This is a genomic window from Paenibacillus sp. FSL L8-0644 (genome assembly GCF_038008165.1).
GTDB lineage: Bacteria > Bacillota > Bacilli > Paenibacillales > Paenibacillaceae > Paenibacillus > Paenibacillus polymyxa_D.
Genome location: NZ_JBBOYN010000002.1, coordinates 115,343 through 173,013 on the forward strand (window position 1 = coordinate 115,343; position 57,671 = coordinate 173,013).

The window sequence follows — 57,671 nt, forward strand, 5'->3', positions numbered from 1 at the left end:
TCGCGGGGCGACATATTCTATACCCGTGTGCAGCCCTTTGTCCGGCACAGGTAAAGCTTTGCGATCGATTTTGCCGTTTGTCGTCAGCGGAAGCCGATCCAGTTGTACAAATGCGGATGGAATCATATAGCTCGGCAGACTGGCCGACATCGCAGCTCGAATCTCACGGACGGTCAGCTGTTCATCGGCAGTGAAGTAAGCACATAATTGCTGTTGACCCGTTCCATCCCGCAAAGCGATAACGACGCTATCCCGCACGGACGGTACACTTGCCAGCCGCGCCTCCACTTCGCCCAGCTCAATCCGGTAACCGCGAATTTTAACCTGTTGATCAATCCGTCCGGCGTATTCCAATATGCCGTCTTCACGCCAGCGAACAAGATCTCCTGTACAGTACAGGCGATCTCCGTCCACCCACGGGTTAGCAAGAAATCTCTCAGCCGTCAGCTCAGAACGATTTAAATAACCACGTGCAACTCCGTCTCCGCCGACAACCAGCTCACCCCAGGCTCCGACCGGTTGCAGGTTAAATGACGAATCCACAACATACGCCGTCGAATTGCAGATGGGACGTCCGATCGGCACAGAATCCAGCTGTTCTTCCGTAATGTGATACGTCGTCGAAAAGGTTGTATTTTCCGTTGGTCCATAGCCGTTAATGATGTTCATGTCCGGATTATCACGCAGAACCCGGTTAATATGGGGTGCAGACAAAACATCACCACCAACCAGCAAATACTTCACATCGCCGAAAAGTTTACTATCCTGCTGTGAAAGCTGATTAAATAACGGTGTGGTCAGCCACATCATGGTGATGCTATGATCCCGTATCGTCTCTTTAAGCTTGGCCGCGTCCAATAGATCATCCTTATGCACAAGAACAAGCTGACCGCCGTTCAGCAGCGCGCCCCAAATTTCAAACGTAGATACATCAAATACAAACGCGCAAGTCTGCAGCATTCGAGTCGATTCATCAAATGGCACATAATCGGTATTGCGGACAAGGCGCACGACACTTTGATGCTCAACAACGACACCCTTAGGCTTACCTGTTGAGCCTGAGGTATAAATAACATAAGCAGCATGATTACCCGCTCCATCTATACCCAGATTGGAAGCATCTGCACTGTAGGACGTATCCTCATTCAGATTAACAATCTGTCCGTCAAAATAGCAACGATCCAGCAAATCTTGTTGAGCCAGCAGCAGTTTGGCTCCCGAGTCCTCCAGCATATAACGGATACGGTCCTCCGGATATTGTGGATCTACCGGCACATACGCGCCACCAGCCTTCAAAATAGCGAGTGTTCCCGTAATCATATCCAGCGAGCGCTCCGTCAAAATGCCAACAGGTTCATCGGGTTTCACCCCTGCATCACACAGCGTATGCGCTAATCGGTTGGCTGTCTCATTGAGCTCCCGGTAGGTCAATGATTGATGACCCAAAGCGACGGCAATATGATCCGGCGTACGCTCTGCCTGCTCCTCAAACAATTTTTGGATCGTGTGATTGCTTGGATATGCAGAGGCAGTGTTATTAAACTCTCCTGTAATTTGTTGTTTTTCCGCCGCTGTAACCAGTTCCAGCTCTTCTATGCAAACATTCGGGTTAAGCAAAACTTGCTCCAACAGATTCACAAAATGTCCATGCAGACGCTTAATGCCTGTTTGATCATAACTTAACGCATTATACATAAAACGAATCTTGATGCATTCTCCTGGCATAACGACTAAGCTCAGATCATAGTTAGTCTGCTCTGCAGCCACCACGTTGGAAATCGGGAATAGTTCCTGCCCGTCACTTCCCAGTTCTTCGACCTGCTCATCTACCGGATAATTTTCAAATACCATAATATGGTTAATTAAATCCTGTTTCTGATCGGTCAATGCCTGAATCTCAAACAGTGGATACGTATCATACGCATGAGAAGCCAGAGCCTGCTCCTGCGTTTTCTTCATAACTTCTGCAAAAGATTCCCCTGCCTCACTAAGGATGCGAACAGGAATGGTATTAATGAACAAGCCGATAATATCCTCTACCCCGATAATATCCGATGGACGGCCTGAGACGACACTGCCAAATACGACGTCACTGTGGTTGTTATATTTTTGCAGCACAATCCCCCAGACGGTTTGTAATAACGTATTCATGGTCACTTGATATCGCTTAGCCGTCTCCTCCACCCGGAGGGTCAACTCACGTTCCAAAACCGTCACCCAATCACTAGCCGTGTTGCCTCCACTCTTGCGACCGGATTTTACAGCTGGTAATGCTGTTTGCTGCTCATATCCGGATAAATAGCTGCTCCAGTAGTCGGTTGCCGCCTTGCGATCCTGTGCTTCGAGCCATTCAATAAAGCGGCTGTACGGCACTGCGGGTGCTAGCTCTGGTACTCTGCCCTCCTGAAGTGCTGCATAGCTTTCAAACACTTCTTTATTTATAAGGGACAGACACCAGCCGTCCATGACGATATGATGGAAGCTCCATACAAAATGATAGCTGTCTTCTCCGGTACGTAAAATCGCTACACGCAGCAGAACATCCCTACGCAGATCAAAGCCTCGTGCTTTATCTTGTAGCTTGAAATTTTTCACCCGGGTATCTATTTCATCCTTCTCCAGATGGTGTAAATCTTCATATTGAAAGCCGCAATCCTGATTTCGATACACCACCTGCAACGGTTCCGTATCTCTGCCAAAATAAAAATGTGTACGCAGCGCCTCATGTCGCCGAACCAGAATATTCAGGCTTTCTGCAAAAGCCCGAATGTCCATCTGACCTCGCATATCATAAGAAACCTGCTCAAAATACGCGTCATTCGCGGCTGCTTGACTATCTAGCTGGCTGTGAAACAGCATCCCTTTCTGCATCGGGGTCAGTGCATATACATTGTCGATCTCACCTGCAGCACCCATTTCAGATAAGAGGCTGTCCAAGCCCTCCACACTCATTCCTTTATAGGAAATATCACTTGGGGTAAGCTCCGGGTGTTCTTTATGGATGCAATGCACCAAAATTTCGCGCAGGCTCGATTCCAGTAATTTCGCCAATCGCTCGATCGTCTCCGGTCTATAGCTGGTACGGCTATAGCTAATCGTCAGACCCAGTTGACCTCCCGAAATGATGCCACCAAAATCCAGCGTATACGTTCGAGCCATGGTCGGGCTCAGCGGCATCCCACCCTCATATGAGGATGATTGCAAGTCGTTCCCTTTCATATCCTGATCGAACTGTCCCAAATAGTTAAAGCTGATTTCGGGGTCTGTCGTAAATAGGGCTGGAGATGCCTCCGGTGCCTGTGTCTGATGATCGGCTAAGTATTTCAGTACACCGTAGCCAATCCCTTTTTGCGGGATGCCGCGCAGTCCTTCCTTCACCCGCTTAATCCGTTGCGAAAGTGCCAGTTCTTCAGGCATATCGAGCAAAACAGGATATTGGCTTGTAAACCACCCTATCGTCCGGGTAATGTCCACCTCTGGTAAAATGGCTTCACGTCCATGTCCCTCCAGATTAATCAGGAACCGATCATTTCCACTCCATGCTTGCAATGCCATTCCTACCGCCGTTAGCAACAGGTCATTAATTTCTGTACGGTAGGCACGATTGGCCTGTTTGAGCAGCTGCTCTGTCTCTGCGTGTGTCCACAAAGCAGTAACCGATTCACTATCGCCAATCAATGGCTTTTCGTGCTCATTATACCCGTAATCCTGCGGCAAAGGAGTCCGTTCCGCTTGTGCAAGTTTCCCCCAATACGCTTGCTCACGTTCCATAGCTGGGCTGTTGGCATAAGCGTGCAGCTGCTCGGCCCATGTTTGGAACGAATCTGTTTTATGAGGCAGCTGAATCACCTGTTCACCCTTGGAAGCTTGATCATAGGCAGTCGCCAAATCCTCGAATAAAATGCGCCAAGATACCCCGTCCACCGCCAAATGATGAATCACGACCAGCAGATGATCTCCATCCGGGCAACGGAACAGCCCCAGTCTCATCAGCGGACCTTCACTTAGAGAAATACCAGATTGAATTTCATTGCACTTCGCTTCAATTATCTTCGCCAAATCTTGCTGGTTTACATCGCTGTCATTATAATCAAAGCACTCTAGATGGTACGGTTCGCCTTCCTCTACACTGCGGTTCCATGCTGTACATCCGTTCTCCGACAAACTAAAAACCATACGCAGTGCATCATGGTGCGATGTAATCTGATGGAGCGCCCGCCGTAGTGCCTGTTCGTCATAGCCTTCCTGACGATAGAGCATGACAGATTGGTTAAAATAGTGTGGTTCTCCCGTTGGCTGTTCAAAAAACCAGCGCTGAATCGGTGTAAGCACTACATTTCCTGTAACCTCGCCCTGCTCGGCTATTCGGTTAACAGGCTGAATATATGTGCTTAGTCCTGCAATTGTCGGGTATTTGAACAAGTCCTTCATTTCCAGCTTGTATCCAGCCTGAAATAAGCGGGACGATACTTGAATGGCCTTGATGGAGTCACCACCCAAATGGAAAAAGTTATCCTGTATTCCGACTTTCGGGATACCAAGAATGGCTCCCCAAGCTGTAGCCAGTGCCTGTTGGACATCCGTCTCGGGTGCCACATAGTCCATACCTGTATCGAGATTGTGCTCAGGTGCGGGCAGTGCCCTGCGGTCTACTTTGCCATTCAGCGTCAAAGGCAGTCTGGAGAGCTGCACAAAGTAGGACGGCACCATATAGCCAGGCAGATCCTGCGACAAAATGTTACGTAAGTCGCTGGCGCTCAGTTCGCTATCTGTTACAAAATAGGCACATAGCTGTTTTTGTCCGTGATCGTCCTGCCGCACGGTAACAACTGATTCCTTCACACCTGGAATCGTGGACAAACGGGTTTCAATTTCACCCAGTTCAATGCGGTAGCCGCGAATTTTGACCTGTTCATCCATTCTTCCCTTGTACTCCAGTACACCATCAGCACGCCAACGCACTAAGTCCCCTGTACGATAGCAATATTCTCCAGACCGGAATGGACTTTCAATAAATTTTTCCGCCGTAAGCTCGGGCCGATTCAGATATCCACGCCCAACACCATCACCACCGACGATCAGTTCCCCCCAGGCCCCGATAGGTTGCAGCTTCAACGAACGATTGACCACATAAGCGGTCGAGTGATCAATTGGACGTCCAATGGGAATAGCCTGGGTTTGCGGTTCTGTAATGTCATAGATGGTGGAAAAGGTGGTGTTCTCAGTCGGCCCATAAATATTGGCTAGGCGAAGCTGCGAGTACTCCTTCAACACACGATTGACGTGCGGTACAGACAACACATCACCACCCACGAGCAACTCCTTCAAGGACGCAAACACTCCGATTTCTTGCTGCGAATATTGATTGAATAAAGCCGTGGTCATGAACATCGTGTTAACACGATACTTGTCAATTGCCTGTTTGAGCTTGGAGGCATCCAGAATAGTGTCATGACTTACCACATACAGTTGTCCCCCGTTCAGCAGCGTTCCCCAGATTTCAAATGTGGAGGCATCGAACACAACTGCGCCCAATTGCAGCATACGTGTATTTTCATCAAGCGTGGCATAGCTTTTGTTTTTCACTAGGCGCACGACATTACGGTGCTCAATCATCACGCCCTTCGGCTTGCCTGTCGTACCAGAGGTGTAGATCACATACGCAAGATCCGAGGAAGATCCCCCTGTTGTAATCGGAAGTGTTCCATCCGTATGAGCGTCAAATTCAGATTTGGTACTCCATCGTTGTTCATCACTCAAATCGATGACCGGAATGCCTGGTTCAAAAGGCATCTGCTCACGTCGTTGTAACAGTAACAGCCCCGCACCGGAATCCTCCAGTAAATAACGGATACGCTCTTCAGGATAATCAGGATCAATGGGAACGTAAGCCCCTCCGACCTTCAAAATCGCCAGCATACCGACGACCATTTCAATGGAGCGTTCAGCCATAATTGCTACTCGCTGTGTCTCTGGCTCGGACCCGCGCCGTATCCCATGGGAAGCGAGAATGCGTGCCAGACGGTCGGCACGTTCATTCAGCTCACGGTAGGTAAGCTGCATGTCCGCAAAGGTGATGGCCAGCCGATCAGGTGATTGTGCTACCTGTTCCTCGAACAGCACATGCAGTGCTTGATCTCGTGGATACGGATAGTCTGCTACCGTATCATTGAATCTCTGCACAAGCAGCTCTTTTTCTTGGGCCGAAACCATTTCTATAGCCGAAAGAGCGATATCCGGCTGTTGAGTAACCGCATTGATAAGCTGCTGCAAATGTTCAGTCAGTCGTTCAATGGTTTCTCGTTTGTACAGCCGAGTTCCGTATTGAAGAGCACAGGAAATTTGTTCTCCATCCTCCACTGCGAACAGACTCAAATCAAATTTGGCCGTCGTTTGCTCACTTGGATAAGATGCCAATTGCAGCCCCGCCAGCTGCTGCTCTTTTTGCTCTATGTTTTGTAGTGCAAACATGGTATCAAATAACGGATTACGGCTTAAATCTCGATCCACGCCCAGCTTCTCCACTAGCTCTTCAAACGGATAATCCTGATGTTCAAAAGCCTTTAACGCGTTTTCCTTGACCTCCAACACATAATCGCGGAACGTTTTCCCGCCTTCTGGATAATTACGGATTGCCAGTGTATTCACGAACATCCCGATCAGACTGCCAAGATCCGCATGGGGCCGCCCTGCAATTGGCGAACCGACAATAATATCCTCCTGCCCGCTATAGTGGCTAAGCAAAGCCGAATAGGCTGCCAACAGCACCATATATAATGTCGATTCCGTCTGCACCGCAATGCTTTTTAAGCCTGCGCTTTGTCGTTGGTCAAGCGTAAATTCCAGCACATCTCCTTCAAAGCTTCTCACCGCTGGCCGTGGATAATCAGTCGGTAGATCAAGCACTGGTAGCTCTCCTGCGAAGGTATTGAGCCAGTAGTTTTCCTGTTCCCGGTAGCGTTCACTTTGCTGCTGCTTCTGTTGCCAAGCGGCGTAGTCTTTATACTGAATGCGTAACGAGGGCAGCGTGTCGCCTGCATATAAATGAATGAAGTCCTGAATTAGTACATTTATAGAGGTGCCGTCCGAAATGATATGATGCATATCCATGAGCAAAATATGATGCTCTGGGTCTGTTTCAATCAAACCAACTCGGAATAACGGAGCCTGCCCCAGATCGAATGGTTGGACAAAGTTACGTACCAGCTCATCCGTTTCCTTTGGGGTAGCTCCGTGAGCATTAGTCAATTCCATGCAAAAAGGAACCTCGTCATGTACTCGCTGGACAGGTTCACCGTTCATGGTCTCAAAACTTGTGCGCAATGTTTCATGACGGTCAATAAGCTGACGGAACGCGCTATCCAGTGCCTTGTGATTAAGTGAACCGGTCAGAGTCAGGACACCAGGTATGTTATAGCTAATTCCCGCTCCATCAAGCTGATTGAGGATATACATCCGTTTTTGAGCCGAAGAGACCGCATAAAATGGCTTATTCTCCGTAACAGGGATGGATTCATAAGTGGTTTGCTCCAGTGCTTCAATAACTTGCGCCAGCTGTTCAATGGTCGGATGCTGGAACAGATCCTTTAGCTGCACATTTCTATGCAATTCTTTATAGATGAGTGATATGACATGTGTCGCCCGCAGGGAATGTCCTCCTGCCTCAAAAAAGTTATCCTTAATGCCAATGCGCTCAAGCTCAAGCACATCTTTCCAGATGCTAGCCAGTTGTGCTTGTAATTGATTTTGAGGAGGTACATATTCTGCGCCTGAGCCTACACCTCCCTCTGGCTGTGGCAACGCTCGGCGATCCACCTTGCCGTTGGGCGTCAGTGGCAATTGCTCTAGCTGTACAAAATACGACGGTACCATGTAGCCCGGCAGCTCCTGACTCAAAGCGCTACGCAGCTCACTTGTCGCTACTTCCGCATGGGTGACCACATATGCGCAGAGCAGCTTTTGCCCCTGTTCATCTTCATGTGCAATTACAACAGCTTCTCGGACTGCCTCCAGCTTCAACAGCTGTGCTTCCACCTCGCCCAGCTCGATCCGGTAGCCCCGGATTTTTACCTGCGCGTCGATCCGTCCCTTATATTCCAGCGTCCCGTCCGCATTCCAACGCACCAGGTCCCCTGTTCGATAGCAGCGTTCGCCACCACGGAACGGGCTGTCAATGAACTTTTCGGTCGTCAGTTCTGGGCGGTTGCGGTATCCGCGAGCCACCCCGTCACCGCCGACAATCAGTTCCCCCCACGCTCCAACAGGCTGGAGCTGCATCGAACCGTCCACGACATATGCCGTCGAGTTATAGATCGGGCTACCAATGGGCACAGATCCCGATTGAACGCCAGTAATGGCTTGTGTGGTAGAAAAAGTCGTATTTTCCGTCGGACCGTAGCCGTTAATAATATGTAGATTCGGATGGGCCTCCAATACCCGATTAATATGCGGTACGGACAGCACATCACCACCGACCAATAGCTCCCGCATCCCCTCAAATAGTTCCAAGTCCTGCTGGGATAGCTGATTAAAGAGTGGTGCGGTCAGCCACATCGTGGTAATGCCGTGATTGCGGACAACTTCCTTGAGCTTGGGCGCGTCCAAAATAACATCCTGACTCACCAGCACCAGCTGTCCACCGTTCAATAGCGCACCCCAAACTTCGAAGGTGGACGCGTCAAAGACAACAGACCCGGTCTGCAAAATGCGTGTGTCGGCATTCAAGCGTGCATAGTTTGTGTTTGTCACCAAACGCACGACATTACGGTGCTCCACCATAACCCCTTTGGGCTGGCCTGTAGTCCCTGAGGTGTACATAATATAGGCCAAGCGACCAGCTGCGCTCGCCTGTGGTTGTTCTTTAGCTGCATAAGTCTGCTGTATTTGTTCTGGTTCTGCTTGTTCTGATTGCGTAGCTTTTGGTTGCATGATTTCTGGTTGTATGGTTGTCGTAGAAGCAAGTTCGGGACTGGCGGAAATGGAGTAGAACGGATCTAGGCAGTCCACGTATCCCGAATCAGTATTCGTCCCGTGCTCATTCGACAAAATGGGATCGTAACGATCAGCATCATCCGTTCCATAAATTGCGGCATCGCTAAGGTCAAGCACCATTCCCTTAAAATCAGTGGGCCGATGTTCCATTCGCTGCACGAGCAGTATGTCCGCACCGGAATCCTTCAGCAAATAGCGTACACGCTCATCCGGGTAATCAGAATCAATGGGTACATACGCTCCACCTGCTTTGAGAATTCCGAGCATACCGACAATCATCTCAATCGAGCGTTCAGCTACAATGCCGACCGTCTGCTCGGTGCGGATTCCCTGCTTACGTAAAGAATGAGCCAGTCGGTTGGCCTTTTCATTCAATTCTGCATAGGTTAGGCTATCTTGCCCACACACTACCGCCACCTGCTGTGGTGTCTGCTTCGCCTGTTTCTCGAACAATTCATGAATAGACGCATGACGTGGATAATCCACATTTGTATCGTTGAAGGTATGGAGCAGCTGCTCTATTTCTTGCTCTGACAGCACTTGTGCTGTGGAAATCGCCAACTCTGGCTGCTGCAAAACAATAGTGTACAGCCGCAGAAGCTGCTCAACAAAGTGCTCAATCGTCGTCTCGCTATAACGGTCGCTACTATACTTTACGTTTAGGGAAACCGCTTCATGTTCCCATTGAAACTGGAAATCTAGTTCAGATTGTACGTGATCCAAAAAATCAGAAATATGAATATTTCGCAAGGATACTGTGGTGTGAATAAGAGGCTTTCCATCCTCATTACGTTGAATGTCAAGTAATTCAGAATAGTTCCAAAAAGGAATGTTTTGATGTTCAATAGCTTCGCCGACAGAGGTTTTGATTTGAGACAGCAAGGCTTTGAAGGTTGTGCTGGAATCCAGCGTATTTTTCAATAAAAGTAGATGGTTGATCGGCTTTGTAGCACCGTTGCTAGACTTGGCTACCGGAATGCCCAGCAGCACACGTTCCTCAGCTGTGTATTTATGCAATAAGCTCTCTACTCCAGCAAGCAGGACCATAAACACGGCCCATGGAGCGCCACCTGTTATAGATGATATTCTTTGGGAAATTTCAGTTGGAAATGTGAGCGTGTACGTATGGGAATTTAAACTCGTTACAGTTGTACTTCTGGACACATGGTTAGTGTATGGTAGGCAGATGGTATGATCCTCAGATTCCAGTTTATGACTCCAGTAATTTTTTTCCTTCTCAAATAAGGCTTTCAATGACATCCCTCCTGCTTCTCGGGGCCTGTTCCCCGGTTGGATGGTGCGTTGTTACGTACATGAGCGTTGTGTCAGAAAAAGAATACTTTGCAGGCAAGGGCAGTCGGACAAGCCGCCGCCCTCTGCACACGCAAAGTGAATTCATTGCATTTTAGAAAACGGATTTAAAAAACAAAGTCGATGGAATCCGGTGAGAAGCCTTCCGGCTGCTCGTCCGAGTTCACCTGGATATCGCCTAACAGCAAATCTGGATCGATTCCAATCTGGGACAGGATCGCTATCAAATCTCTGGTTAATCTCTCAATAGCGTCGGCTCCAAACAGCTTCGTGCAATATTCAAACGAACCCTTGATTTCCCCGTCTTCATCACTCATAGACAAGGTCAAATCGAATTTGGAGATGCTGTGCTCCTGAACATATGGACTGAAGGACAGCGTTTCTAGCTTCGTTTCCTGCGACTCTGTATTTTGCAGTACAAACATGGTGTCAAACAACGGGTTACGGCTTGCATCCCGTGCTACATCCAGCTTTTCCACCAACTCTTCCAGTGGATAATCCTGATGCTCAAAGGCTTGCAGCGTACGATCTCTGGCTTCCTGCAAGTAGCTGTGGAACGTTTGGTTGCCCTTCGGCTGATGCCGGATGGCTAGCGTATTGACGAACATTCCGATCAGTGGCTCCAGCTCAGGCAACAAGCGGCCTGCTACTGGCGTACCGATGATCAAATCGTCCTGACCGCTGTATTTGGACAGCAGAACGGTGTAGGCGCTCAACAGCACCATGTACAGTGTACTTCCGGTTTGTGTCGCAATTCGGTGCAGTTGCTCGGATACATTCGCGTCCACTGTAAATTCATACATCGCACCTTCGAAGCTGCGAACAGCAGGTCTAGGATAAGCAATTGGCAAATTCAGTACCGGCAACTCTCCAGCTAAATGCTCCAGCCAGAAGTGTTCCCGGCGTTGGTATGATTCACGCTGCATCTCCTGCTGCTGCCACACGGCGTAGTCTTTGTACTGAATTTGCAGCGGCTCCAATGCCTGTCCTTCGTACAGTTGTACCAACTCCTGCACGATATTGTTCGACGATACACCGTCTGAAATAATATGGTGCATGTCGTACATCAGGAGATGGCGCTCTGGTCCGGTTTGAATAAGACGGACACGCAGCAGTGGTGCCTGGCGAAGGTCAAAGCTGCGTACAAAGGACTCGATATAGGCATCGGCTTCGGACTCCCTGGCTTGCAGGTGCTCTACTGCAAACTCCACTTGATCGTACACCCGCTGTACGACCTCGCCTTCCAGCATTTCAAAGGAAGTCCGCAGCGTTTCATGGCGAGCTATTAACTGACGGAACGCATCCTCCAGCCGATCGGCCTGAAGCGGTCCCTCCACGGTTAATACACCCGGCATATTGTAGCTGAGATCCCCACCTTCCAGATGGCTCAAAATGTACAGTCGTTTTTGAGCCGAGGAAACCGGGTAGTATGCCTGTTGCGCCGCCGCAGGAATCACCGTATAGGTGTCTGTGCCGTGCGTTGCGATGAGCTGGGCTTGCTGCTCAATCGTAAAGTGTTGGAACACCTCACGCAGCGTAATCCGGCTGTCCAGTTCCTGATGGATTTTGGCCACCAGCGTCGTTGCCCGCAGGGAGTGCCCACCCACGTCAAAGAATGAGTCGGTGACTCCTACGCTGGACAGCTTCAAGACATCCTGCCAGATTTGGGCTAGCTTGGCTTCCAGCGGCGTCCGCGGTGCAACGTACTCCAGGCCTCCTTCGAGGCGTGCTTCCGGCGCCGGCAGTGCCTTGCGGTCGATTTTCCCGTTCGGTGTCAGCGGGAAACGATCCAGTTGTACCACATACGTCGGGATCATGTAATCGGGCAGCTTCGGCTGCAGCGCATTCCGTAGCTCCGGCAAACTCAGGGACGCTGAAGCTATGATGTAGGCACACAGGTCCTTGTGTCCGTCTTCGTTTTCCCATGCTGTGACCACGGCTTTCTGAATGCCATCCACGGTCAGCAGCTGCGCTTCCACCTCACCCAGCTCGATCCGGTAACCCCGGATTTTCACCTGGTGGTCGATCCGGCCCAAATACTCAATACTGCCGTCTGGCATCCACCGTGCCAAGTCGCCCGTGCGGTACATCCGGTTTGCGTGAGTGCTGTCCGCTGGATCGGTTGCTGCCGCATCAGCGAACGGATTCAGGACGAACTTCTCTGCCGTCAGCTCCGGCAGGTTCAGGTATCCTCGTCCGACACCTGCACCCCCGATATAAAGCTCACCTGCGATACCGATCGGCACCAGCTGTTGCTGGCTGTTCAAGATGTACACCGACTGGTTCGCGATCGGCGTTCCGATGGATACCGTATGCTCCCCTTTTTCCAGCAGTGCGTTCAGGGACTCCACATCTTCAATCGTATAAGCGGTCGCATCTACCGTCGTTTCGGTCGGACCGTACACGTTCGTAATCACCGGACGATACCCGGACCACTTGTGCAGGAACACTTGTACCAGCTGCACGGATAATGCTTCGCCACCAATCAGGTAATGCTTCACTTCCGGCGCTTCCGTCACACTGACGCTTTCGTTCAAAATATGCAGATGCGCAGGTGTGCCGTCCGACAGATCAATCCGGTGCGTGCGGTAGTAGGCGATCAAATGCTCTCCGCTCAGGCTGACGTCACGGGACACCACATGCAGAGTGTGGCCTAACAGCAAGCTGGCAAAGATTTGCTTCACCGAAGCATCAAATACAAATGCTGACAGCCATGCGACATGAAGCGGCTGTTCGTAACGGCTGTATACTCGTTTCCATAAAGCATCTACCAGATTGCTAACACTGCCCTGCTCGATCATGACCCCTTTCGGCTGACCGGTGGTGCCTGACGTGTAAATCATATAGGCCAGGTTATGCGGGCCGGCGACAGGGATCAGGTTGCTCGCATCCTGTGCTCCCAGTTGAGCTTGAACGTCCTCGTCATCCAAGACTACAGCTCGAACTGTGGATGGCAAGCTGAGCGACAGGTTGGCAACTCTACTTGTAATCACGACCTTGGCCCCACTGTCTTGGAGCATGTAGTCGATGCGCTCCTGTGGATACATCGTATCCATCGGCACATACGCGCCTCCGGCCTTCAGTACCCCCAGAATGCTCACCAGAATATCCGCAGAACGTTCCAGCAATACGCCAACCGGTTGATCTGCTTCGACCCCTTCCGCTCGTAACACACGAGCCAATTGGTTCGCACGCTCATTTAGCTCAGTGTAGGTCAGCGCGGTGGCCCCAGACACAACGGCTATCCGCTCAGGGTTGCGCTTCGCTTGCTCTTCAAAGCGTTCGCTGAGCGAATGGCCTTGTAATGCTCCAAGCACGCTATGCGCATTCGGATCATTGAATACCTTCAGAATCTGCTCGGTTTCTTCTGTTGTAATCAACTCCAGCTCACCCAGCTTCGCATCCGGGTTCACCGCCACAGCTTTGGCCAAGCGAACAAAGTGACGCGTCATCCGTTCTACCGTTTCACGCTCGTACAACGCAGTTGCATACTGCAATCCGAACTGGATACCCGCCTCTTCCTCTCTGGCTTCCAGCGTCAAATCAAACTTCGCTGGCGTTTGTTCCAAGCCGTATGGACGGAAGCTCAGATCTGCCAGTTGCAGTTCGCCTTCCTCAGTGGTTTGCAGGGTAAACATCGTATCGAACAGCGGATGGTGGCTCATATCCCGCTTCACATTTAGCTTTTCCACCAGCTCCTCAAATGGGTAGTCCTGATGTTCATAGGCTTGCAGTGCACAAACTTTCACTTCTTCCACGTAGCTGCGGAAGGTATGTTCCGCTGTCGGATAGTTTCGCAATGCCAGCGTTCCGACGAACATCCCAATCATCGGCTCCAGATCGGCATGCGGTCGTCCGGCAATCGGTGTGCCGACTACGATGTCCTCTTGCCCGCTGTATTGGTGTAAGAGCGCGGTGTACGCCGCCAGCAGCACCATATACAGCGTGGAGCCTGTGTACGCCGCCAGTTCTTTCAGCCGCTCGCTGACTTCACGTTCCAGTCCGAACACCACCGTATCGCCTGCGGTACTTCGCACCGCCGGACGGGCAAAGTCCGTAGGTAGATCCAGTACAGGCAGTTCCCCCCGGAAGGTGTCGAGCCAGTACGCTTCCTGACGTTGCATCCACTCCTGATGGGCTTCGCTTTGCTGCCATACCGCATAATCCTTGTACTGTATACGCAATGGCGAAAGCTCTTCACCGTCGTATAAGCGGACAAATTCATCGGTCAGTACTCCCATGGACACGCCATCCGAGACGATGTGGTGCATATCGAGCATGAGTAAATGCTGCGATTCCTGCTCGGTTCCTTGTACGCCCAAATCTACCAAGCCTACCCGCAGCAGCGGAGCGGCTTTCAGATCGAACGGACGTACAAACTGCCGCACCCGTTCTTGTGCTTCCTGGCTGACCATCGTGTCCGTATCCGTGGTTGTATCCTGATCTGTATCCGTAGTCGCACCCTCTACCTGTACCTTTGTATACTCCACCTCGAACGGCACGGTGTCCTCAATCCATTGCACCGGCTCACTGTCCACCAGCTCAAAGCGGGTACGCAAAGTTGCATGGCGGGCGACCAGTTGACGGAACACGTCCTCCACTCGCTTCACGTCCAGCGGACCACTCACTTGCAGCACTGACGGCATGTTGTAGTTCACATCATTCGGGTCGAACTGATGCAGCACAAACAGTCGTTTTTGCGCCGAGGAAAGCGGGTAGAAGCTGCGTTCTTCCGTTACCGGAATGGACGCATACGCCACTTGATCCAGACCTTCCATGACCGTTGCCAGTTGTTCAATCGTTGGCGCTTCAAAAATACTGCGCAGTGGAAGCGGCTTGTTCAGCTCCTTGTGAATTTTCGAGGCCAGCGTCGTCGCCCGCAGCGAGTGTCCGCCAATCTCGAAGAAGTTTTCCTTCACACCGACCTGCGCCAGACCCAGCACATCCTGCCAAATTTGCGCCAGCTTCACTTCTACCCACGTCCGCGGTGCGACATAATCAGCTCCGCTTTGCAGGTTGCCTTCCGGTGTTGGCAGTGCCTTGCGGTCGATTTTACCGTTCGGTGTCAACGGCATCTGCTCCAGCTGTACCAAATACGAAGGCACCATGTAGTTTGGAAGCTCCTCGCCCAGTAAGCTGCGCAGCTCACCAGCGCTCACTTCCCTTTCAGCAACATAGTACGCCACCAATTGGTTTTGCCCCTGTTCGTCCGCCTGGGCCAGTACGATGACCTCTTGTACATCCTCCACTTTCAAAATTTGTGCCTCGACTTCGCCCAGCTCGATCCGGTAACCCCGGATTTTCACCTGATGGTCGATCCGGCCCAAATATTCAATGTTGCCGTCTGGCATCCATCTGGCCAAGTCACCCGTACGGTACATTCGTTCGTAGCCGGCTTCACCAGCTGCAAACGGATTTGGTATAAATTTCTCAGCCGTCAGCTCTGGGCGATCCAGATAACCACGGGCCAGACCCGGACCGGACACGCACAGTTCACCCGCTACGCCTACCGGAGCCAAATGTCCATGCACATCCACCATGTACACCCGATGATTCGGTATAGGGCGTCCGATGGAAATGAGTTGTCCTGCTCTCTCGTCCTCGGATACCGGCCAGACGGACGTCGCCACCGAGTTTTCGGTTGGACCGTAGCCGTTGTAGTACGCCACCTGATCCTTCCACTTGTATACCAATTCTGTTGAGGATGCTGAACCCGCAGTGAACAGAACACGCAGGTATGGCATCCGCTCCGGCTCCAGATACACCGCATAGGTCGGTGGTAACGTCGCCACCGTAATCTGATGTTCTGTCATATAATGTTCGAATCTCTCATAGTCCAAAATCGTCTCTGACGTTGGTACATACAACGTGGCTCCGCAGAACAGCGCCTGGAAGATTTCCCAGCAAGCCGCATCAAACGAATAGCTAGCAAACAGCAACGTATGATCCGACGTGCGGATCTTGAGCGTCTGATCAAAATACGTTTTCAGATTGCATAGACCGCGATGCTCCAACATAACACCCTTCGGCTGACCCGTCGTACCTGACGTATAAATGACATAGGCCAGATCGTTCGGACCAGACAACGGCTCCAGATTGGAACCATCCTCGTGATACACACCCTGTGCCCCATTCAGCACCAGCACGCTACCGTCGAAAGCCACTTTATCAACCAGATGGTTTTGCGTTAACAACAGCTTCGCACCCGAGTCGTCCAGCATGTAGCGGATACGCTCCTCTGGATAGGTCGGATCGATGGGCACATATGCGCCCCCGGCTTTTAAAATCCCGAAGATGCCCACGATCATGTCCACCGAACGCTCGGTCATCAGACCCACCAGTCGATCCTTCGTCACGCCTTGACTACGCAAGGTGCGCGCCAGACGATTCGCACGTTCATTCAGCTCGCGATAGGTCAGCTGTTCTCCTTCAAAGAACAATGCTGGCTGTTCCGGTGTGTGTGCCGTTTGTGTCTCGAACAGGCCATGGATCGTTTGCTCGCTCGGATACTCGGCGGCTGTATTGCCCCATACGCGGAGAATTTGCTCGCGCTCCTGCGTACTTACCATATCCAGCTCCTGCACCCGAGTGTCCGGCTTCGCTACCACCTGCTCCAATAGCTGTATCAGATGGCCCTGAGTCCGCTTCACGGCTTCACGATCATATAACTTCGCATTGTATTCAAATCGGATTTTCATCGCTTCCTGCGGCATGACAACCAGATTGAAATCATAGTTGGTTTGTTCAATCATGCCGGCATTGCGAATTTCAAAGTCCGACGCTGCCCCTTCGCCAAGTTGCTCGACCTGCTCCTCCACCGGATAGTTTTCAAACACGATAATGTGGTTGATCAGGTCTTGCTTTTGCTCGGTCAAGGCTTGAATTTCATACGGCGGATACGTTTTCATAATCTTGAGAAGTCAGCGCCTGTTTCTGATTCGTTCTGATCAGGTCGGCAAAGGTATCGTCAACCACTGCGGATACGTATTGGAATGGTGTTAATGAACAAGCCCACCATGTTTCGATCCCCGAAATATCCGCTGGACGACCCGACACTACACCGCCAAAAACAGCGTCGTCACTACCGTTGTACTTTTGAAGCAGTAAGCCCCAGGCGGTTTGCAGCAATGTATTCAGGGTCACGTGGTGCTGCTTGGCCACCATTTCCATACGTCAGTCAAGTCCTTGCCCAGATCGCACAGGATATGCTCAAATTGTGCATCGCCCGCTTTCACGCCTACTTTTCCGGTCGGAATCGAAGTTTGCTGATCATGGCGGCAAATAATCCTTCCAGTAGGAAGCTGCTGCTTCTTCATCCTGTGCTTCAAGCCACTCAATATACTGACTGTATGGAGTCACGGGGGCAAGCTTCGGCTGTCTATGCTCCACGGCTGCAAAATAAGCCTCAAACACCTCATCCGTGACCTAACGCCACACACCAGCCATCCATCAAGATGTGATGAAGCTCCACACAAAATAATAATCCTCATCACCTGTTCGTAAAATCGCCACGCGCATCAACGCATCCCGGGACAAATCGAATCCGGCTGCCTTGTCCTTGCGAATAAATTCCTGCACATACGCGTCACGTTCCTGCTCATTCAGATGACGCAAATCTTCACATCGAAACCAACCTCCTTGCGGCGGAAAATCACCTGCACAGGCTCATCCTGCCAACCGCTGATGAAATTAACTCTAAAGATCTCATGCCGCTGCATAAAATGATTCAAGCTATCCTGGAAAATATCCGCTTGGAAACGTCCGTGCAAATCAAAGGTCGTTTGTTCAAAATAAGCCCCGGATGCTGCATCCATCAGACTATGGAACAACATGCCTTTTTGCATCGGCGTCAACGCATAGACATTTCCCGGTTCCCCGATATCCTGAAGTCCGTTCTACCGAATTGATCCAGCTCGGCCATCGTTACATGTTTTAAAGCGACATCGCCCAGCGTCGAAGTTCTTGCTGTTTGCGGCCTGTGCAATGCGCCAAGCTGATTTCCTGCAAGCTGGTTCTGAACTGTTCAGCTAACTACTCCATCGTTTCACGACGATATTCCTGCTTGCTGTAGCCGTTATCAGTGCAGCTTACCTTCCGAAATCAGTCCGTTCATATCCAGCGTGTGCGTTCTGGCTGCATGGGCGCTAAGCTCTGCACCGCTAGAGTAAGGAGATACGCCAAAGGACTGACTTTGCGTATCTTGATCAAATTGTCCCAAATAGTTAAAGCTGATTTCAGGTTCGGTCACAAAACGCTCTGGCTACATGCTGCGGACAGGTATCTCAACATCCCGTAGCCAATGCCCTTTTGCGGAATGCGGCGGAGTCCTTCTTTCACCTGTTTGATGCGCTGTGAAAGGTCTGCCCCACGCTCATATCCAGCACCACCGGGAACAAAGTTCGTAAACCAGCCCACGGTGCGCGTAATATCCAGTTCTGGCAGAATGGATTCCCGCCCATGGCCTTCCGAACACGAGCACTCGTTCCAGGCCCGCCCAGCGATGAATCGTCAGTCCCAATGCGGTAAGCAGCAAATCATTCATCTCCGTGTTGTAGGCACGATGCGCCTGTTTTAACAACTGTATCCCGTTTCCTGAGCTGTCCACGTAACTGTCATGTTCTCGCTGTCCCTATTCAAGGAATGAGAAGGGCTCGTCTTTTGGAAGCGGCTGATATACGCCATGTTCCATTTCCTTCCAGAATCAAGGACTTCTGCTGCCATCCATAGCCGGACTATTCACATATTGAGACTGCCCATCCGCCCAGGTGCGGAACGAATCCGTTTTGTGCGGAAGGCGAGCCGTTTGTCCGTTCAATGCCTGCTCGTGAGCGGTTGTAATATCCTCGAACAAAATGCGCCAAGATACGGTATCCACCACCAAGTGATGAATCGCCATCAGCAAATGATCACCATCTGGGCAATGGAACAGCCCCAGTTTCACCAGCGGTCCTTCGCTTAACTGAATACCCGCCTGAATTTCATTCACTTTAGCCTCGATCGCCGCTGACACCTCAGTCTCATGGCTGAGGTCTATACGTTCCAGCGTATACAGCTCGCCCTCCCCAATTGCGCGATTCAGGCTTCATATCCGTGCTCCGTAGGACGGAAAACGATCCGCAGTGTGTCGTGATGGCTAACGATTTGATCCATCGCCGTGCGCAGGCCGGTTCATCAAAACGCATCCTTGCTATGCAGCATGATGGACTGGTTATGATGATGAGCATCCGTCAGGTTTTGCTCAAAAGAACCAGTGTTGAACAGGTGTCAGCTTCACAGCGCCCACCACTTCGCTTTGATCCGCCAATCGGGTCACCGATTGAACTTTCAGTGCCAAGGCAGACACGGTTGGATGACGAACGGGTCTTTTTCATCTCCAGTCGATAACCTGCTTGCAGCAATCGGGAGGATACTTGCAAGGCCTTAATCGAATCGCCACCCAGCTCAAAGAAGTTATCCTGCGCACCTACCGCTTCCACGCCGAGCACCCCGGCCCATACCGCAGCCAGTACTTGCTCCACCGTGGTACGCGGTGCCACATAGGCTGCACCCGTATGGATGCTTCCTTCCGGTTCCGGCAAGGCCTTACGGTCGATTTTACCGTTGCTGGTCAGCGGGATCGTCTCCAGTCGCATCAAACGTGCAGGCACCATGTGCGCTGGCAGTCCGGCCTTCCAGTTCGGCCTGTACCTCCTCGATCCGCAGCTCAGCTTCTCCTGTGATGTATCCGCACAAGTACTTGTGTCCACGCTCATCCGTCCGGTCGATGACTACCGCTTGACGTACACCCGGCACCCGCTGGATCGCCGTTTCGATCTCGCCCAGCTCGATCCGATAGCCCCAGTTTTCACTTGATAGTCCATCCGGCCGATAAAGTCCACATTGCCGTCCGGCATCCATCGCGCCAAGTCACCTGTGCGGTATAATCGTTCACCTGGCACGAACGGATTGGCTACGGAATTTCTCGGCCGTCAGGTCCGCACGGTTCAGGTAGCCTCGTGCTACCCCAGCTCCGCCAATGCACAGCTCACCCAGTACGATCGGCACCGGATTCAGCTGGCTGTCCACGATGTAAACGTGCGTTCAGCCATGCCTGTCCAATCGGCACATTACCGCTGCTTGGCAGCTTCGACAGTTCTTCGTCGTAGAAGCTGGAGTCGATCGCCGCTTCCGTAACACCATAGCTGTTCATAATGCGAATATCTGCGCCAAATCGTTCTTGCAACGCGATAATCCGTCACGCTGCGCAGCTATCCGAGCTGGTAATCAGCAATTCCAAACTGCTCATGTCCAGTCCTGCTCATATACATGCTGCATAAACGGTACGATCAAGGCTGGTGTGGATTCAGACACCGTAATCTGATAGTCGTGAATCCAGCCATACAGACGGCTCGGATCAATGCGGTCGTCTTTCGGACAGATAACCATCGTGCCGCCGTTATAAAGCGTCCGCGCGATATCACCGACGAACACGTCGAAGGAGAAGCTCGCCAGCTGCAGCAAACGTACCGGGAACTGGTTCAGGCGATAATCCGACGATACGCCGCGGCGGTATTCACCAAGCTGCGATGCTCGATCATGACGCCTTCGGACGTCCCGTTGTCCCTGAGGAACAGCCAGATCACATACGCCAAGATCCTGCGGTTCGTTGATGTGATTGACGTCTGTGGTATCTCCGGTGTACAGCGACTCATCGTCCAGTGCCAGTACGGTGTGCAGACGCAGCCCTGTTGCGGGTTCGGATGTAGGTTGGCTTTCCTCGAGCCATGCCTGTGCACGCTCCTGCAAGCCGATTTGGGTCAGCAATACCGTCGCACCACTGTCCTCCAGCATGAAACGAATACGTTCGGACGGATAATCTGCATCCAGCGGCACATAGGCGCCTCCTGCCTTCCACACCGCCAGTACGCCAACCAGCATGTCGACCGAACGTTCACTCAAAATGCCAACAATCGACTCGCGTCCAATGCCTTCATTTCACCAGTCTACGGGCTAATTGGTTCGCACGCTCGTTCAGTGTGCGGTACGTCAGTTGTTGTTCCTCGTACACCACCGCCACATGATCTGGTATAAGCTAGGTCTGTTCTTCCACATAAGTATGGAATAAGCCTCCTGCTTCAGCAGTAACATCGATACTCCCACATCTCCAAAACCGTAGATGATTTGTGCCTTCTCCTCGACAGTTACCATATCCAAAGCTGCCAGTGGCTGCTGCGGATGAAGAGTAATCGCACGTACAAGTTCGGTAAAATGCTGTGCCAATCGCGCGATGGTCTCCAGGCTTGTACAGCGCCGTGCTGTATTCCAGACTGCACAGAATGCCTTCCGGCTGCTCCACGGCATCCAGTCAGATCAAATTGGCCGTATAACGGTGTCTGTCGGATACGTTTTAAAGGTCAGACCTTCCAGCTCGAACTCCTGCTGCTCAAATGTTTTCAACTCAAACATCGTGTCAAACAGCGCGACCAGCGCCATCCCGCGTTAAATTCAGCTTTTCAACCAGCTCTTCAAAAAGGATATTCCTGATGTTCGCTGGCACTGAGCGCATGCTCTTTGACCTCTTGCAAGTAATCTAGGAACGTTTGTCACCAGCCGGATAATTGCGGATCGCCAGCGTGTTGAGGAATACGCCTACCAAGCCCTCCAGCTCCGCATGCGGTCTTCCGGCAATCGGCGTGCCGACGATAATGTCTTCCTGTCCCGAATATTTATGCAAAAGCGTGCTATACGCGGCCAGCAATACCATGTACAGGTGGAGCCGGTTTGCGCGGACAGCTGTTTCAACTGTTCGCTGTCCTCCAGGCTGATCGCAAATTCCAATCGCGCTCCTTCCAGACGCTGTACGACTGGTCTTGCAAAATCCGTAGGCATATCCAGCACCGGAATGTCACCAGCCATCGTGTTCAGCCAGTAGCTTTCCTGCTCACGGACCGCTCACTTTGCATATCTGCATGCTGCCAAACCGCATAGTCCTTGTACTGAATACGGAGTGGCGGCAGTTCCTTGCCTTCATACAATTGAGAGAACTCCTGCACGATAATTCCTTCCGTGACGCCATCCGAAATAATATGGTGCATGTCATAGAGCATGACGTGACGCTCCGGTCCGGTTTCCACCAGCTGAACCCGTAGCGGTGCTTGTGCGAGATCAAATGCGCGTACAAAGTCTTGGGCATACTGCTGGGTCTCTTCTTCGCTTGCCTGCACATGCTCCACGCTGAATGCGACGCCCGATTCAATCCGTTGAATCACCTCACCATCCACCATCTCGAATCGGGTTCGCGGGGCTTCATGACGGGCAATCAGCTGGCGGAAGGCTTGTTCCAGTCGCATTTTATCCAAGGAACCTTCGATAATCAACGCTCCTGGCATGTTGTAGCTAACCTCTCCACCTTCCAGGTGACTCAGCACGTATACATCCGTTTTTGCGCCGAGGAAACAGGATGCTCTTCACGCTCCTCCGCCAGAGGAATAGATACATACGTTTGCTGGGTCTGATCTTCACCCATCACCTGCACCAGTTGCTCAATCGTCGGATATTGGAAAATATCTCGCAGCGCCAGCGTAATTCAGCTCCTGATGGATTTTCGCCATCAGTGTTGTCGCGCGCAAAGAATGTCCTCCGACTTCAAAGAAATGGTCCATAATACCGATCTGCGGATGATTCAGAACACTTTGCCAAATACGTACCAACTGCTCTTCCAGCGGTGTGCGCGGTGCCACGTACGCCGTGCCTCCTTCGAGGCGCGCTTCCTGGCGCAGGCAACGCTTTGCGGTCAATTTTTCCGTTCGGTGTCGGCGAAACGATCCAGTTGTACGACATAGGTCAGGATCATATAGCCCGGCAGTTTGGGCTGGAGTGTGCTGCGCAGATCCGGCAAATTCAGCGCCTCCGAGGCTACGACATACGCACACAGATCCTTGTCTCCGTCTTCGTTTTTTCCCAGACGGTAGCGATGGCTTCTGAATGCCGTCCAGTCGCTGCTTCTGCTTCCACCTCGCCCAGTTCAATCCGGAAGCCCCGGATTTTGACGATCATCCATCCGGCGGTAGATCTACATTGCCGTCAGCATCCATCGCGCCAAATCGCCTGTACGGTACAACCGTTCACCTGGTACATACGGATTCGCTACGAATTTCTCGGCTGTCAGGTCTGCACGATTCGGGTAGCCTCGTGCCACCCCGGCTCCGCCAATGCACAGCTCACCCAGTACGCCGATCGGCACCGGATTCAGCTGGCTGTCCACAATGTAGAAGCGTGCGTTCAGCCACGCCTGACCAATCGGCACATGGCCGCTGCTTGGCAGCTTCGACAGCTCTTCGTCGTAGAAGCTGGAGTCAATCGCCGCTTCGGTGACGCCGTAGCTGTTCATAATGCGGATATCCGCACCAAAGCCGTTCTTGCAGCACCCGGTAGTCCGTCACACTGCAGCTGTCCGAACTGGTGATTAGTAGTTCCAGACTGTTCATGTCCAGCCCCTGTTCATGCATGCTGCATAAACGGTACGATCAGGGCTGGAGTCGATTCGAACACGGTTATCTGGACATCGCGAATCCAGCCATACAAACGGCTAAAATCAATCCGGTCGTCTTTCGGACAAATGACCATCGTGCCGCCGTTATAGAGCGTCCGTGCAATGTCCCCGACGAACACGTCGAAGGGAGAAGCTCGCCAGTTGCAGCAGTCGGACTGGGAATTGGTTCAGGCGATAATCCCGGCATTGCGCCGCAGCCGTATTCACCAGGCTGCGATGCTCGATCATGACGCCCTTCGGCCGTCCGGTTGTCCCGGATGTATAGATCACATACGCCAAATCGTGCGGTTCGTTGATGTGATCGACGTCTGTCATATCTCCAGTGTACAGTGACTCATCGTCCAATGCCAATACGGTATGCAGACGCAGCCCTGTTGCCGGTTCGGATGCTGCTTCGCTGTCAGACTTCGGAAATCTGATTTTGAGCCTAAGTTTTCATTTAGGCTGTCTCTTTCCATCGTTTCAGCACCAGCCGCTGTTTCAACTCACCCTCAGTCTGCCCTCCGGCCTGAGCCTGTCGGCTTTCCCCAAGCCATATCTGTGCTTGCTCCTGTAAGCCGATTTGGGTCAACAATACCGTCGCACCACTGTCCTCCAGCATGAAACGAATCCGTTCAGACGGATAGTCTGCATCCAGCGGCACATAGGCGCCTCCCGCCTTCCACACCGCCAGTACGCCGACCAGCATGTCTACCGAGCGTTCACTCAAAATGCCGACAATCGACTCGCGTCCAACGCCTTCATTCCGCAATCTCCGCGCCAATTGGTTCGCGCGCTCGTTCAGTTTCCAGTAGGCGAGCTGCTTTCCTCCTCGTACACCACCGCCACATGATCTGGTACAAGCTGTGCCTGTGCTTCCACATAGGTATGGAACAGGGCTCCTGCTTCAACTGCAGCACCATCCGTTACTCCCACTTCTCCAAAACCGTAGATGAGTTGCTCCTTTTCCTCAACGGTTACCATATTCAAAGTTGCCAGGGGCTGTTGTGGATGGTATGCAATAGCTCGAACGATTTCCGCAAAATGCTGTGCCAATCGCGTCATGGTCTCAGGCTTGTACAACGCCGTGCTATATTCCAGACTGCACAGAATGCCTTCTGGCTGCTCCTGCATCTAAAGTCAGATCAAACTTGGCCGTATGATTTTCCAGTGGAAAGGAGCTCAAGGTCAAACCTTCCAGCAGTAGCTCCTGTTGCTCCAAGGTTTTCAACTCAAACATCGTGTCAAACAGCGCATTTCGGCTCGTATCTCTCGTCAAATTCAGCTGTTCAACCAGTTCTTCAAAAGGATAGTCCTGATGCTCATAAGCACTGAGCGCATGCTCCTTCCTCTTACAGATAATCCAAACGTTTTGTCGCTGGACGGATAATTGCGAATCGCCAGCGTGTTAATGAAGACACCCACCAGATTACTGAGCTCCGCATGCGGTCGTCCTGCAATCGGCGTGCCGACGACAATGTCCTCTTGGCCCGTGTATTTGTGCAAGAGCGTAGTGTACACCGCCAGCAGCACCATGTATAGGGTAGCGCCTGTTTGCGAAGCCAGTTCTTTCAGGCGTTCACTAACCTCACGCTCCAATGCAAATTCGATCGTATCCCCTGCCATGCTCTGCACCGCCGGACGGGCAAAGTCGGTTGACAGATCCAGTACAGGCACTCCCGCCCCGGGTGCCCAGCCAGTACGCTTCCTGACGCTGCATCCACTCCTGATGGGTTTCACTTTGCTGCCATACGGCATAGTCTTTGTACTGAATCCGCAATGGCGACAGTTCTTCACCGCCATACAAGCGGACAAACTCATCGGTCAGTACCTCCATCGACACGCCATCGAAACGATATGGTGCATGTCGAGCATGAGTAAATGCTGGGATTCTTGCCCTACTCCTTGGACACCCAGATCCGCAAGCCTACCCGCAGCAGCGGTGCGAGCTTTTAGATCAAACGGACGGATAAACTGCCGTACCCGTTCTTGTGCTTCCTCGCTAATCCTCGTGTACGTAGCCGTAGTCGTACTCTCTACCTGTACCTTCGTATATTCCACCTCGAATGGCACGGTATCCTCAATCCATTGCATCGGCTCATTGTCTACCAGCTCAAAGCGGGTACGCAGGTTGCATGACGATCAATTAGTTGACGGAACACGTCTTCTACTCGTTTCACATCCAGCGGACCGCTCACTTGCAGCACTGACGGCATGTTGTAGTTCACATCACTTGGATCAAACTGATGCAGTACATACAGTCGTTTTTGTGCTGAAGATAACAGGTAGAAGCTGCGTTCTTCTGTTACCGGAATGGATGCGTACACCACTTGATCCAGACCTTCCAGAACGGCTGCCAGTTGTTCAATCGTGGGTGCTTCAAAAATACTGCGCAGAAACTGGCTTGTTCAACTCCTTGTGAATCTTCGAGGCCAGTGTCGTCGCCCGCAGCGAGTGTCCGCCAATCTCAGAAAGTTTTCCTTCACACCGACCTGCGTGAGGCCCAGCACCTCCTGCCAAATGTGTGCTAGTTTCACTTCCACCCACGTTCGCGGTGCGACATAATCGGCTCCGCTTTGCAGGCTGCCTTCCGGTGCTGGTAGGGCCTTGCGGTCAATTTTTCCATTTGGACTCAGCGGCATTTGCTCCAGTTGTACAAAGTAGGACGGCACCATGTAGCTTGGCAGTTCCAACCCAGCTCACTTCTCAGCTCGCTGGCTCCTAGCTCTTGCCCCGCGACATAGTAGGCCACCATGTGTTTTTGGCCCGTTTCGTCTGCACGAGCTATGACAACCGCTTCTCGCACGGACGCTACTTGGAGCAGCTGCGTTTCGACCTCGCCCAGCTCAATCCGGTACCCCCGGATTTTCGCCTGATGGTCGATCCGGCCCAAATATTCAATGTTGCCGTCCGGCATCCATCTCGCCAAATCGCCGGTGCGGTACATCCGCTCGCCTGCTTCCCCGCCTGCAAACGGGTCTTTCACAAATTTCTCGGCCGTCAGCTCTGGACGGTTCAGATAGCCTCGGGCTACGCCGACACCGCCGATACACAGCTCACCCGCAACCCCAATCGGCTGCAATTGCTCCGTGCCTTCCTTCACAATGTACAGACGAATATTTTGAATCGGTTTCCCGATTGGAATGACCGCATAGGCTTCATTCGGCTCGCAATCGAAGTACGATACGTCCACCGTCGCTTCGGTTGGACCGTACAGGTTGATCAGCTTCGCTCCGGCCAGGCTCGACATAAGCCGCTGGAACCGGGCCACATGCTGCGTTGGCAATGCTTCACCACTGGCAAAGACATGGCGCAGCGTGCCCAGCTTCGCTTGCATCACTTCTCGTGGCTGCTGCTCTACATATTCCAGGAACGCATGCAGCATCGCCGGTACAAAGTGCATTGTGCTCACGCCATCGCGGGCAATCGTGTCGACGATGTCTTCCGGGTTCTTTTCCCCGCCGACCGACAGCAAGCTCACCTTCGAGCCGACCATCGACCACCAGAACAGCTCCCACACCGACACGTCAAAGGTGAAGGCGGTCTTTTGCAGGATCGTATCTTCTGCACTCAAACCGTACCGATCATGCATCCACAAAATCCGGTTCAGCACGGAATGGTGCTCCACCATCACACCCTTCGGTCTTCCCGTGGAGCCAGAGGTATAGATGACATAGGCGACATGGTGTGGCCCAGTCAGTGGCTCCAGATTTGAACCGTCTTCGTGATAAATATTCTTGCCATCCTGCTCCTGACAATCCAACACCAGCACCTGACCATCGAAGTTTAGCGATGCTTGCTCCGCCAGATGCGATTGCGTCAGCATCAGCTTCGCGCCCGAGTCCTCCAGCATAAAGCGGATGCGGTCCGCTGGATATTCCGGGTCAATCGGCACGTAGGCTCCGCCTGCCTTGAGGATCGCATAGATGCCTACGATCATGTCTAGCGAACGGTGAACCAGTATGCCTACAGGCTGATCCGGCTGAACCCCTTGCGCACGCAAGGTGCGTGCGAGACGGTTGGCTCGTTCGTTCAGTTCCGCGTAGGTCAACGACTCCGCTCCGCACAGCACCGCTACTTGCTCCGGTGTATTCGCTGCCTGCTGCTCGAACAGTGCACTTAGCGTCTGATCCTGTGGATAGGCTACCGCCGTATCCCCCCAAACCTGAACGATCTGTGCCTGTTCTTCTGGTGTTACCAATTCCAGCTCATTCACACGGATATTCGGATTGTCCACAATTTGCCTGATGACATGGTCGATATGGCCCTGGATACGCTCCATAGCAGACCGGTTATACACCAGAGCATTGTATTCAAGCAGGATAGAGATATCCTCGTCAGGCACGACAATCAGGTTAAAATCGTAGTTGGTTTGCTCGGCAAGTGCCACATTGGCAATCGAGAAGCCTGTTTGTGCCTTGGTCTCGCCGGAAGCGCCCATCTGCTTCATCTGCTGCCCGATGGGGTAGTTTTCAAAGACCATGATGTGATTGATCAGGTCTTGTTTTTGTTCAGTCCGTGCCTGAATGTCGTAGAGCGGGAATGTGTCATAGACACCGGAGGCCAAAGCCTGTTCCTGTGTGCGCTGCAATACTTCAGCAAATGTAGCATTCCGTTCACTTTGAATCCGAACCGGTATGGTATTGATAAACAACCCGATCATGTTCTCCACACCCGGAATGTCTGCTGGACGACCGGATACCACACCACCAAACACGACATCCTGATGATTATTGTATTGCTGTAAAATAACGCCCCACACACTTTGCAGCAAGGTGTTAATCGTGACATGTTGTTGCTTGGCCATTTGGTTTAATGCGGCACTCCGTTCTTTACCCAACATAAATGGCAGCTTTTCCGAAACATAGCCAGAATTTGAACTTCCACCACTTCCGTCTGGTTCTTCATCCCGTGCGGCTACAGAAGCTTGCGCATTCTCACCAGGCAACAAGGTTTGCTGCTCAAAGCCTGCCAAATAGTCACTCCAATAACGGGTCGCTTCCTGTGCATCCTGATCTTGCAACCATTCGATATAGTCACTATACGGCTTGACAGGTTCGAGCTCTGGCTGCTTGTTCTCCAGCAAGGCAAAATATGCACCAAATACTTCGTCCGTCATCAGGGACAGGCACCAGCCGTCCATTACGATATGATGGAAGCTCCATACAAAACGGTATGAGCTATCATCCGTGCGGAAGACGGTTACGCGCATGAGCGCATCCTTGCTTAAATCAAAGTTTTGAGCTTTATCCTGGGACACAAATTCAGCTACAGCCTGTTCACGCCCTCTGACATCTTCATAACGGAAGCTTGGATTTTTATGACGATAGACAATCTGCAATGGTTGTCCATGCCAGCCGCTGTAGAAATTCGTCCGCAATATAGCATGTCGACTAACCAGCAGCTTCAAGCTTTCCTCGAATATAGATGGATCAAAGTGGCCCTCCAGATCAAAGGTTGCCTGCTCAAAATACACGCCTGTTTCTGCATTCATCAAACTATGGAACAGCATCCCCTTTTGCATGGGGGTTAACGGATATACATTTTCCAATTCCCCAACCGTCTGGGTCTGCTCCTTAATCGTATCTAATTGCTCCATTGTCAGGCCTTTAAACAGCACATCACTTGGAGTCAATTCGGTCCGCTCCCGTGTCACACAGTGCTCGATAATCTCAAGCAGATTGGATTTCAACAGATTAGCCAGCATTTGGACGGTGTCCTTACGGAAGGCTTTGCTGTTATACCGAATGTCCAGTTCCAGGATGCCGTTCGTTACGATCCCGCTCACATCGAGCGCATATTTCATCTTCGTCCGGTCACTAACGACCGATCCCATCGAGTAAGGAGACATACGAATATCGCTGTTTTGCAAGTCCTGATCCAGCTGTCCGAGATAGTTAAAGCTCACTTGTGGCTCGGCAAAAGCTTGATGTTGACCAAGATGCAGTGCATCTGCTTGCTGAGCCATGGCTTGGCCGGATTCACTCAAATATCTCCAGATTCCGTAGCCCATTCCTTGATTCGGAATATGACGCAGACTTTCTTTTACCTGTTTGATGCATCCCGACAAAGCCTGATCACGACCGATGTCTAGCCATACCGGATATGGTCTCGTAAACCAGCCTACCGTACGAGAAATGTCCGTATCCGGCAAAATGTTCTCACGTCCGTGTCCCTCTAAATGAATCAGACTGCGTTCATGACCCGTCCACGTATACAGCATCATGCCCAAAGCCGTCAGCAACAGATCGTTCACTTCCGTGTTGTACGCGCGGTGTGCTTGCTTCAACAGCCGTTCAGTCTCTTCTTCCGTAAGCTGGAAGGCCACTGAATCCGTGTCAGCTAGGGTAAATGGCTCAGCCTGCGCTTGATCCTCAGGCAAACGTACTTGGTCAGCCAAAGCGGCAGCGTTCCATTGCTCCCAGTAGGCGTGTTCACTGTCCATGTCTGTGCTATTCGCATAGGAGGAAAGTTGCCTAGCCCAGGAACGGAAGGAATCCGTTTTGTCCGGCAGCTGAAGCACTTCTTCATGGATGGCCTGTTCATAGGCAGTAGTCAAATCCTCAAACAAAATACGCCAGGATACCCCGTCCACCACCAAATGGTGAATCACCATCAGCAAATGATCGCCATCTACACAGTGGAACAAACCTGCTTTCAACAGCGGCCCTTCTTGCAGTTGGATACTGCTTTGAATTTCGGTAGCTTTCGCCTCCATTGCCACGCTGAGCATGGCTTCATCCGTTATATCCCTAAAGTCCAGCACGTCCAGCTGATACAGCTCGCCTTCCTGTATTCCACGGTTCCATGCTTTATAGCCTTGCTCGGTCTTGCTGAACACCATTCGCAAAGCATCATGATGCTTTGTCAGCTTGCCAAGCGCCTGACGCAGAGCCGACTCGTCAAACCCCTGCTCCCGGTGCAGCATAACCGCCTGATTAAAGTGATGCACGTCTACTTGCTCCTGCGCAAAGAACTCGTGCTGGATCGGAAGCAACGCCGTTTCTCCGCTTACTTCTCCCTGATCTACCATACGACTGACCTCATGCATATGCGGTGCCAGCGTTGCGACGGTTGGGTAGCGGAACAAATCTTTCATGTCCAGCTTGTAGCCGGCCTGGAACGCACGCGATACGATTTGAATCGCCTTGATCGAATCGCCGCCCAGATCAAAGAAATTGTCCAAAATCCCGACAGTTGGCACGCCCAGAATGGACTGCCAGATCGCTACGAATGCTCGTTCTGCTACCGTACGTGGCGCTGCATACTCTGCACCGCTGTGCAGACTGCCTTTCGGTGCTGGCAGGGACTTGCGGTCGATTTTGCCGTTCGGTGTCAGTGGCATCTGCTCCAACCAGATGAAATACGACGGCATCATATAGCTTGGCAGTTCTTGTCCCAGCTCATGTCTCAGCTCACCGGCTCCCAGTTCTTGACTCGCCACATAGTACGCCACGAGCTGTGTTTGACCCGTTTCGTCCGTGCGTGCCATGATGACCGCTTCTTGCACCGACTCCACCTGCAACAGCTGCGATTCGATCTCGCCCAGTTCGATTCGGTAGCCCCGAATTTTCACCTGATGGTCCATCCGCCCCAAATATTCAATGTTGCCGTCCGGCGTCCATCTCGCCAAATCGCCTGTATGGTACATCCGCTCATGGCCTGCCTTACCCCCAGCAAACGGATTAATCACAAATTTCTCGGCCGTCAGTTCTTCACGTTTCCAATACCCACGGGCCAATCCTTCCCCGGCAATACATAACTCGCCCGGCACACCGACGGGCTGCAATTCTCCACTCGCATTCATGATATAGATTTGGGTATTCGCGATAGGACGTCCGATATTAATCTCTTGAGCATGGGTCAGTTCCTGCACGGCCGACCACACCGTCGTTTCTGTAGGTCCGTACATGTTATAAATACGGGGACCGTTTATTGCTTGCAGTGCCGCGAGCAGCTTGGACGGAAGGGCTTCGCCCCCGACCATAATTGCCTTCACGCTTTGCAGCGCGCGCGAGCCTGCTTCATGACCCAACAGCATTTGTAACCGGGATGGGGTCATTTGCAACATCTCAATATGATGATGAGCAATCAATTCACCCAGCGCCTGAGGATTCACCTGATGCTGGTTGTCGCCAAGCACAACCGTCATTCCACCCAACAGGGGGAGAATGGTTTCCAATACGAAAATATCGAATGAAATGGTCGTGAGTGACAACATGGTTTGGCTCGCTTCAAAATCAATGACTTCGCGCATCCCAGTAATAAAGTTGAGGACCGAGCGATGCTGGAGCATAACTCCTTTCGGATTTCCAGTCGAACCCGACGTATAGATGACATAAGCCAAATGCTCTGGGCGGGCAATCGTCTCCAGGTTGCTGCTCTCTCCCTGATACAATGCGGCATCCTCAAGAAACAGGGTATTGGCATGGCAATGGTGCTCTTCTGCCAGATCACGACGGGTTAGAAGCACTGCAGCCTCGCTGTCTTCCAGCATGTATGCAATACGAGAGGATGGAAATTCGGGATCAATCGGCACATAAGCACCGCCTGCTTTTAGCACGGCCAGCAGACCTACGATCATTTCCACGGAGCGCTGTACCATCAGACCGACCAGCTTGTCTGTTCCTACTCCCTGTGCTCGAAGCATTCGTGCCAATGAATTGGCACGTTCATTCAGCTCCCGATACGTCAGACGCTGATGTCCAAACACCAATGCTACCTGATCCGGCGTACACTCCACCTGCTCCTCGAACAGCTGATGGATCGTCTGATGGGACGGAAATGCACAAGCGGTATCATTAAAGGCCGCTGTAATCTGTTGTTTTTCCGCTGCTGTGAGTAGTTCCAGCTCTTCCACCCGAACATGCGGGTTGAGCGAAATTTGCTCCAACAAACGTGCAAAATGTCCATACAAACGCTCAATGCCTGCTTGATCAAAGCTGAGCGTGTTATACATAAAACGAATCTTGATGCCTTCACCCGGCATCACGACGACGTTCAGATCATAGTTGGTTGCCTCTGTAGACACCACGTTCGAAATCGTAAATTTATCCTGCCCATCGCTGCCTAACTTTTCTACCTGCTGCTCCACCGGATAATTTTCAAAAATCATAATATGATTGATTAAATCCTGCTTCTGTTCGGTCAGTGCTTGAATTTCATACAGCGGGAACGCATCGTAAGCATTGGAAGCCAGCGCCTGCCGCTGTGTTCGTTTCATCAGCTCGACAAAGGTTTCACCTGGTTCAGACTGCACGCGCACTGGAATCGTGTTAATAAATAGCCCGATCATGTGTTCCACGCCTGGAATATCCCCCGGGCGACCGGATACAACGCTGCCGAACACGACATCCGTACTGTTGTTATATTTTTGCAACAGAACGCCCCATACGGTTTGAATTAGCGTATTGATCGTGACCTGATTTTGTTTTGCCATCCGTTCGATCTGCGCAACCAACTCTGGCTGGAATTCGCAATCCAGATCTTCAGCGACATATTCCCCGGTGTGCATCGATTTCGGCTGTGCTTTTTGCTGTGGAAGCGTAATTTGCTGCTCATAGTCCGCCAGATACCCACGCCAGTATTGCAAGGCTGCCTCACGGTCTTGACGTTCCAGCCATTCAATAAATCGACTGAACGGCGTGACAGGCTCCAGTGCTGGCTCATGACCCGCGCGCAGTGCCAGATAGCTGCCAAATACCTCCTGTGTCATAAAGGACAAACACCAGCCATCCATCAAAATGTGATGGAAGCTCCAAATAAAGTGATACGTTTCATCCCCGGTTTGTAGGATCGAGATACGAATGAGCGCGTCCTCCGCCAGGCGGAATCCTTTGGCTTTATCTGCAAGGGTAAAAGCTTCCACACGCGCTTTACGTTCTTCTTTTTTCAGTCCGCGCAGGTCTTCATAGTACAACTCTCCGCTGCGGTTGCGGAAAACGACCTGTACAGGCTCATCCTTCCATGAACTGATAAAGTTCGTCCGCAATGCCTCATGACGCTGTACGAGCAGATCCAAGCTCTTGCCGAAAGTAACCACATCAAAACGCCCGTTCAATTCAAAGGTGGCCTGCTCAAAATACGCCGCCGAATTCTCATCCATCAGGCTGAAGAAGAGCATGCCCTTTTGCATCGGTGTCAAAGCATACACATTTTCCAGTTCACCCATATCTCGCGTATCCTTCACCAATTGCTCCAGCTCGTCCAGCGTTACATGGTTTAACAGCACATCACTTGGGGTCAAAACCGTTCTCTCTTGGGCGACACAATGATGAATGACTTCACGCAAGCTGGATGCCAGCAGCTCTCCAAGCCGTGCAATCGTTTCTTGGCGGAATTGCGTTGTACCGTAGCGAATCGTGAAAATCAGTTCTCCATCCTCGATGACTCCATTGATATCCAGTGCAAAATCCATAGCCGCATTCGTGCTGACAGGCACACCGATGGAATAGGAGGAAGGCTCCAGATCATTGCCTTTATAATCCTGATCGAATTGGCCCAAATAGTTAAAACTGATCTCAGGCTGAGCCTTTAACTGCACGCCTGCTTTCTCCAGAACATTCGTATCCGACAGGTATCGTAAAATACCATAGCCGATGCCTTTCTGCGGAATATGACGCAGCCCTTCCTTGACCCGTTTGACCAGACGAGCCGTATTCCTCCCTTGTCCCAGACTTCCATCCAGTACAACCGGGAACTGGCTCGTAAACCAACCGACTGTCCGCGTAATATCCACATCCGGTACAATAGCTTCCCGTCCATGGCCCTCCAGGTTGACCAGCACCCGTTCAGAACCAGACCAGTCATATACGGCTTTTCCGAGCGCAGCCAGCAGCAGGTCATTCATTTCCGTGTTGTATGCGCGATGAGCTTGTTTGAGCAACTGCTCGGTTTCCTGCTTCGTCCAGCGGACCGTCACAACCTCACTGTCTCCAAGCAATGCATTGTCATTCGCAAAATCCTTTGGCAAAGGCTTCGCCAGACTCGCTTCTGCTTGTTCGATATGCTGCCAGTAGGCTAGCTCACGCTCCATCGTCGCCCGATTCGCATAGGCTGACAGTTGTTTGGCCCATACCTGGAACGAATCTGTTTTATGCGGCAGTCGAATAGCTGTGCCTGTTTTACCTGCAACAGCCTGCTCATAACCGGATGCCAAGTCCTCCAGCAAAATACGCCACGATACGCCGTCCACAACCAAATGATGAATGACCATTAATAAATGGTCGCCCTCAGCGCAATGGAACAGACCGAGCTTCACAAGCGGACCCTCGCTCAAATGAATGCCTGCTTGAACTTCACTCGCCTTGGCTTCGACAGCGGCAGATTCGTTCTCCATTCCTCTAAAATCTACGATGTCCAGTGTGTATAGCTCGCCTTCCTCTACACTGCGGTTCCAAGCGGCATAGCCCTGCTCCCTCTCACGGAATACCGTGCGCAATGCGTCATGATGCTGGACAATACGGTCCATTGTACGGCGTAGCGCGTCGACGTCAAAGCGCCCAGCTCGGTACAGCATCATCGCCTGATTGCTGTGGTGCAGATCAGCAGGCTGCTGCTCGAAAAACCACCGCTGAATAGGTGTCAGTTCCACCTGGCCTACGACCTCTTCCTGACTGGCCATCTTGCCATCTGTACGAAGCAACGGACTGAGTGCCGCTACTGTCGGATTGCTGAACAGGTCTTTCATCTCCAGTCGATAGCCTGCTTGCAGCAAGCGGGACGATACTTGCAGTGCTTTGATCGAATCGCCACCCAGTTCAAAGAAGTTATCCTGCGTGCCTACCGTTTCGACACCAAGCACTCCCGCCCACACTGAAGCTAATACCTGTTCTACCGCAGTACGTGGAGCCACATAGGCTGCGCCGGTATGGATGCTTCCTTCGGGCTCCGGCAAGGCCTTACGGTCGATTTTTCCATTGTGGGTCAGTGGCAAGGTCTCCAGACGCATCAAACGTGCAGGTACCATATGTGCTGGCAGTCCTGCTTCTAGCTCGGCCTGTACTTCCTCGATCCGCAGCTCGGTTTCTCCTGTGATGTATCCGCACAAGTACTTGTGTCCACGCTCATCCGTCCGGTCGATGACTACCGCTTGACGCACACCCGGCACCCGCTGGATTGCCGTTTCAATCTCGCCCAGCTCAATCCGGTAGCCCCGGATTTTGACCTGATAGTCCATCCGGCCGATAAAGTCCACATTGCCGTCTGGCATCCACCGCGCCAGGTCACCTGTGCGGTACAATCGTTCACCGGCTACATACGGATTCGCTACGAACTTCTCGGCCGTCAGGTCTGCACGGTTCAGGTAGCCTCGTGCCACGCCAGCACCGCCAATGCACAGCTCACCCAGCACACCGATCGGCACCGGATTCAGCTGGCTGTCCACGATGTAGAAGCGTGCGTTCAGCCATGCCTGACCAATCGGCACACTGCCGCTACTTGGCAGCTTTGACAGTTCTTCGTCGTAGAAGCTGGAGTCAATCGCCGCTTCCGTGACGCCATAGCTGTTCATAATGCGAATATCTGCGCCAAACCGTTCTTGCAGCACCCGATAATCCGTCACGCTGCAGCTATCCGAGCTGGTGATCAGCAGTTCCAGACTGCTCATGTCAAGGCCCTGTTCATGCACATGCTGCATAAACGGTACGATTAAAGCCGGTGTGGATTCGAACACCGTAATTTGGTAATCGTGAATCCAGCCGTACAGACGGCTCGGATCAATCCGGTCGTCTTTTGGACAGATAACCATCGTGCCACCGTTATAAAGTGCCCGCGCGATATCGCCGACGAATACGTCGAAGGAGAAACTTGCCAGTTGTAACAGGCGTACCGGGAACTGATTTAGACGGTAATCCCGGCGGTATGCCGCGGCTGTGTTTACCAAACTGTGATGCTCGATCATGACACCCTTCGGACGTCCCGTTGTACCGGAGGTGTAGATCACATACGCCAGATCCTGCGGCTCGTTGATATGTTCCACATCCGTGGCATCCCCGGTGTACAGCGACTCATCGTCCAGTGCCAGTACAGTATGCAGACGCAAGTCCGCTGCGGATTCGGATGCTGCTTCGCTGTCAGACTCCGAATTTGATTTCAAGCTTAATTCTTCATTCAGGCTGTCTCTTTCCATCGTTTCAGCGCCAGCCGCTGTCTCCAACTCTCCCTCAGATTGCCCTCCGACCAAGGCCTGTCGGCTTTCCTCCAGCCATGCCTGCGCGCGCTCCTGCAAACCTGTTTGCGTTAGCAGCACTGTCGCACCGCTGTCCTCGAGCATAAAGCGGATACGTTCTGAAGGATAATCTGCATCCAGTGGCACGTATGCACCGCCGGCCTTCCACACCGCCAGTACGCCGACCATCATGTCCACCGAGCGCTCGCTCAAAATACCAACAATGGATTCACGCCCAATGCCTTCATTCCGCAATCTACGAGCAAGTTGATTCCCACGCTCGTTCAGCTCGCGGTACGTAAGCTGCCGCTCCTCGTATATCACTGCCACATGATCCGGCACAAGCTGCGCTTGTTCTTCCACATAGGCATGGAACAACAATTCAGATTCTTTTTCGTCACTCCATGCAGATACGCCCACGGATCCAAAACCATCGATGATTTTTGCTTTTTCCGCAGCAGTCACCAGCTCTAACTCATCTACCAGCGCATCTGGTCTGTTAATCGCTTCTTCAATCATATGCAGCAAATGCTCGCGGATTTGCTCGACAGCTGCACGTTCAAACACCAGCGCGTTGAATTCCAAATGAATGTCTATTTCATCGCCTGGCACAACCGTAATGTTAAAATCATAGTTCGTTTGCTCTGACATTGAAGCATTAACAATCGTAAAACCGTTCGTGTCACGGCTCCCCATGTGCTCCATACGCTGTTCCACCGGATAGTTTTCAAACACCATAATATGGTTCACCAGGTCCTGTTTCTGCTCAGTCAGGGCCTGAATTTCATACAGCGGATAGGTTTCATAGGCACGGGAAGCCAGTGCCTGCTCTTGGATCTGCTTCATTAACGCAGCAAACGTCATATCTTTGTCACTGTGAACTCGTACAGGAACCGTATTAATGAACAAACCAATCATTTTATCGATGCCCGGAATATCCGCTGATCTGCCGGATACGACACTGCCAAATACAACATCCCGACTGTTGTTATACCGTTGCAGCACAACGCCCCACGCTGCTTGCAGAAGGGTATTGACCGTTACTTGCTTCTGCTTAACCAGCTTGTTCATCCGTTCCGTCACTTCGTGGCCCAGTGTAAACGAAAGCTTGTCCGCTTCATATTCTTTAGCGTGACTGTCCAGCTGTTTTACCTGCGGTAATACGGTCTGCTGCTCAAAGCCAGCAAAATAATCACTCCAGAACCGTTCAGCCTCCACGTTGTCCTGCCGATCCAGCCATTCAATGTATTCGCTGTATGGTGTTACCGGAGCGAGCTCCGGCTTGCGGTCTTCGAGGATGGCAAAGTACGTATTAAATGCTTCCCCTACAACAAGGAACAAGCACCAACCGTCCATCAAAATATGATGGAAGCTCCACACAAAACGATACGACTCCTCGCCTGTACGTAAAATAGACACCCGCATCAGCTCGCCTGAGCTGAAATGAAAGCCTTCGGCTTTGTCGCGCTCAGCAAAATCAGCAATGTATGCGTCCTGCTCACCTTGTTCCATCGAACGTACATCTTCAAAACGGAACCCGGCGTGCTTGTGACGGTACACCACCTGTAAAGGCTGCTCATTCCATCCGCTATAAAAATTCGTTCTGAATATTTGATGGCGATCTACTAGTTGATTTAAGCTTTCGGCAAAAGCCTCCACTTGAAAGCTGCCTTGCAGATCAAATGTCGCCTGCTCAAAGTACGCCCCGGATTTCGGCTCCATTAGGCCGTGGAACAGAATGCCTTTTTGCATGGGTGTGAGCGAATAAATGTTTTCCAGTTCTCCCGCATTAGCCGTCTGCTCTACAATATGATCCAGCTCTCCAGCCGTCAGTCCTTGGAAGGACAAGTCGCTTGGCGTCAGCTCTGGCAACTCTTTATCCACACAGTGAGCCAATACCTCACGTAAGCCCTCCTGCAACAGATCAGCCAGCTTTTTGATTGATTTTTTCATAAACATTTTGTTGCTGTAGCTGATCGTCAGTTCCAGTGCACCGTCAGTGATCATGCCGTTGATATCCAGAGCATACCGCTTGGTCAACGTGTCACTCATGGAAGCTCCGATGGAATAAGGAGACATGCGAAAGGCATTATTCTTTAAATCCTGATCGAATTGTCCGAGATAGTTAAAGCTGATTTCTGGCTCGGCAACAAAAGCTGCTTCTCCTTCACCGCTAGCAAGATATCTCAAAATCCCGTATCCAATCCCTTTATGCGGCAAACGGCGCAGCCCTTCTTTGACGTTCTTGACACGCCGTCCTACATTCCGGTCCTCGTCCATATCAAGTACAACCGGGAATTGGCTGGTAAACCAACCGACCGTGCGCGTAATATCCATATCCGGCAAAATCGCTTCCCGTCCGTGACCCTCCAGATTTACAAGTACCTGACGGATGCCTGCCCACTCATAAATCGCAGTGCCCAGAGCTGTCAGCAGCAGGTCGTTTGCTTCTGTATTGTAGGCCCGATGAGCTTGTTTCAAGAATTGTTCCGTTTCTTCGACCGTCCACGCTACGGTCAGTGTTCGATCATCGCGAAGCTGTGGCTTGGCCTGAGATTTACGAGTGTAATCTTTTGGCAAGGATGCCTGGCTCTTCCCTACTTGCTCAATTTGCTCCCAATACGCACGCTCCTTCTCCAACGCTGCACTGCTCACATAAGCGGATAGCTGGTCTGCCCACAGACGGAAGGAATCCGTCTTATTCGGCAACCGGACAGACTCGCCCCGTAAAGCCTGCTCATAGCCGGTTGCCAAATCCTCCAGCAAAATACGCCAAGACACATCATCAACCACCAAATGGTGGATCGCCACCAGCAAATGGTCTCCATCGTTGCAACGGAACAGACCCAGCTTTACCAGCGGTCCTTCGGATAGATTCATTTTGTTTTGAATTTCAGTTGCTTTCGCCTCAATCGTCGCGCTCAGAATGGCTTCATCCGTCAAAGCCCTAAAGTCTAGCACGTCCAGATGATACAGCTCGCCTTCCTGTATTCCGCGGTTCCACGCTTGGTAGCCTTGCTCGGTCTTCCTGAATACCATCCGTAGTGCATCGTGATGCTCGGTCAACTGGATTAGCGCCTGATGCAAAGCAGCTTCGTCAAAGCCCTGCTCCCGGTGCAGCATAACCGCCTGATTAAAGTGATGCGCGTCTACATGCTCCTGTTCAAAGAACCAATGATGGATCGGAAGCAATGCCGTTTCCCCGCTCACTTCTCCCTGATCTGCCATACGACTTACCATAAACGGTGCCAATGCTGCGATGGTTGGACAGCGAAGCAGATCCTTCATATCCAGCTTGTAGCCTGCCTGGAACGCACGGGATACGATTTGAATCGCCTTGATGGAATCGCCGCCCAGATCAAAGAAATTGTCCAAAATACCTACAGTTGGCACGCCCAAGGCAGACTGCCAGATCGCCACGAGTGCCCGTTCCGGCGCGGTATGGGGCGCTTCATAATCCGCTCCGCTTTGCTGACTGCCTTCCGGTGCTGGCAGGGACTTGCGGTCGATTTTACCGTTCGGTGTCAACGGCATCTGCTCTAACTGAATGAAATACGACGGCACCATATAGCTTGGTAGCTCCCGCCCCAGCTCACTTCTCAGTTCACTGGCTTCCATTTCTTGACTGGCCACATAGTACGCCACCATTTGTTTTTGACCCGTTGTTTCGTCCGCACGGGCCACGACAGCCGCTTCTCGTACCGACTCCACCTGCAATAGCTGCGATTCGATCTCGCCCAGTTCGATCCGGTAGCCACGGATTTTAACCTGGTGATCCATTCGTCCCAAATATTCAATATTGCCATCCAGTGTCCATCTCGCTAAATCGCCTGTACGGTACATCCGTTCATAGCCCTCTTTGCCTCCGGCAAACGGATTTTCCACAAATTTCTCTGCCGTCAGATCTTCGAGATTCCAATACCCACGGGCCAATCCTTCCCCCGCAATACATAACTCGCCCGGCATACCGACTGGCTGCAATTCCCCGCTCGCATTCATGATATAGATTTGGGTATTCGCGATCGGACGTCCTATATTAATTTCTTGAGCATGGGTCAGTTCCTGCACGGCCGACCACACCGTCGTTTCTGTAGGTCCGTACATGTTATAAATACGGGGACCGTTTATCTCTTGCAGTGCTGCGAGCAGCTTGGACGGAAGAGCTTCACCTCCCACCATGATTTCCTTCACGCCTCGCAGCGCGTGGGAACCAGCTTCATGATCCAGCAGCATCTGTAGCCGGGATGGTGTCATTTGCAACATGTCTATAGAATGATGAGCAATCAACTCACCCAGCGCCTGAGGGTCCACCTGATGCTGATGGTCGCCAAGCACAACCGTCATTCCAGCCAACAGTGGCAAGATGGTTTCCAAGACGAAAATATCGAATGAAATGGTCGTGAGTGACAAAATGGTTTTGCCAGCTTCAAAGTCAATGATTTCATGCATCCCGGTAATAAAGTTCAGTACCGAACGATGCTGGAGCATAACTCCTTTTGGATTTCCGGTCGATCCAGAGGTATAGATGACGTAAGCCAAATGCTCTGGGCGAGCAATCGTCTCCAGGTTGTTGCTTTCTCCCTGATACAATGCTGCATCCTCAAGAAATATTGCATTGGCATTGCAATGATGCTCTTCCAACAGATCACGACTGGTCAGAAGCACTGCAGCCTTGCTGTCTTCAAGCATGTATTGAATACGAGATGACGGAAATTCAGGATCGATCGGCACATAAGCACCGCCTGCTTTTAGAACAGCCAGCAGGCCTACGATCATTTCCACGGAGCGCTGCATCATCAGGCCGACCAGCTTGTCAGGTCCTACTCCCTGTGCTTGAAGCATTCGTGCCAATGAGTTCGACCGTTCATTCAGTTCCCGATAAGTCAGACTCTGACTTCCAAACATAACCGCTGTCTGATCTGGTGTACATTCTGCCTGTTTCTCGAATAACTCATGAATCCCCACATCGTCTGGAAAGGGAACTGTGGTCGCATTAAATACATTCATAATTTGTGCCCGCTCTTTGTCACTCATCAGTGACAACTCCTGAATCCGCTGCTGTGGCCCTTTCACCATATGCTCAACCACACTCAAGAATTGACGAATAATTCGGGCGATTTCCTGCTCGCTGAACAGCTCGATCCGATAATCCAGTTGCAATACAAGTTTATCGTCATCCAGCATATCAATCATGGCAATATCAAAGTCACTCACTGTATCTCCGCAGAAATCGGTATGCACCTGCTGAACAGCTTCATCAAAACGAGAGAAGCTCAGCGTACGGTACTGAATGGTAACGCCAAACAGGCGGCCAATATCCGTGCCGCTTTGTTGTTCACGCAAATCCTGTATGATTTTGTTATACGGATAACGCTGATGCCGCAAAATGGACGACTGCTCCTTGCCAACACCCTGTAGGAAAGTAAGCAGCTCGGATTCCGGCTCAACTTGCAAACGTGTAGCCACAGTGCTGACGAACATGCCCATTGTATTTTTTTCCTTCTTCAACGTACGGTTAGCATACAATGTACCAACCGTTAAATCTTGTTCACCTGTCGTTTTATGTAAATAAATATACAGAGCAGCCAGGAAAAATGTAAAAATACTGATGTTATGCGCCTCGCAAAAAGCCGTGACACCACGATATAATTCGTGCTCCAGTGTATAGGTCTCCCGGCGTGCAGCCGTGCTTACTGTGAGCGGATTGTACGATTTTAAACCTGTAACCTCCGGCAAATTGGCAAATTTCTCCGTCCAGTACATCTTATCCTTTTGATAGCGGTCCGATTGCTCATAGCTTTGCTCCGTCTGAATAAAATCGAGATATGAGTTCGCTGGGGCCGGCGCATCTGAACCTGTACCATGCACAATATTCATATAATTCCCCGTAATTTCATTAATGGCCTGCTCCATGGTAACGCCATCCGAAATAATATGATGCATCTTGAAACTAAACCAGGTGTCTTCTGCCCCCAGCTGCAAAATAGTAAACCGATACAGCTGCGAATCCAGTAAGGGGAACGGCTGTGCGTTGTGATGGCTGACCCATAGCTCAGCTTCCTCCGGGGTAACCTGAAGCGTTTCTATGCTTTGAGCAGCAAACGGCTCAACATATTGATAGGGGATGCCATCCCGAGCCGTGATTTTGATACGAAAAGAATCGTTTTGTGCAATCACCCGGTTCATTGCCTGCTGCAATGCATTTATTCGAACCGTTCCCTTGATTTTAACAGTGGTAATAATCGTGGACGTGTTGCGATTGGGATACACAAGCTCCGTGTACCAAATACGTTGCTGTGGTTGGCTTAATGCAAACAGTTGAACATTGTGCTGAGTCATACGTATCTCTCCTCGCGAAATAGATAGAGGTAAAGTAACTCCTCATAAATGACCGCCCTTGTCAAGGAACTAGTCATGCGTGTCTTTTCTCCGGCATTAAATTGCCAATGGTAGTCGGCAAAAGCGATCACTCCTGATATACCATTGAGATATGGGTGCCTTCAAAGAGCTGAATTTGAATCGAAACAAGCGCATCTTCTTTTTCATCGCTCACACTTTCGCAGTGCAAGCTTTTTTAGTTGTGCGGACATAGCAAATAACTCTGACTCTGGATGTATGAAAATGTGCATGGAATGAGAATATTTTTGAATTATGCTGAGAGTACATCTTGGTGGTGGGTTGTAGAATGGTTGCCACAATATTAACAACGTAGTGTATCATGATGTGTGCTGTCGAATCTTGGCTGGAGGGTATCGATGCTGTGAGATACATGAGCTGCTGCAGCGTGGTTAGGAGCGTGATTCACGACTGCGCTTATGACTTCCTGATTTTGTACATGGATGAAAAATGATGGTCATCGGACGGGCCAACGGGGTTCCCAGGCTGCTAAGGATACGTTTCACATACCTTAAAAATAATGAAGTTGTCTTTTGCAATACGGGAGATGTGGGACGGATTTACTGGATATGATGCTATGGACAGGGAATCTTACAGTTTGGCCTATACAACTGCCATGCTGTTTCAATTACAATCAGTGCCCCCATACATTGTCTAAAAAAGAGAACAGCTTATGTACTTATGAAGCCATTTCGGGAAGCAGTGAGGGCATGTTGTCCTGCTTGATGTCCATGGAGCTTCTGTTGAACAACTTCTATGTTCTGCAAGCCATTAAGCAAAGTCCTCATATCGGGCGAAAATAACTGGATCTTCTCAGTCAGATAGATCACGATTTTTAAAAACTAAGACATGATCGGAGTCGCCATATAAATTTCTCAAATCCTCTTATTGCCCAAAATTTCACAATAAATCCTTATATCCCTTTTTTCCTCCCAATACTTTCTAGCTATTTTAAATATACAAACTTTAAAACCGATTAGCATGGGACAAAAGTTCCAAATTGATAGATTTCATGAAATCCATAAATAACCCATATTATTCTATTATTTTTATATCTTCAAATACAAGAATTTCACTTTTTTATTAAATTGAATACCGATCATGACCCGTTAACGTGATTTAAGACAAAATTTTTGATTTTATAAATTGATAAAATCAAAATGACGTAGACTTGCAAAAAAGTCCAAAACCCTTGTATCAAAACAAATTTTACGTTACACATCATTAACACAAATGTAACAAATCAATTCTGACATCATCCGACAAATTTCAACTTTTTCAGCAATATTCTTTAATCACCTATATAATGGAATTTATTCACATCAAGCTGAAGTGATTCAAAATTAATAACTCTTCATTTTTTAAATAGATAGTGACTTTTCATAGCTCTTTTGAACTAATTCACATGCAAAATTTTCTTTAATTTTCTTCTGAAATTTCAGTTCAGATTAAATTTTTCTCTAATTTTAGCTAGAAACTTTGCTTTTTATTTAATAGAAACGTTTTGATCTTCCTTTAAAAGTATAAATTTTTAGAAAAATCATAACTATGGAACTATTTTTTTCGCAAAATTCAATGAACCGAAAACATAAAAATAGCAAGCCTCCATGTTGCAAGAGACTTGCTATTTTTATGTTTTGGCGACTTGACCCTTAAGAATGAAGTGAATACTGCCACAGCGAACGTACCAGAAACATTTGTTGTGTGATGTATACTGTGTACGAATCGAATCGTTTTTGTTGCCGAGCGCATCACAACCGATTGAGCTTCTGCCCTGTGATCAGACATGGAACAAATCCTTTGCAACCACTCACCAGATATCCAGACAAACAATCGTATATCGCGTCTTTTAGATGACAAGGGATTCCCGCGGCTGTCCACATTAACCGATTCAAACTGGTGCGAGAACTGAACCGGATAATCAGAGCTTGGCTTCTACGCCTACTTTGCTGCAATAAGAATCGTTCTTCACCCATCCACTACATCTGCTTGTAAATCTGTTGCAATTTCAATCATCTTAGGCACGACAGCCTCATTGGAAATAGCCACGTACACATCCCCCATGTAATGACGAAAAGGTATTTCTACGTCAGCATACTTCCACATGAAAAAATCTCCCTCGATCGACATGGTGCTCTCAGCACCTTGTATGATAAGCTCCCGTGAATACGAAAAGTCTGGCTGGGATGCAAAGTAATCTTTGCACTCCTCCAGGGAAATGGATTGCTCCACAGGATTTTCCTGCATGGAACGGGTGATTCGAAAACGCTGGTTCATTGATCTGCCTCCACAATTATGATTAAGAAATTCTGGCTCTTATACCTTATAATGTCCACATGATGATGTTAATTAAGTTGGAACTATATGGATATTCATTATACTTTCAAGCAGTTACTTTTTAGGACGCATGTTCAAACTGACTGTTGTATAGATCGGCATAGAAGCCGCCTTTTGCTAGCAATTCCTCATGGTTACCCATTTCGATAATGTCACCGTCCTTCATGACCAGAATCAGATCCGCATTCTTGATCGTCGAAAGTCGGTGAGCAATCACAAAGGAGGTTTTCCCCACAGTCAGCTGATCCATCGCTTGTTGAATCAGCAATTCCGTACGCGTATCGACCGAGCTTGTGGCCTCATCCAGAATGAGCATAGGTGAATCTTCAATCATCGCCCTTGCAATGGTAATCAATTGCTTTTGACCCGCAGAGAGATTGGCTTTGTCATCCAGAACTGTATCATATCCCTGCGGCAGTGTTTTAATGAAACTGTGCAGTCCCACCGCTCTACATGCAGCTTCTACCTGCTCATCAGTAACATGATCTTTGGAAAAGACGATATTGTCACGAATCGTTCCTTCGAACAGCCAGGTATCCTGAAGCACCATACAGAATAATTCATGAATATTCTCACGCGTTAATTGGCTGATCGGGGTTCCGTCAATGTAGATTTCTCCATCGTTCAGCTCATAAAACCGCATGAGTAAATTCACGAGCGTGGTCTTACCAGCGCCTGTCGGACCGACAATGGCGACTTTCTGACCAGCTTCAGCTTTCATAGAGAAGTCTTTGATAATCATATGGTCTTCGTTATAACCGAAACGAACATGTTTGAATTCAACATCCCCTTTGGCGTTATCCAGCTTCATAGTCTTGTCACTTTCATCCGCCAATTCTTCTTCACCCAAAAATTCGAATACACGTTCACTGGCAGCAGCAGCCGATTGCAAATTGGTTGCTGCCTGCGCCAACTGTGACAAGGGCTGTGTAAATAGACGAATATACACCATGAAGGCGACAATAGTTCCGATGGTTATAGTCTGTTGGTTGACCAGCAAAGCTCCCACAACACAGACCGCGACATAACCAAAATTTCCAATGAACATCATGACTGGCATCATCAGACCAGACATGAACTGGGACTTCCATGCATTTGTATATAAGCGGCTGTTAATGCCATGAAACACCTCCTTGGCTGCTTGTTCCCCGTTATAGACCTTGACTACGTTATGACCAGCATAGGTTTCTTCGATATGACCGTTGATCTGGCCAAGCTCCGCTTGCTGTGCTACAAAGTATTTCTGTGAATGCTTCATAATCACGCTCATCAGGCTAAAGCCGATCAGCGTAGCTACAATTCCGGTAACGGTCATGATCCAGTTCGTATAAAGCATCATAATCAAGGCTCCCACGAAAGTGGCCAGCGCACTAACAAGCGTGCCGAGACTGTTGTTTAGCGTTTGTCCGATGGTATCGACATCGTTGGTTACGCGGCTAAGCACATTACCGTAACTCGTAGAGTCAAAATACTTCAAAGGCATATGATCGATTTTTCGAGACAGCTCTGTTCGCATCTTCTTTGTAAGACGCTGTGAGACGGTTGCTGTAATGAAGCCCTGAAAATAGTTAAAAATAAGACCAAATCCATATAAAAGCGCTAATACAAAAACAATCTTCTGAACAGCACTTACATCAATCCCGGTTACGATTCCTTCCTGAATCAGGTTGGCAATATCACTGAGCTTATCTGGGCCAATCACGTTGAGGGTAGAGCCGACCAGGGCCAGTACCATAGCGAGTATAATCATAGGCACATAGGCCTTGCTGTAGGATGCAAGCTGGCTGATGGTCTTTTTAAAATTATTTGCTTTTTCACCACCACCCCTGCCCCCCGCGGGACCTTTGCCCATGGGACCTGGCTGATTCATTTTCATTTGCTGGCTGTCGACGGTGTGTTCATTCTTATCCATGTATGAGTTCCTCCTTCGAAAGCTGCGAATATGCGATCTCCTGATAGGTGCTGCAGTTCGTCATCAGCTCTTCATGCGTGCCACTCCCTACAATCTCCCCCTGGTCCAGCACGATAATTCGGTCAGCGTCTTTGATAGTGCCTATGCGCTGACCAACAATAAGTGTCGTAGCGTGGCCGGTTTCTTTTTTGAGAGCGGAGCGCAGAATCCGATCTGTTCTGTAATCTAGTGCCGAGAAGGAATCATCGAAAATATAAATTTCCGGCTGTCGGTAGATGGCACGCGCAATCGACAGCCGTTGCTTTTGACCACCGGACACGTTCGCTCCACCTTGCGAAATTCTACCCTGATACTGACCATCCATTTTTTCAACAAACTCCGTTCCTTGAGCAATACCAACGGCTTCTTTGACGAGTTTCTCTGAAGCTCCTGCTCTTCCGTTAACACCATACGAAACGTTGGATACCACCGTACCGTTGAACAGTACAGCTCTCTGGGGAACATATCCGATTTTGTTATGGAGTGCCTGCTGATTATAGTTCCTGACATTCACACCGTCCACGAGTACCTCTCCCTCGGTCACATCATAGAAGCGGGGAATTAGATTGATCACGCTGGTTTTGCCGCTGCCTGTAGCGCCAATAAAGGCAACCGTCTCGCCTCGTTTCGCCGTAAAGCTAATATTGCGAAGCACGGCCTCCTCCGCGTCCGGATATTTGAAGCTGACATTACGGAATTCCACTTGCCCCATAACGCTTTCTTCTCCAGTCGTCTCATGCCCGTTAACGATACTGGATTCGGTATTCAAAACCTCCATGATCCGTTTGGCAGAAATCGAAGCTCGAGGCATCAGGAAGAAAATCATACTTACCATCATAAAGGCCATGACCACCTGCACCGCATAAGAGGAGAATACGACCATATTAGAGAATAGCGTAATGCGGTCCGGCACGGCCGCTCCGTTAATCAGGTAAGTGCCAACCCAATAGATCGAGACACTCAGACCCGACATAATAAAGGTCATACCCGGGCCAACCATTGCCATTAACCGGTTCGCAAACAGGTTTGTATTCGTCAATTCGGCATTAGCCTGCCCGAACTTCTCCTCCTGATACTGATCTGCATTATAAGCGCGCACCACCCGAAGCCCGGTCAGATGCTCACGTGTTACTCTGTTCAGATTATCGGTGAGACGTTGGATTTTTTGGAAACTCGGAAGAGCGAAAATAACAATGACACTCAGCATCAGGATCAGGACAGCCACAGCCACTCCTGTAGAGGCGGTCCACTGCCAGTTTTTATCCGCAATTTTTGCAATGGCCCACACGGCCAGAATCGGCGCCTTGATGATCACCTGCAGCCCCAGCGCAACCACCGTTTGAATTTGGGTAACATCGTTCGTGGAGCGGGTGATAAGGCTGGCTGTTGAAAAGTTGTTCATCTCTTCCATGGAAAAAGATAAGGCCTTGTCAAAGACCATCGCACGCAGACGCATGGCCAGCCCTGCCGCGACCTTTGCCGCAAAATAGCCGACAATAATAGATGCAATCATACTGCCGACGGCACAAAACAACATGTAACTGCCGGGAATCAGCAGTTCGGACATAGGTGTTCCTTCTGTTTGCAGCTTGGTCGTAATTTCCGCCATATAATCAGGTAGCTTCAGATCAAGCCATACCTGCACAACGATGAAAGCCAGGCTGCAAAGCACGAGCATCCATTCATTTTTTTTGAGATATTTGAATATCTTTAGCATTCCGTTGCTCTCCTTTTATCTGATAGTCTTTGATGTCTGGTGAAGTATGGTGCTCCTGCGTCTGCATAGAAATTCAGCTTCTAGAGACAATAAGCTTAATGAGCCGGATCAGTTCTTTGGCATCCTGTTCGTCTAACTTTCGAAGAACATTCTCGGTCCATGCGATTCCTTCCTTATGCCTATCAATCATAAATTGCTTACCTGTATCCGTAATGAATACAATCACCTTACGTTTGTCATTGACATCAGTACGTCGTACAACTAGTCCTTTCTTCTCTAGGCTCTTCAGTGCCGTTGCTACCCGTCCCGTACTGACGGACAAATATTCGCTCAAGTGGCCAGAGGTAACTCCGTCCTTATTGAAATTCAGACAAATGAGAATCCCCATTTCGCCACGTGAGAAGTGCCCTCGTTCCTCTAATGCTGGTTTCCGCGATTTGACGATATACTCGAATAGTTCTGTCGCTAATGCTTTATAATCCAATGGTCACAACACCTTCTCGCTAATACCTTATAGTATGAGATAATTAATCTTATAGTATAAGATAATAATAATATCGGGCTACAAAGTCAATTAGAGAAAATATGGAATACAAAAAAACGTCCGTAACCAGCTTGTATTTTCACCAAATTTTCCACACAAAAAGTTCAATGGACATGCCAAAAACTCGAGGAGTGGTTTGCAAGGCTTTTACCAACCTTCACTTCTAACATTGGAAGCTACATTGCTTTGTAACGTCCATGGTATGAATAACCATCTTATAGTGCCACATATCACAACACCTAAGAGCTAAAACCGAGTCTCATCTTATGTATCTTCCTCTGACATGCTCTCTGTGGTCGCATAGTTCATTGAATTAGACCTTCTGTAGAGTACCTTGATAGAGTACTTTACAGAAGGTCTAAAGGACGTACTTTTTTCGCTTAATCGACCATTTCAAAGTCTTTTATCGTTGCATTCGGTCTTAAAATCTTTTCCTGGTCAAATATAGCTAACGGTTCATCACCATTTTAACTTTGACAGGCCAATTATGATTAGCAAGAGCTCAGTCTTAGAACCCTGTAGTATACTGTGTAGGGATTGCAGTTTCTTTTTTCAATTTTGATGCGGCTTCCAGTGACCAATAAGGATTTCTCAACATCCCTCTACCCACAGCAACCAGATCGGCCTCTTCATTTCCGATAACTGCATTCGCCAATATTGGATCTTCTAGTCTTCCAACGGCCATCACCGGAATATCCAAAGCTTCTTTGATCTCTTTTGCTAAGGGGACTTGATACGCTGCGTGAGTTCCTGGTCTGCCCCATGCAGCTATAGGTCCCTCACCGCCAGATGAAATATCAAACATATCTACTCCTGCCTTTTGATATTCCTTGGCAAAAGCAATGCTTTCCTTAATACCATATCCACCTTCTACGTATTCTTTGGCAGAAATACGCATCAAGAGCGGCATATCTTCTGGCATTTCACCCTTCGCTGCCTGGATGATTTCCCGACCAAAAAGGGTAAGGTCTTTACCATATTCATCTTCCCGTTTGTTCGTAAGCGGCGAATGAAATTGATGAATCAAATAGCCATGTGCACCATGAATTTCAATGCTGTCGAATCCAGCCTTGACAGCGCGAGCTACAGCAGCACGAAATTTCTCAACCAGGCCTTTAACCTCTTTTGTTGTAAGCGCGCGAGGTTGTTTTGAATTTTCATCAAATGCAATAGCAGATGGTGCTACAGGAACTTCAGCATCTTCCGCCTTGCGTCCGGCATGCGCGATCTGGATTCCCACTTTGGCACCGTAGCTATGACAAGCATCTACAATCCGTTTGAGAGCAGGAATCTGCTCATCTGACCATAAACCAAGATCAAAATCGGAGATACGACCATCCGGCTCTACATCTGTCATTTCAATTATGATAAAACCAGCTCCGCCTACTGCACGGCTAACGTAGTGCATATAATGCCAATCTGTGGCAACCCCGTCCTTTTGGTCAACCGAGTATTGGCACATTGGAGGCATAACTACGCGATTTTTCAATTCCAAACCTTTAATTGTATAGGGACTAAATAAATCTTTCATGTGAGAAAGACTCCTCTCTGAGTTATATTAGGAAATACAACAACAAAATGCATGCACACGCATATATACTAACATGTTTGTTTCATTTGTCAACTCTAAGCATGATTTCAGACTCTTCAAAGTAAGATTACGTCATTTACTCGTTTGTTATAGTAAGCTACTTCTTCGTCTATATCGTAAAACCGGCATTGCCTGACCACGTAGTCATCGGAGCCATACGCTATTCTTCATAGTGATCCCGCTTTTCAAATTAATTAATGCACATTTTGATTGCTTATTTTTCAAAAAAATACGTGGATGATTTGAATAAACTGTGAGCGCTTCTGGTTTCCACTAGGAAGCGCTCGTACTGTATATTAATTTTTGATGTGGAGGAAAATCTACATTCTCATGCTCTCCATAAAAAAGCTCAATGCGTTGGACACCCACTTCTTGGGATGAAGAACAAGCTGAATTTCCAGCTTGAACTCGGCATGCTCAAAGGGTAACACCTTCAGCTCTTCCCGTTCAATCTCCTCCAGCGCAGCCATTAGAGGTAGAATGGATATACCCTCTCCAGTCTTGATGCTCCGTTTGATCGCTTCCGGATTACCCAGCTCTAGGCTTACGCGATAGGTGATTCCATTTGCTCGAAGCACTCTCTCCAGCAGTTGTCTGTAGTTGCACGTATGCTCGGGCATAATCCACTCCGCATCCACCAGATCATCCAGGCCGATTCGCTCTTTAGCGATAAGCGGATGGTTCGGATGGACAATCAGCACAAGCGGTTCTTCTCGAATCGTAATCCACTGCAAGGCCGGATTGCTTGAATCGTCCGCGAGGATCAGTCCAACATCGGCCTCCCCTTCCCTGACCTGGTGCAAAATCATCTCTTCGCGATCCGTATGCAATCGTATGTTCAGATCAGGGTATTCTTTGCGAGTCGCCTGCATAAACGGCGGCAGAAAATACGAAGCGATGGAATCCATAGTACCGATCGTCATAGAGCCGCCGCCCTGCTTGGCCAATTTTTCTTTCGATTGCTCGAAAAGCTCCAGCATTTGTCCAGCAAGCTTGAACAGTTCTTCCCCGGCAGAGGTAAGACGAATCTTGTTGTTGCTGTAGCGTTCGAACAATTTGACTTGATACGTTTTCTCCAGCTTCTGAATCTGGGTCGTGACGCTGGATTGTGCGTAACCGAGCACTTCTGCTGCTCTCGTAAAGCTTTCACGAATAGCAACTTCCCGAAATGTCTGAAGATAAATGAAATCCATTCTGGCCACCCCATCAAAAATTTTGATTAGAATCATCGCTTATTATAGATAACTCCGATGCTGTCTCCTATGTTACATTAGATTTAATTCAACGGGAAGGGATAACTGATGATGATGATGAACGAACAACATATTCATGGGATTTTCATACCGCTGATTACACCTTTTACGCGTGACTATAAGTTGGACATCAATTCGTACCGGAAGTATGTTACCTATCTTGCAGGTCATGACATTCAGGGACTGGTTGTTAACGGTACGACAGGAGAGTCGCCAACCGTATCCTGGGATGAAGTGAAGCAAATGGTACAGGTGACGCAGGATGTTCTGAAGAGCATGAACAAAACCATTCCGATCGTCATTGGCACGGGAACGAACGATACCTATTCAACGGTGCATCGGACGGAAATGGCGGCTGAATTAGGAGCGGATGCAGCCATGGTGGTCACTCCGTATTACAACCGACCGACGCAGGAAGGGATCTTGGAGCATTTCCGTGTCGTATCTCGTGTAGGCCTGCCTGTGCTTGTATATGAGATTCCGGTTCGCACGGGCAGTCGCATGACAATAGATACCATACGCAAGGTGCTGGACCTGGATGGCGTAATTGGGCTCAAGGACAGCACGGGCGGTCTTGATCTGCTCTTAAAATTGACCCAGTACGAGACCAAGCCTGTCCTCTGCGGAGAGGATGCCTATTTCCATGCCATGCTATGTCAGGGAGCTGCCGGCGGTATGCTTGCATCCGCTCATCTCAATATCCAGAAGTATGTGGATACGTACCAACGTTTTGTAGCTGGCGACATGAACGGATCGCGAGACAGTTTTAAGCTACTGGAACCGCTGATCCAGCATGTATTTGCAGAACCAGCCCCGGCCGCGATCAAGTGGTGGCTTACCCAGCAAGAGATTATTGCCGCAGAGCAATTGCGCCTGCCACTCATGCCACTGTCAGAACAGGTGAAGCAGGGTCTCCTGAATTCAATCGTATCCTGATAATCAGCTTATCTCAGACTACCCAATTATAACGTAGAAGAAGCATCTCCTAGTCAGGAGATGCTTCATTTTTTAGCCGGAACTGACACCCTTCTGAAAAACGAATTTAAGAAGATACTCTCTATACTAGAACGCTATAAGTTACTGGTCTAAAATTAGTGAAGATGAATGTGACACATAGCAATTTGATGATTGAAGACGTGTCTTCTATTGAGCTTAAAATGTCCGAAAGATCATTGCGTTGCTTGATCCCCAACCAATCCTAACTGTCTGTCATCAAGATACATTTTTTGCAAGTCCCTCAATCTGAAAAGCTTACAAGCAATAGCTGGATGGTTCCTAGTAAATCCAGTTGCAGCATTAAGGGAATTCTTTGTGTAAGCGAAATTATTGCAAAAAGAAGCTGCCGATGAATTTCATCGACAGCTCTTCTCTTTTACGCAGTATACTCCTCAATCCTATTCGCTGGACAACTCCTTGAGCGATTTGACTTTACCATGGGGATGCTGTTCTTGCTTTCGTGACTTCCAGGCTGCTTCTTTCCTTTTCTTCTGGTGAGCCATAACAGATATCCTCCTTTGGAAATTGTGATGTATACTACTTTCTTAAGTTGTCATTTCTCAGCTCTGTTCATTCATAAAACTAAATTCGTTGGATTTTTGTAATAACTCAGGGTGCAATCTGGATAAGCCAACTAGCCTTCTTGGAGGCGAGAAATGTAGCTGCATGTGGAATCGGCCTTTACCTTGCGATAAGAGGATTTAGTACATATAACTGCGCCCGCAAGATTGGAAGGAGCGGAAGAAGGCTATTTGTCGGCTGAACCGCTATAAACTGTGCTTAATTTCGATGTCGCCCTAATACCATTGGGACCTTCAATAATAATACGACCTTGTTCCGTAAAACTTGTTCCTTCCCAGTCAGTAGCCATATCCAAATAATCGAGACCCGCGCTGTTTCCTTTCCAAGACCATGCTAGATAACCTACTCCCTTTTGCTCAGCGTAACTCATAATGGTAGCCTCATCAACATCACCGCTCGTATGCTTGATGCCGAATTCGCCAATCACGAGAGCCAGATTTTTATTCAGTACATTATCCATGTTGCTTTTTACTGTAGCAGCATTTCCACCGGCATATTCATACATATGAATAGAGAACATCGTATTTTTTAGCGGATCTGCATTAAAGACTTCTGTTCCGTAGTCAAAAATAGATTGCGGATACTGTCCCCATCCTGCTCCGTCAACCATGATTGTGTTTTTGATGCCGGCATTTCTAAGCTTGGGTATAACAGACTTATAGCCTTGCGCCCAGCCTCCGCCATCCCATGTTCCATACCATTCGTTCGCAATATTGAGGATAACGGTGCTTTCTTTTCCAATGAGTGCACCTTTCATTTCAATCCAGTAATTCGCAATATTATTCAATACAGTAGCGCTATCAGACCCTGTACCATCATGTACTTCAAGGACAACAACCAATTTGTTTTGCTCTGATAAAGTGATTAAATTCTGTAGCTCAGACAGATTGTCTTTTGTCCATTGCTGACCATCCGACAGTACGATTCTGATGGTGTTCGCTCCCGTTCTCGCAATGGCAGGGATCGCTGCTGACTCTTGACCCTTATACCATGTATAAGCGTGATTGATTCCTCTCATTACGAACGGATTTCCGTTGGCATCGTACAGCGTTGTTCCGTTAATATAAAAGCCTGTATTCTCAGAGGTAGCATTTGTCGTCACATTTGTGATATTGCTTGTTGTTGAAACATTCCCTGCCGTATCCCTGGCTTTTACTGTGAAGCTATACGTTGTATTGGCGGTAAGTCCTGTCACCGTATAACTTGTCGTGTCGGTTGAATCGACTAATGTTGTTCCATTATACACATCGTAGCTGGTAACCCCTACATCGTCTGTTGAAGCATCCCATATAAGACTTACCGAAGTGTTTGTTTTGGAAAAGCTTTTCAGGTTCGCTGGTGCCGTTGGTGCTGTCGTATCAGCGGTGGATTCGACAAGCGTAAACTTCCATTTCTGCTGATCATTTCCGTTATCCACCCATTGCTGTACATTTGCCCCATCATTAGTATAACCCCCGATTACATCCAGCGCTTTACCGCTAGATTTAACGAGCAACTTATAATATCCGCCGCCGACGCTAATAATCTTCCACTTTTGATTAGATAAGTCGTTGTCTGTCCATTGCTGCACATTAGCACCATCTTCGAGAGAACCTCCAGCTACTGTTAATGCTTTACCGCTGGATTGCACAATCAGTTTATAGTATCCATCGCCAACGTCGATCACTTTCCATTTCTGCTGGGGTCTGCCGCTGTCCGTCCACTGCTGCACCTTGGCTCCATCGGCAGTGGAGTTTCCTGCTACCTCTAGGTTTTTTCCGCTATGTTGTGCTGTTAGTTTATAAATTTCACCTGAAACAATACTTGTGTCGGATGCGCTAGTGTTCACATCAATCACATTGCTTGCAGCCGACGCGTTCCCAGCAGCATCTCTGGCTTTCACATAAAAGCTGTACGCCATGTTAGCTGTTAAGCCGGTAACGATAAAGGACGTAGACGCACTGGAGCCTATGAGGTTTGATCCGTTGTAGATGTCGTATTCGGCAACCCCTACATTGTCTGTAGATTCCGTCCACTCTAAGCTTACCGTCGTATCAGATATAGAGGAACTAGTCAGGCCGGAGGGCGCTGTTGGAGGTGTGTTATCCCCCGGTTCGTCGGCTGAATGCACTTCGAATTCCCAGAGGGAATATCCGTAGCCAGTAGCCCTTTCGATGCCGTTCATTCTTACATACCTTGCGTTTGTTGCTTCGAAAGATATCTTCTCGATTCCTCCCTCTCCAGTCGTAGTGGAATAGACGGTAGCCCAATGATCATTATCCGTTGATGTTTGAACTTGGAAGGACTTCGCATAAGCCGCTTCCCAGTTAAGCGTAACCCCATTGATTTCGGTAGTATTGCCGAGATCTACACTTATCCACTGTGGATCTGAATATTGTGAAGACCATCTAGTTAGCGAATTCCCGTCAATCGCAAAATCAGCCGCCTTACTCGAATCTTCGACGGAGCTTGCAGTTGCCGATTTGGTGAGAACAAGGCTTTCGGAAGCGCTCACATTTTTGATCGGCAACAGACTAATAAGCAGACCAAACAAAATCAAACATGTTATGGTTTTTTTCATCTCAAAACCTCCAATTCATATAAATAAACAACTGCTTGATTAGTCCTGTATTATTCATCTTGAAGTTCACTAATTTACCTAAATTGTCTTTTCTAGGTCGACCCTCCCTTCATAGTTTTCTATTCAAATCTTCATCCCAAAGGCTTAATAAAGGCTCCTCCTTTAACCGCTTTCATTTAGAGTTGCATCACTTATTTCGCTTCGATTGATTTTCTATATCGTCCTCCAGAGATAAAATTCATCAAAGCGACCTAAAGCATATATATTTTTGTCCTCCAGCACTATTCCTTGATTAATAAAAAGTTTTAAAATCTATTTGAAAAACTCATAACAATGCGCCTGAATCATGCAAATTATTTAATAGCTGTTATTGTAACTCCCTAAAAGAAACGTTTTTTAAAGAGACTATGAGCTAATGATCAATTATTCAGCAAATGAAGCAAGTGAACCGCCTTCCCACATTTCCCACTAATTCAGTGTCAAACCATCATTATAAAGATTATAGGCACCTTTGAAGGCTTACTATAAATTTTATCCAAAACAAAAAAAGCCGCCAAAATGGCGACTTTATTGGGTAACCGATTTCAACGTACTTTTACATAATAAGACGCTTCTGTAATTAGTTTTAAGATCCATTATAGGGGATATTCGCCTAATGTGCAGCTTCCGAAAAGTACAAGCGGAGTAGAACCAGACAAACTGTAAGCAGATCATTGTTCTCTTATAATCCGTGTATGAACTTAGTTATTTAATATAGGTATCTC

30 protein-coding genes and 2 pseudogenes (2 of these 32 running past the window's edge) are annotated in these 57,671 nt (G+C 49.5%); 1 reads left to right on the forward strand and 31 read right to left on the reverse strand.

Annotated features, from left to right (window positions below):
• The 28 genes and pseudogenes from NSS94_RS25710 to NSS94_RS25795 all read right to left on the reverse strand — a co-directional run.
• Positions 1 to 10,245: the 5' portion of an amino acid adenylation domain-containing protein gene (locus NSS94_RS25710; RefSeq protein WP_341040481.1), read on the reverse strand. 975 nt of this gene lie to the left of the window's left edge; only the first 10,245 of its 11,220 coding nucleotides appear in the window; it begins with the start codon at positions 10,243 to 10,245; its stop codon lies off the left edge, out of view.
• A 164-nt stretch (positions 10,246 to 10,409) separates the two neighbouring features.
• On the reverse strand, positions 10,410 to 17,210 hold the full coding sequence (locus NSS94_RS25715) for an amino acid adenylation domain-containing protein (RefSeq protein WP_341040482.1): 6,801 nt from the start codon (positions 17,208 to 17,210) through the stop codon (positions 10,410 to 10,412).
• On the reverse strand, positions 17,188 to 17,445 hold the full coding sequence (locus NSS94_RS25720) for a condensation domain-containing protein (RefSeq protein WP_341040483.1): 258 nt from the start codon (positions 17,443 to 17,445) through the stop codon (positions 17,188 to 17,190). The genes NSS94_RS25715 and NSS94_RS25720 overlap by 23 nt, the downstream gene beginning before the upstream one ends.
• Positions 17,442 to 17,618, reverse strand: a complete 177-nt coding sequence (locus NSS94_RS25725) for a hypothetical protein (protein ID WP_341040484.1) — start codon at positions 17,616 to 17,618, stop codon at positions 17,442 to 17,444. The genes NSS94_RS25720 and NSS94_RS25725 overlap by 4 nt, the downstream gene beginning before the upstream one ends.
• A gap of 133 nt (positions 17,619 to 17,751) precedes the next feature.
• Positions 17,752 to 17,916, reverse strand: coding sequence for a hypothetical protein (locus tag NSS94_RS25730; protein WP_341040485.1), 165 nt, complete (start codon positions 17,914 to 17,916; stop codon positions 17,752 to 17,754).
• Positions 17,904 to 18,146 (reverse strand): condensation domain-containing protein, encoded by a 243-nt coding sequence (locus NSS94_RS25735; protein ID WP_341040486.1) that lies wholly within the window; start codon positions 18,144 to 18,146, stop codon positions 17,904 to 17,906. The genes NSS94_RS25730 and NSS94_RS25735 overlap by 13 nt, the downstream gene beginning before the upstream one ends.
• Positions 18,147 to 18,151: 5 nt before the next feature.
• A complete protein-coding gene (locus NSS94_RS25740) occupies positions 18,152 to 18,286 on the reverse strand; it encodes a hypothetical protein (RefSeq protein WP_341040487.1) in 135 nt (44 codons plus the stop codon).
• Positions 18,287 to 18,379: 93 nt separating this feature from the next.
• Positions 18,380 to 18,550, reverse strand: coding sequence for a hypothetical protein (locus NSS94_RS25745; RefSeq protein ID WP_341040488.1), 171 nt, complete (start codon positions 18,548 to 18,550; stop codon positions 18,380 to 18,382).
• A complete protein-coding gene (locus NSS94_RS25750; protein WP_341040489.1) occupies positions 18,547 to 18,717 on the reverse strand; it encodes a hypothetical protein in 171 nt (56 codons plus the stop codon). The genes NSS94_RS25745 and NSS94_RS25750 overlap by 4 nt, the downstream gene beginning before the upstream one ends.
• Positions 18,674 to 18,907 (reverse strand): hypothetical protein, encoded by a 234-nt coding sequence (locus NSS94_RS25755; RefSeq protein WP_341040520.1) that lies wholly within the window; start codon positions 18,905 to 18,907, stop codon positions 18,674 to 18,676. Before NSS94_RS25755 ends, NSS94_RS25750 begins: the two co-directional genes overlap by 44 nt.
• Before the next feature lie 96 nt (positions 18,908 to 19,003).
• Positions 19,004 to 19,312, reverse strand: a complete 309-nt coding sequence (locus NSS94_RS25760; protein ID WP_341040490.1) for a condensation domain-containing protein — start codon at positions 19,310 to 19,312, stop codon at positions 19,004 to 19,006.
• 385 nt (positions 19,313 to 19,697) lie between these two features.
• A pseudogene (locus NSS94_RS26305) lies at positions 19,698 to 21,355 on the reverse strand (non-ribosomal peptide synthetase); the annotation flags it as partial.
• Entirely contained in the window at positions 21,328 to 21,642 is a 315-nt protein-coding gene (locus NSS94_RS26310; protein ID WP_445671543.1) for a hypothetical protein, read from the reverse strand. The gene NSS94_RS26310 and the pseudogene NSS94_RS26305, both read right to left, overlap by 28 nt.
• A 9-nt stretch (positions 21,643 to 21,651) precedes the next feature.
• A complete protein-coding gene (locus NSS94_RS26315; RefSeq protein WP_445671544.1) occupies positions 21,652 to 21,774 on the reverse strand; it encodes a hypothetical protein in 123 nt (40 codons plus the stop codon).
• Between the two features lie 97 nt (positions 21,775 to 21,871).
• Positions 21,872 to 22,045 carry a condensation domain-containing protein gene (locus NSS94_RS26320; protein ID WP_445671545.1) on the reverse strand — a complete coding sequence of 58 codons (174 nt, stop codon included), beginning with the start codon at positions 22,043 to 22,045 and terminating at the stop codon, positions 21,872 to 21,874.
• Between the two features lie 157 nt (positions 22,046 to 22,202).
• The gene (locus NSS94_RS26325) at positions 22,203 to 22,709 is read right to left on the reverse strand and encodes a condensation domain-containing protein (protein ID WP_445671546.1); all 507 of its coding nucleotides are present in this window, start codon (positions 22,707 to 22,709) and stop codon (positions 22,203 to 22,205) included.
• A gap of 114 nt (positions 22,710 to 22,823) precedes the next feature.
• Positions 22,824 to 23,213: a phosphopantetheine-binding protein gene (locus tag NSS94_RS26330; RefSeq protein WP_445671547.1), complete on the reverse strand. Its 390-nt coding sequence runs from the start codon at positions 23,211 to 23,213 to the stop codon at positions 22,824 to 22,826.
• Complete coding sequence (locus NSS94_RS26335) at positions 23,197 to 23,337, reverse strand: hypothetical protein (RefSeq protein ID WP_445671548.1); 141 nt, start codon at positions 23,335 to 23,337, stop codon at positions 23,197 to 23,199. Before NSS94_RS26335 ends, NSS94_RS26330 begins: the two co-directional genes overlap by 17 nt.
• A 16-nt stretch (positions 23,338 to 23,353) precedes the next feature.
• Positions 23,354 to 23,671 (reverse strand): AMP-binding protein, encoded by a 318-nt coding sequence (locus NSS94_RS26340; protein ID WP_445671549.1) that lies wholly within the window; start codon positions 23,669 to 23,671, stop codon positions 23,354 to 23,356.
• Positions 23,637 to 23,768, reverse strand: coding sequence for a hypothetical protein (locus NSS94_RS26345; RefSeq protein WP_445671550.1), 132 nt, complete (start codon positions 23,766 to 23,768; stop codon positions 23,637 to 23,639). The genes NSS94_RS26340 and NSS94_RS26345 overlap by 35 nt, the downstream gene beginning before the upstream one ends.
• 13 nt (positions 23,769 to 23,781) lie before the next feature.
• On the reverse strand, positions 23,782 to 23,952 hold the full coding sequence (locus tag NSS94_RS26350) for a hypothetical protein (protein WP_445671551.1): 171 nt from the start codon (positions 23,950 to 23,952) through the stop codon (positions 23,782 to 23,784).
• 90 nt (positions 23,953 to 24,042) lie between these two features.
• Positions 24,043 to 43,319: pseudogene (locus NSS94_RS25765) on the reverse strand (condensation domain-containing protein); the annotation flags it as partial.
• A 2,025-nt stretch (positions 43,320 to 45,344) separates the two neighbouring features.
• Positions 45,345 to 45,653, reverse strand: coding sequence for a hypothetical protein (locus tag NSS94_RS25770; protein ID WP_039275163.1), 309 nt, complete (start codon positions 45,651 to 45,653; stop codon positions 45,345 to 45,347).
• A 121-nt stretch (positions 45,654 to 45,774) separates the two neighbouring features.
• The gene (locus tag NSS94_RS25775) at positions 45,775 to 47,625 is read right to left on the reverse strand and encodes an ABC transporter ATP-binding protein (protein WP_165150625.1); all 1,851 of its coding nucleotides are present in this window, start codon (positions 47,623 to 47,625) and stop codon (positions 45,775 to 45,777) included.
• Complete coding sequence (locus tag NSS94_RS25780) at positions 47,618 to 49,381, reverse strand: ABC transporter ATP-binding protein (RefSeq protein ID WP_039275165.1); 1,764 nt, start codon at positions 49,379 to 49,381, stop codon at positions 47,618 to 47,620. The genes NSS94_RS25775 and NSS94_RS25780 overlap by 8 nt, the downstream gene beginning before the upstream one ends.
• A gap of 73 nt (positions 49,382 to 49,454) precedes the next feature.
• Positions 49,455 to 49,865: a MarR family winged helix-turn-helix transcriptional regulator gene (locus NSS94_RS25785; protein WP_340885398.1), complete on the reverse strand. Its 411-nt coding sequence runs from the start codon at positions 49,863 to 49,865 to the stop codon at positions 49,455 to 49,457.
• Between the two features lie 568 nt (positions 49,866 to 50,433).
• Positions 50,434 to 51,456, reverse strand: coding sequence for an NADH:flavin oxidoreductase/NADH oxidase (locus NSS94_RS25790; RefSeq protein ID WP_341040491.1), 1,023 nt, complete (start codon positions 51,454 to 51,456; stop codon positions 50,434 to 50,436).
• Positions 51,457 to 51,836: 380 nt separating this feature from the next.
• On the reverse strand, positions 51,837 to 52,709 hold the full coding sequence (locus NSS94_RS25795; RefSeq protein WP_029518462.1) for a LysR family transcriptional regulator: 873 nt from the start codon (positions 52,707 to 52,709) through the stop codon (positions 51,837 to 51,839).
• 114 nt (positions 52,710 to 52,823) lie between these two features.
• Here NSS94_RS25795 and dapA point away from each other — a divergent pair, with 114 nt between their 5' ends.
• Entirely contained in the window at positions 52,824 to 53,705 is an 882-nt protein-coding gene (dapA, locus tag NSS94_RS25800; RefSeq protein WP_341040519.1) for a 4-hydroxy-tetrahydrodipicolinate synthase, read from the forward strand.
• A gap of 458 nt (positions 53,706 to 54,163) precedes the next feature.
• Here the strand turns inward: dapA and NSS94_RS25805 are convergent, their stop codons facing one another.
• The 3 genes from NSS94_RS25805 to NSS94_RS25815 all read right to left on the reverse strand — a co-directional run.
• The gene (locus tag NSS94_RS25805) at positions 54,164 to 54,268 is read right to left on the reverse strand and encodes a DUF6254 family protein (RefSeq protein ID WP_023988604.1); all 105 of its coding nucleotides are present in this window, start codon (positions 54,266 to 54,268) and stop codon (positions 54,164 to 54,166) included.
• 245 nt (positions 54,269 to 54,513) lie between these two features.
• Positions 54,514 to 56,907, reverse strand: coding sequence for a cellulase family glycosylhydrolase (locus NSS94_RS25810; RefSeq protein WP_341040492.1), 2,394 nt, complete (start codon positions 56,905 to 56,907; stop codon positions 54,514 to 54,516).
• Positions 56,908 to 57,647: 740 nt separating this feature from the next.
• Positions 57,648 to 57,671, reverse strand: partial view of an arginase family protein gene (locus NSS94_RS25815; protein WP_341040493.1) — the end only. 891 nt of this gene lie beyond the right edge of the window; the window shows 24 of its 915 coding nt (coding positions 892-915); the start codon falls outside the window, past its right edge; its stop codon occupies positions 57,648 to 57,650.

What these genes read in the sequence shown, in the direction of transcription:
- NSS94_RS25715 (WP_341040482.1), bottom strand. Translation starts at nt 17,210, where the DNA reads ATGAAAACGTATCCGCCGTATGAAATTCAAGCCTTGACCGAGCAAAAG.
- NSS94_RS25725 (WP_341040484.1), bottom strand. Translation starts at nt 17,618, where the DNA reads ATGAAGAAGCAGCAGCTTCCTACTGGAAGGATTATTTGCCGCCATGAT.
- NSS94_RS25780 (WP_039275165.1), bottom strand. Translation starts at nt 49,381, where the DNA reads ATGCTAAAGATATTCAAATATCTCAAAAAAAATGAATGGATGCTCGTG.
- NSS94_RS25810 (WP_341040492.1), bottom strand. Translation starts at nt 56,907, where the DNA reads ATGAAAAAAACCATAACATGTTTGATTTTGTTTGGTCTGCTTATTAGT.
- NSS94_RS25775 (WP_165150625.1), bottom strand. Translation starts at nt 47,625, where the DNA reads ATGGATAAGAATGAACACACCGTCGACAGCCAGCAAATGAAAATGAAT.
- NSS94_RS26345 (WP_445671550.1), bottom strand. Translation starts at nt 23,768, where the DNA reads ATGAACAGTCTGGAACTACTAATCACCAGTTCGGACAGCTGCAGTGTG.
- NSS94_RS26310 (WP_445671543.1), bottom strand. Translation starts at nt 21,642, where the DNA reads ATGCCGTGGAGCAGCCGGAAGGCATTCTGTGCAGTCTGGAATACAGCA.
- NSS94_RS25770 (WP_039275163.1), bottom strand. Translation starts at nt 45,653, where the DNA reads ATGAACCAGCGTTTTCGAATCACCCGTTCCATGCAGGAAAATCCTGTG.
- NSS94_RS26320 (WP_445671545.1), bottom strand. Translation starts at nt 22,045, where the DNA reads ATGGTATTGCTGGCCGCGTATAGCACGCTTTTGCATAAATATTCGGGA.
- NSS94_RS25795 (WP_029518462.1), bottom strand. Translation starts at nt 52,709, where the DNA reads ATGGATTTCATTTATCTTCAGACATTTCGGGAAGTTGCTATTCGTGAA.
- NSS94_RS25790 (WP_341040491.1), bottom strand. Translation starts at nt 51,456, where the DNA reads ATGAAAGATTTATTTAGTCCCTATACAATTAAAGGTTTGGAATTGAAA.
- NSS94_RS26340 (WP_445671549.1), bottom strand. Translation starts at nt 23,671, where the DNA reads ATGAACAGCTACGGCGTCACCGAAGCGGCGATTGACTCCAGCTTCTAC.
- NSS94_RS25805 (WP_023988604.1), bottom strand. Translation starts at nt 54,268, where the DNA reads ATGGCTCACCAGAAGAAAAGGAAAGAAGCAGCCTGGAAGTCACGAAAG.
- dapA (WP_341040519.1), top strand. Translation starts at nt 52,824, where the DNA reads ATGATGAACGAACAACATATTCATGGGATTTTCATACCGCTGATTACA.
- NSS94_RS26315 (WP_445671544.1), bottom strand. Translation starts at nt 21,774, where the DNA reads ATGGCGCTGGTCGCGCTGTTTGACACGATGTTTGAGTTGAAAACATTT.
- NSS94_RS25735 (WP_341040486.1), bottom strand. Translation starts at nt 18,146, where the DNA reads ATGCAAAAAGGCATGTTGTTCCATAGTCTGATGGATGCAGCATCCGGG.
- NSS94_RS26335 (WP_445671548.1), bottom strand. Translation starts at nt 23,337, where the DNA reads ATGATCGTCAAAATCCGGGGCTTCCGGATTGAACTGGGCGAGGTGGAA.